Raw genomic sequence first — 56493 nt, 5'->3', positions numbered from 1 at the left:
TCGGCGAGTTCCTCGCGGCCCGGCTTGTGCTCCTCGTCCAGGTGCTCGAGGACGATCTGCTGCGAGCCGTAGATCGTGCGCTCCGGCACCCGGCAGGGCAGCCCCGCCTCCCAGGCGAGGGCGGCGTCGCCGCTGGCGTCGACGAAGCCCGGGGCGGCGACGCGTACGGGGCCGTAACGGGTCGCGAAGGACGCGGAGTTGATGCGCCGGCCTTCGCGTTCGACGCCGGTGAGCGAGGCGCCCAGCACGACGCGGATGCCGAGTTCGCGGATGCGCCGCTCGACCCACCGGCCGAGGGCCACCTCGTCGTAGCTGACGGTCATGGTGTGGCCGCGGTTGTGGTGCAGATCGCCGGAGGCGCCCAGGTCGGCGAAGATGCCGTCGAAGATGCCGTGGGTGAGCTGCCGGTAGTCCGGGCCGTTGCCGTACACACCGCAGAACAGGCCGATCAGCGAGTTGACCATCTGCCCACCGAGCACGGGCAGGCTGTCGACGAGGACGACCTCGCGGCCGAGCCGGGCGCTCTCGACGGCGGCCGAGACGCCGGCGACGCCCGCGCCGACCACGCAGACATCGGCGTCGAGGTCGTGGCGGGCGGCGCCCGCGGGCTTGGTCACGGTACGGACCTTCAGCTCGGTCAGGGCATGGGGCATGGAGGTCTCCCGGTGCGAGGGGGTGCGGGTGCGTGGCGGGGGCTCGTGGTTCCCACCGCTCCTGCGCACCGTAGGGAGCACCCGTCGCCGGGGGGAATGCCCAGGTCAATAGAGCGTTCGACTGGCCGCCATCAACGGCGTTTATGGTGCGATGCCGCCTGTCGCCCGGACCACGAGGTCGCGCAGCCAGCTGTGCGCGGGGTCCTCGTCGTGGCTCGCGTCCCACCACAGGTGTTCGTCCAACGGGTCGAGCGGGACCGGGCAGTTCAGCGTGCGCAGGCCGTGCGCGGAGGTCAGCGGCGCGGCGAGGCGCTCGGGCACGAGGGCCACCCGGCGGGTCCCCGCGACGAAGTCGGGCACGGCGCGGTAGCTCTCCACGCGGACGGCGATCCGCGGCCGGATGCCGAGCGCGGTCAGCTGCCGGGTCGCCGGGGCGGCCGACGGATAGCCGTCGTCGCGGTGGTACGGCACGACCCACGGCTGCCGCGCCAGGTCCTCGATGCCGAACGACGCGGCCTCGCACAGCGGGTTGCCCGCGGACACCAGGCAGACCCAGCGGTCGGTGAAGAGCGGGACGGAGGCCACGCCCGGTGTGCGGAAGTGGCCGAGGGGCGGCGAGACCATGCCGTCGACGAGCCGGATGGTCTCTCCGGCGCCGCTGCCGATGGTCTCCCTGACCAGTTGCAGATGCAGCGCCGCGTGAGGCGCCTCGCGGTCGAAGAGCCGGGACAGCGCGGGGCCCAGGACGCTCGCCGGATAGTCGGCCATGAGGAGCGTGAACTCCCGTTCCGTGGTGGCCGGATCGAAGGCTCGGCCGGTCGCGAAGAGCCGCTCGGCCGCCGCGCACACCGCCTCGGCCTGCCCGGCCAACTGCGTGGCGAGCGGCGACAGCACATAGGCGCCCTGGACCCGCACGAGCAGTTCGTCCCCGAAGTGCCGGCGCAGCCGGGACAGCGTGGCGCTGACGGCGGGCTGGGTGACGCCCAGCTGCCGGGCGGCGCGGGTGACGTTGCGCTCGCGCAGCAGCGCACGGAGGGTCACCAACAGGTTGAGGTCGAGGTTGGCGAGGTGTGCGGGGCCCGGCTGACGGTGGCTCATGGGCGCCGTATTGTGCCGCAGCGATCCCGCCGGGTCACCGGGGCTTCCGCCCGACGGAAGGCTTTTCGGGGTCGGGTGCGCCGGTGTGCGGAGCAGCGGCGGCAGCGCATTACTTTCACGTCACATCTACCGCGCGTGCGGACGCTGTGACGCGCGGTGTGCATAGCCTCCGGTCAACTGTTGCTGATCTTCGGGAGGTTGGACGACCGTGGCTTTCACACGCCGTGCTTTCGTCAAGCGGAGCGGCCTCGTCGCCGCCGGGACCGCGCTGGCCGGGTCGGGCGGTGCGGCCCTGTCCGCGTCGGGTGCGGCGGCCGCCGGGAGACGCGCGGCGGTCACGGTGACCGGGATGACCAACGGCTCGGCCGCGCTGTCGCCCGACGGCGGCACCGTCGTGTTCGACCTGGTCAATACGTTGTGGACGGTGCCGGCCGAGGGCGGCGACGCCGAGCGGCTGACCGGCGGCGCACTGGAGGCGGTCGAGCCGGACTACTCGCCCGACGGCCGGCACATCGTGTTCTCCGCGTACACCGACGGTTCCTTCCATCTGTGGGTCGTCGGCTCCGATGGGCGCGGGCTGCGTCAACTCACCGACGGTGCCGACGATCACCGCGAGCCCCGCTGGTCCCCCGACGGCACGCGCATCGCCTGCGCCGTCGAGACCGGCAGCCGCTACGCCGTCCACGTACTGTCCGCCGAGGGTGGCGAGCGCCGGGTCTGGACCGAGGGCAGCGCGCAGGAGGCGCAGCCCGCCTGGGCGCCCGACGGCAAGGCCATCGTGTTCACCTCCGGCAAGGACAGCGCGCCGCAGGCGATCGAGCGGGTCGAGGCCGACGGCAGCCGCAAGGTCCTCGCGAAGGTGGACTCCGGCTTCGTAGCGGGCCCTTCCCTCTCCCCCGACGGCGAACGGCTCGCCTACGTGCATCTGACCAGCGCCGGAACCTGCGTCGTCGTGGACGGCGACGCGGTCTCCGGCGCGGACGAGGACGTCTTCCCGCTGCCGGTGCGCTGGGTCGGCGCGGACGAGCTGCTGTACACGGCGGACGGCAAGATCCGCCGCCGCTCGCTCGGCAAGCAGTCGGTCAAGGACATCCCGTTCACGGCCGACGTGCAGGTGCCCACTGTCGAGGAGCGCCCCACGGCCAGGGACTTCGACTCCACCGCCGCCAGGCCCGTGCGCGGCATCGTCGGGCCCGAACTCGCCCCGGACGGCGACCGCGTGGCGTTCGCCGCGCTCGGTGACATCTGGGTGATGCGCCGCGGCGGTCGGCCCCGGGCGGTGGTCTCCGACGGACACCACAACACGTCGCCGACCTGGTCCCCCGACGGGGACTCCCTCGTGTACGTCAGCGACCGCTCCGGCACGCAGGAACTGTGGCGGTGCACCCTCGCCGACGGCGCGACCCGGCGCCTGACCGACGTGGGCGGCGCGACGCTGCCCGCGGTCAGCCACGACGGGTCGGCCGTCGCCTTCGTCGCCGACGCCGGCGTGCACATCCTGAATGTGGAGAGCGGCGCCGTCCGCAAGGTCGTCGGACCGCTCAACGCGCCCGGCCGCCCCTCCTTCACCGCCGACGGCAGCCGCGTCTCGCTGGCGGCCTTGGCACCCGTCACCCCGCGCTTCAGGGAGGGTCACAACCGCGTCCTCACCGTCGAACTCGCCACCGGCGAGGCGCGTTACAGCGACCCCGTTCCGGGCTCCTCGCTGGGCAATCGGGAGTACGCGGGCCCGGTGTACTCCCCCGACGGCAAGCACCTCGCCTGCGTCGTGGACGGCACCCTGCGCGTGGTGCCGGTGGACGCGGCCGGGCTGCCCGCGGGCAAGGCCCGCACCGTCAACAGCGAGAGCGCCGACTTCCCCTCCTTCAGCGGCGATTCCCGCTCGCTCCTCTACCTGTCCGCGGGCCGGCTGCGGATCGCGGACGCGCGCGGTGGACGCGCCGCCGCGGTCCCCCTGGACCTGACGTGGCGTCCGGCGAAGCCGACCGGGCGCACGGTGGTGCGCGTCGGTGCGCTGTGGGACGGCACCGGGTCCCGGCTGCGCCGCGATGTCGAGATCGTCCTCGACGGCGACCGTATCGCCGCGGTCCAAAAGGCAGGCACGACGGCCGTCCGTTCCGGGGACAAGGTGGTGAAGGCGGGTGAACTGACCGCGATACCCGGCATGATCGCCGCGCACGAGCACGGGCCGTGGGAGCTGGACGCGACGTCCCGGCTGTGGCTGGCGTTCGGGATCACCTCGGTGCGCTCGCCGGGCAGCGGCCACTACCACCTGGTGGAGGCGAAGGAGGCCGTGGAGTCGGGGCGGCGGGTCGGGCCCCGGGTCTTCACGGCCGGCGAGCTGATCGACGGCTCCCGGGTGTACTACTCCTCCGCGCGGCCCGTGACCGACCGCGAGCAGCTGCGGCGCGAGCTGGACAAGCACGAGGCGCTCGGGCACGACCTGGTGAAGACGTACGTCAGGCTGCCGTACGACATGCAGGCGGAGGCCATCGCCGGCGCCCACCGGCTCGGCCTGCCCGTGACCTCGCACTATCTGTTCGGGCCGTTGGCGCTCGGGGCCGACGGCGCCGAGCACGTGGGCGGCACCAGCCGCTACGGCCGCCGCCAGAAGGAGACCCACCTCGGGCACTCCTACGACGACGTCACGGCCCCGCTGATCGCGTCCGGCATGGCCTTCACCCCGACGCTCGGCCTTTCCGGGCTCGGCCTGTCGTCGGTGCGGGCGGCGCTGTACCGGTATGCCGGGTGGGCCCTGGACGACGCGCGTCTGAAGGCGCTGCTGCCCACGGAGGCGTACGACGAGTTCCGCGACGGTGTGCGGGCCGCGCAGGCCGAGGAGCCCACGGCCGAACTGGGTTTCGTCGCCCGGCACGGGGCGACCGTGCGGCGCCTGATCGAGGGCGGGGCGCACGTCCATGTCGGCACGGACAGTCCCCTCGTACCTCCGGCGGTCTACTACCACCTCAATGTGCAGGCCATGGTCCGCTACGGGGTCTCCCCCGCCGACGCGCTGCGCTCCGCCACCGCGGAGGGCGCCCGCACTCTGGGTGCGACGGAGCATCTGGGCACGATCGAGCCGGGCAAGTTGGCCGACCTGGTGCTGGTGGAGGGCGATCCGCTGAAGGACGTCACCGCCGCCGCGGCGGTCCGCACGGTGGTCACCGGGGGCGTGGTGCACGACGTGTCAGACCTGGTCGCGGACGGGGCGCCAGCCTCGGCGAAGAGTGCGAAGAGCACGAAGGATTCGGACGGGGCGGCGGCCCAGTCGTCGGTCCGCAGCGCCTCCGCCGAGGACGTGCCGCAGGGCCCCGTCCTCGAACGGTACTGGTGGCACCGGCCCGAACACGCGGTGCACAGCTGCTGTTGACGCGGCGTCAGCAGTCGAAGACCGACCAGCAGATGTCGTTGCGCAGACGCTGATCGTCCAGGACGAGTGCCCGGATGGCGTCCGGGAGCCGCTCGCGCTGCCAACGGCACTCGTCCCGGCCCGCCTCCTCGGCCTCGTCCTTGGGCGCCGCCGCGCGAACGGCCTTGATGGCGTAGGCCGCCGCGCCCAGTTCGTGCGCCGCGACGTGCGCGACCACGGCGGCCTGTCCCGCGGCGAACGCCGCGTGCCGGGCCGGACCTTCGAGTACGCGGGCGGCCGCCATCGCGTGGCCGCCCGCCGCGCGGGCATCGGACATTCTGATCTCTCCGCGCGCCCACGCCCGGATCCGTTCGACGGCCTGACGGGGGCGTGGGTCGTCCGGCGCCACCGTCTCGAAGTGCGGCAGCACGTGCGAGGCGCACGTGGCCGCCCACAGGGCGAGGAGGTGGTGGTCGTCGTCCGTGAGCGTCCCTCCGCGGCGCAGGGTGATGAAGCGGGGGTCGCGGATCTTGGGCAGGATCACGGGCTCAGATTACGGCGCGGAGGCGCGGCAGGACCGGCCGGTGCGCAAGTTCGTCGTGGCACCGGCGATGACGGAGTCGAGACGGTCGCGGGTGTCGGCCAGCTCGGCGATCTTCTGGTCGATGTGGTCCCGCTCCGTCGACAGGCGGTCGAGCAGTTCGGGGGTGGCGTCACCGTCGACGACGCACGGCAGGAGCTCGACGATGGTGCGGCTCGACAGGCCGGCGGCGTAGAGCTGCTGGATGAGCAGGACCCGGTCGACCGCGTCCTGCGTGTACAGCCGTTGCCCGCTGGGGCTGCGTTCCGCGGCGAGCAGGTCGTGCTGCTCGTAGTAGCGCAGCGCCCGGACGCTGACGCCGGTCCTGGCGGCGAGCTCTCCGATACGCATCCGTGCGCCTCCCTGGCCGGTCCGGCGTCAGGCCTTGCCTCTGACGTCGACGTCAGGTTTTAGCGTACGCGCATGGACACCTTGGACCTCCCGGATTCCCGGGACAACACACCCGCGCCCGCCCCCGTCGTCTCGGTCAAGCCGGTGGTGCTGCCGGCGCCGCACCACGACGGAGGCCTGCGCGTACGCGTCACCGCGCCGGTGGCCGGGCGGGACCTGCCGGTCGTTCTCTTCGCTCACGGATTCGGCTCGTCGTTGGAGGGATACGGGCCGCTGGCCGACCACTGGGCCGCGCACGGCTTCGTCGTCGTCCAGCCCACGCATCTCGACTCCAGGACACTCGGCCTCGCGGCGGACGATCCGCGCGGGCCCCGGACCTGGCGGTACCGCGTCGAGGACATGAGGATCGTGCTCGATCACTTGGACGTGCTCGAAGCGGCCGTTCCCGGTCTGCGCGGCCGCGTGGATCAGGGGCGAACAGCCGTGGCCGGGCATTCCTTCGGCGGTCAGACGGCGGGCATGCTGCTCGGGCTGCGGGTCGGCGATCCCAAGACGGGGGTGACGGAGGATCTGTCCGACCCACGCGTCCGGGCGGGCGTGCTGCTGGCCACGGCCGGGAGCGGCGGCGACTCCCTGACGCCCTACGCCGCGGAGCATCTTCCCTGGCTGCGGCACCCCGACTTCACGCGGATGAGCGCTCCCGCGTTGGTCGTCGCGGGAGACAAGGACGAGCTGCCGATGACCGTCCGGGGCGCGGAGTGGACGACCGACCCGTACACGCTCGGCCCCGGTGACAAGAGCCTGTTGACCCTGTTCGGGGCCGAGCACTTCCTCGGCGGCATCTCGGGATACGAGGCCGCGGAGACGACCGACGAGAACCCCGCGCACGTCGCCCTGGTCCAGCGCGTCACGACGGCCTACCTGCGCCATGCGCTGGGCCTCGGCGACACCGACTGGGCGGCGGCCCGGGCCGAACTCGCCGCGGGCGCCCACCCGTTGGGCCGCCTGGAATCCAAGGGCGCGCCGGGCCTTGCCGGGGCTTGATGTTCAGCCGACCGGCGCCGTGTCCACCACCCCGGATCCGCGCAGCGCCGCGTGCAGCACCGCCGACGCGCGCAGCACCAGCTCGTCGCCGTGGCGCGCGGCGACCAGCTGCGCGCCCACCGGCAGACCCGCTTCGGTCACGCCGCACGGCACCGTGGAGGCCGGCTGCTGCGTCAGGTTGAAGGGGTACGTGAACGGGGTCCAGCCCGTCCACCGCTTGTGCCCGCTGCCGGCCGGCACCTCGACGCCCGCCTCGAACGCCGGGATCGGCACCGCGGGCGTGAGCAGCAGGTCGTACGTCTCGTGGAAGCGCCCCATGCGCACGCCGAGCGCCATGCGCGTGTCGACGGCGCCCAGGTAGTCGAGCGCGCTCTTCGCGGCGCCCTCGCGGCACGCCTCCTGGAGCCCGGCGTCCAGCTGGGCGAACTGCTCGGCGCCCAGGTGTTCGACGACCTTGGCGGCGCCCGAGAACCACAGCGTGTGGTACGCCTCCGCGGGGTCGGAGAAGCCCGGGTCGGCTTCTTCGACATCCGCCCCGAGGTCGGCCAGGAGCCGGGCCACGGCGGCGACTCGCTCGGCGACCTGCGGGTCCACGGGGGCGCCCGCGAGGGTCGGGGCGTAGGCGATGCGCAGTCCGCGCAGGGAGCCGTCGGCGAGGGCCTCGGTGACGGCGGCGCGGTAGCTGCCGTGCGGGGCGTCGAGGGCCGACCAGTCGCGGCTGTCGAAGCCCGTGATGGCGTCCATGAGGAGGGCGGCGTCCTCGACGGTGCGGCTCATGGGGCCCGCGTGCGCCAGCGTGCCGAACGGGCTGGCCGGGTAGAGCGGGATCCGCCCGTACGTGGGCTTCATGCCGAAGATGCCGCAGAACGCGGCCGGGATCCGCACCGAGCCGCCGCCGTCGGTGCCGATGGACAGCGGGGCCATGCCCGCGGCGACGGCCGACGCGCTGCCGCCCGACGAGCCGCCCGCCGTGGTCGAGGGGTCCCACGGATTGCGGGTGACGCCGGTCAGCGGGTTGTCGGTGACACCCTTCCAGCCGAACTCCGGGGTCGTCGTCTTGCCGACGAACACGGCGCCCTGTTCCCGCATCCGGGCGACGCACGGCGCGTCCTCGTTCCACTCGCGGTCCGCCGCGATGGTCAGCGAGCCGCGCAGCGTCGGGTGGCCCTTGGTGAGCATCAGGTCCTTGATGGACGTCGGCACGCCGTCGAGGAGGCCGAGGGCCTCGCCGCGCCGACGACGCTCCTCGCTCGCCCGGGCCTGTGCGAGCGCCTCGTCGCGGTCGACCAGACAGAACGCGTTGAGCTTGGGGTCGACGGACTCGATGCGGTCGAGCACGGAGACGGTGGCCTCGACCGGGGACAGGTCGCCGCTCTCGTAGGCGGCGAGCAGCTCGGTGGCGGTCAGCGCGTACGGCTCCTGGGGAGCCGGGGTGCCCGCGGCGGTCGCGGGGGTGGCGTCGGTCGTGCTGGTCATCGGGAGCCCTCCTCTGCTGCGGCCTGCGGGGCGTCCGCGACCGGTACGTAGCCCAGTTCCTTGTCCACGACATTGCGCAACGGGCGGCCCGCGCGCCAGCGCGTGAAGTTGTCCGCGAAGACCTCGGCGAGGTCGTCGAGCCAGGTGTCGGTGTCGGCCGACATGTGCGGGGAGACCAGCAGATTGGGTGCGTCCCACAGCGGGTTGTCCGCGGGCAGCGGTTCCTCGCGGAACACGTCGAGCGCCGCGCCACCCAGTTGGCCCTCTTCCAGGGCGGAGAGCAGATCCTTCTCGACGACCATCGGGCCGCGCCCGACGTTGACGAAGCGGGCGCCGCGCTTCATTCGGGCGAAGGTGGCCGCGTCGAACAGATCCTGCGTCTGCTCGGTCAGCGGCGCCGCGCAGACCACCCAGTCGGCGCGCGTGAGCAGCGCGTCGAGCTCGTCGAAGGCGTGCACCGTGCCGACCTCGGGGTCGCCCTCCCTGCGGGTGCGTCCGACCAGGTCGGTCTCGATGCCGAGCGCGCGCAGGGTGCGTACGACGGCGCGGCCGATGGGCCCGCCGCCAAGCACGACCGCGCGTGTCCCCCAGACCCGCTGGGTGACCCGGTGCCGCCAGACGTGGTCGCGCTGCCGGTCGTAGGTGCCGGCGAAGTCCTTCGCGAGGGCAATGATCTGCCCCGCGACGTACTCCGCGATCGGCTGTTCGAAAACGCCCCGCGAGTTGGTGAGGATCGCCTCGGATTCACGCAGGGCCGGGAACATCAGACGGTCGACGCCGGCGCTCGCCGTGTGCACCCAGCGCGGTCCGCCCCGTTCGGGCCAGGCGCCGGGCAGTGCGTCGGTGCCGAACTCCCATACCAACAGCGCGTCGGCGTGCGGGAGTTCCGCGGCGAGACGGTCCTCGGGGATGCAGACGAGCTCGGCGTGGGCGGCCACCTCCTCCAGGCCGCTGGGCCGGTGGTCGGCGAGCACCAGGACGCGGGATTTCTCGGTCTTCGGCACGGCGGTCCTTCTGGTCGCCCGAGGGAAGCGGCGACGATCGGAGCGGACATTATGCGAGGTGCGGTACGAGGGTTGACCATGGAGGAACGAAGCCCCGTGAGGGCTGGGGAAGGGCCATCCCCTGGGCTGAACTCCCCGGCTCTTTACCGAGGCTTTCACCACGACGAACGAGCCGCCCCGCGTAGGGGATTGACACGCTAAGCAGCCGATCTTTACGTTGTCAACAATCTACAGGCGAACCGCGGGCCCACTCCCTTACCCGTGGACCGTCCGGCAAAACACCTCTCCCCCTCGCACCACCTGCCATTACACGTCCACCTCAGGCGTACGGACCGCTTCTCGTACGCGTGCAGCCACGAAGGGGCACTGCATTGGACATCACGACCTTCGGCGGACCCGTCCCGCAGCTCGGCATCGGCGTAGTCGCCCCGTTCGACTTCGCGCTCGATCGCGAGCTGTGGCGCTGGACCCCCGAGGAGATCTCCCTCCACCTGACCCGCACCCCGTACGTTCCCGTGGAGGTCAGCGTGGACATGGCTCGCTTGATCAGCGAGCACGAGACCCTGCACAACGCCGTCATGGCCCTCGACGCGGTCCGGCCCGCGTCCTACGCGTACGCCTGCACATCCGGCAGCTTCGTCGGCGGCACCGCGCACGAACGTGCGATGTGCGTGTCCATGAGCGGTGCGGGCGGCGGCGCCCCCTCCGTCACCACATCCGGTGCGCTCCTTGAAGCCCTCGGCGAGCTGGGGGCACGCCGCGTCAGCGTCATCACGCCGTACACGGCGTCGCTGACGGACTCGCTCGCCGACTTCCTCGGCGAGGCGGACGTGGACGTGGTCGGCCGCCAGTACATGGGCCTGACCGGGGAGATCTGGAAGGTCGGCTATCGCAACGTGGTGGAGCTGGCCCGCTCGGCGGACCTGACGAACGCCGACTGCCTCTTCATCAGCTGCACCAACCTGTCGACGTACGACGTGATCCCGCAGTTGGAGGCGGAGCTCAGGATCCCGGTGATCTCCGCGAACCAGGTCACGATGTGGTCCGCGCTGCGGCACGCGGGCGCCAGCGCGGCGGGTGACTACCAGTCGCTGATCGACCCGGCGGCCCGTGCGGCGCTCTCGCCCTACCTCGGGCGGGGCATCGCTCCCCCGCCGCCCGCCGCCGCGGCGGCCGTCGTGCGGGAGGCCGCCGACTGGGAGCAGATCGCCGCGCCCGAGTCGGCGGCGGCCGCTCCCCCGGACGAGCCGATCGCGGACCTCGACCTCGGCTGACGCCCTGACCTCTGCCCCCTGAGCAGCGCCACACCCGTGGCGCTGCCGCTCTTCGTACTGTCAACAATCTACATTTGACCGGATTCCCGGTACACTGCCTGCACGAAAGGACGTCGAAAGCATGAGCGAGAAGACCACCCGAGTCGGGTTTCTGTACCCCGGATTCTCCGCAGAGGACGACTATCCGCGCCTCGAGCGGATGATCGGCGGCGGAGCCCGGCTCACGCTCGTCCACACGGACATCGGCGTGGACGCGCACCGGGTGGACGACCTCCTGGAGATGGGTTCCACGCACCGTCTCAAGGCGGCGCTCGGTGAGCTGCTCGCCCAGCCGCAGGACGTGGTGATCTGGGCGTGCACCAGCGCCAGCTTCATCTTCGGACCCGAGGGCGCCCGCAAGCAGGTCGCCGAACTCGCCGAGGCGGCGGGCCTTCCGGCCGAGCGGGCCTCCTCCACGTCCTTCGCGTTCGCGCACGCCGTCCAAGCGCTCGGGGTGCGCCGCCTGGCGATCGCCGCGACGTACCCGGACGACGTGACGGGCTACTTCGTCCGGTTCCTGGAGCACCACGGCTCCGAGGTCGTCTCGGTGTCGGGGCAGGGCATCATCACCGCCGCCGAGGTCGGCACGCTGGGCCGCGAGCAGGTCATCGAACTGGCGCGGAACAACGACCACCCGGACGCCGAGGCGATCCTGCTGCCGGACACCGCGCTGCACAGCGCCGCCTGGCTCGACGACCTCGAGGAGGCCGTCGGCAAGCCCGTCCTGACGGCCAACCAGGTCACCGCCTGGGAGGGCCTGCGGCTCGCCGGCGACGAGACGCCGCGCGAGGGCCTCGGCTCGCTGTTCCGGCTCTCCCGCACACCCCATTCCCCGACCCCCGCGACCGCCTGAGGCGGCGGCCGCGCCGATCAGAGGACCGAACTTAATATGGCCACTGCGAAAGCGCTGCGACCGGTCAAGCGTGAACCCGCGGCGACCGTCATCGCCGCCCGGCTCACGGAAGCGATCATGGACGGCACCCTGGCGCCGGGCACCCAGCTCGGCGAGGCCGAGCTGGCGGGTCAGCTGGGCGTGAGCCGGGGTCCCCTGCGCGAGGCGCTGCAACGCCTCGTGCAGCAGGGCATCGCCGTCAGCGCACCGCATCGCGGCGTCTTCGTGACCCGCCTCGACGAGGACGACGTGCGCGACATCTATCTGGCGCGCACCGCCATGGAGTCCGCGGCCTGCCGACTCGTGCTCCAGCAGGACCCGCAGACCACCGCGAACCATCTGGAGAAGGTGCACCGCAGGATGGAGTCGGCGGCGCGGCGCGGCAACGAGGCGGCGCTGAGCGCCGCCGACATGGATTTCCACCAGGTGCTCGTCGAGGAGTCCGGCAGCCCGCGCCTGCAGCGCATCGCGCAGACCCTGTTCGTGGAGACGCGGATGTGCCTGTCGGTCCTCACCGACGACCACCCCGATCCGGACGCGCTGGTCGAGGAGCACGCGGAGCTGATCGAGGCGATGCGCGACGAGGACGAGGAGCGCCTCCTCATGCTCCTCGACGCGCACATGCAGGACGCGGTCACCCGGCTCACGGGCGAGGCCGCGCCCCAGGTGGCGGCCGAACCGGACGCGGTGGCGGGCTGACCCGCGGCACGTCGTACGAGGAGGGCCCCGGCGGATGCATCGCCGGGGCCCTCCTCGTACGTACGCGCGCATGTCCGGTGTGCGCACGCATGTCCCGCGGCTTGTCGGAAATCCGTGAATCCGGGCATCCCGGCATCGGTTTTCCGGGGTTCGGCGACCCTGGCTGGCCCCGATGCCGCCCGAGGACGGAGGGTGCTCACGATCGGAATGTCGAACGCGGCGCACCGCGCCGCAGGAGAGGGTCTTCGTGAACGTGGCGACAACGGCGAACGGAACACAGGAGCGGCGGGCCGTCACCCTCGTCATGGCCTGTGTCGGGGTGTTCGTCGCCTATCTGCCGGTGACCTCCGTGTCGGTGAGTCTCCCGGCGATCCAGCGCGCGCTGGGCGCGTCCACCTCCGAGCTGTCGTGGGTGTCGGACGCGTTCGTGCTGCCGATGGCGGCGCTCATCCTCACGGCGGGCGTATTCGGCGATGTGCACGGGCGCAAGAAGGTGTTCCAGGCGGGCCTCGCGTTCACCGCCGTCGGCGCCGCGACGGCGCTGTGCGCACAGTCGGTCGAGGTGGTGTGGACCGGCCAGGCGCTGGCCGGGATCGGTGCGGCGGCGCTGCTGCCGACGACTCTGGCGATGATCAGCCAAGCGGTGCCCGACCCGCGTGAGCGCGGCAAGTTCGTCGGCCTGTGGGCGTCGTCCCTGATGGCGGCGCTGGCCGTCGGCCCGCTGATCTCGGGCGTGATCCTGGCGCACCAGGAGTGGCGCTGGATCTATCTGCCGTCGATACCCGTGGCGCTGCTCGCCATGGCGGTCGCCGCCAAGCTGGTGAAGGACTCCCGCGCCCCGCATGCCCGGGCGCTCGACTGGCCGGGACAGATCACCGCCACCGTCGCCATCACGGCGCTCGTGTACGGGGTGATCGAGGGCGGCGCCGGCTCCTTCACGGACACCCGGGTGCTGGTGGCGCTGGGGCTCGCCGTGGTCGGCCTGATCGCCTTCGTCGTCTTCGAGCGGCGCAGCGCCAGTCCGATGCTCGACCTGGGGCTCTTCCGCAGCGCGGGATTCAGCGCGACGAGCCTGATCGCGATGATCACCTTCATGGGGCTCATCGGGTTCTTCTTCGTGCTCAGCCTCTACTTCGGGATGGTGCAGCAGCTCGACACCCTCGACGCCGGGTACCGGCTGCTGATGGTGACCGGGGTCTGCTTCTTCGTCGGCCCTGTGGCCGGTCGTGTGATGCACCGGATCTCGCCGCGCGTGCTGATCACCGTCGGTCTGCTGTGTGCGGCGGGCGCGCTGTTCTCGCTGACGTCGCTGACCGCCGACACCTCGTTCGGCCCGATGGCCTGGCGGCTCGCCCTGCTCGGGCTCGGCATGGGTCTCGTCGTCACGCCCATGACGGCGACCGCCGTGTCCTCCGTGCCGCACCACCTGGCGGGCATGGCCGCTGCGGGCAACAACGCGCTGCGGCAGGTGGGCGGCGCGCTCGGTCCGGCGATCCTCGGCGCGCTGCTCACGTCGAAGTCCACGGGGTCGCTGGGCGAGCACCTGGCCGATGCCGGGGTCACCGGGTCCGCGGCGGAGCGGGTCGTCGGTGCGGCGGAGGCGCAGGGGCTCGGGGCGGTCGCCCAGCTGGACCTCGGGGCGGACCGGGGGCGGGCGCTCGGCGCGCTGTCCGAGTCGTTCCTCGACGGGATGCAGCTGTGCCTGATCGTGGCCGGTTCGCTGGCCGTGCTCGCGGCGCTGGTCGGTGCGGTGCTGCTGCGACGGCCGAAGCCGGCGCCCCGGTCTGCTCCCGCACCCGAGCCGGTCGAAGCGGTGGACGCCACCGAGCCCGCCCTGTCCGGCACCGTGCGCGACGCGGCCGGCGCGGGCCTGGCGGGTGCCGTGCTCACCCTCATCTCGCCGACGGGCCGGCAGCTCGCGCGCGCCGTCGCCGGGACCGACGGGCGCTACCGCGTGCCGGTTCCCGGGCCCGGCGCCCATGTGCTGATCACGACGGCGGACGGCCACCACCCGCACGCGACGAACCTCGTCCTCGCGGACCGTCCGACCGAGCACGACATCCTGCTGTCCGGCGCGGGCAGCATGACCGGAAAGGTCGTCGGCGCGGACGACGGGCTCCCCCTCGCCCACGCCGTCGTCACCGTGACGGACGCCCGCGGCGACGTCCTCGCGACCGGCATCACCGACGCCTCCGGGAGCTATGTCTTCGGGGACATCGCCGAGGGTGAGATCACGATCTCCGTGACCGCCGAAGGGTTCCGGCCCACCGCCGTCGCGGCGCGGGCCGCCAAGTCCGCCACCGTCCAGCCGGACATCGCACTCCGGCCGGGCGTCCGCCTGGAGGGTCGGATCCGTACGAAGGCGGAGCTCCGGCCGCTGTCCGACGCGCGCGTGACGCTGCTGGACGCGGCCGGGAACGTGGTGGGCACCTCGACCACCGGCTCGGACGGCGCGTACGCCTTCGGCGATCTGGACTCGGGCGAGTACTCGCTGGTCGCCAGCGGCTACCCGGCCTCGACCCGGACGGTGTCCGTGAACGGCCGCGCGGTGGAGGCCCTCGATTTGGACCTGGCGCACCCGCACGGCTGAGGGAAGAACGGACGAGCCCGGGGCCGCAGACGCGGCCCCGGGCTCGTCCGTTTCAGGAGGGTGCCGCCGCCCGCCGCACTTCCGGCTCCTTTACGATCACGCGTACGCCCATCAGTCATGACCACGCCCCGGAGCCGCACGTGCTCGACGCACTCGACCTGCAGTTGTTGCAGGCCCTGCAGCTCGACGGGCGGGCCCCGTTCAGCCGGATCGCGGCCGTCCTCGGCGTCTCCGACCAGACCGTCGCCCGCCGGTTCCGGCGGCTGCGCGGGAGCGTGGGGCTGCGGGTCATCGGCGTCACCGACGAGGCGCTCCTCGGGCGCAGCAGCTGGCTGGTCCGGCTGCGCTGCGCGCCGGACGGGGCGGAGCAGTTGGCGGGCGCCCTCGCGCGGCGGCCCGACACGTCGTACGTGGGTCTGCTCTCCGGTGGCACGGAAGTACTGTGCTCGATCAGGCCGCGCGGCGGACAGGAGGACGAACCGCTCCTGGCCCGTCTCCAGCGCACGCCCCTCGTCACGTCGGCGACCGCGCAGTGCGTTCTGCACCCCTTCTACGGTGGCCCGGTCGGCTGGCTCAACAAGATCAACGCGCTCGACGCGGAGCAGGAGGCGGCGCTGCGGGCGCCGTCCGTCGCACCGTCCGCTCCGCCCCCGGCGCTCGACGAGGTCGACGAAACCCTTCTGGCCCTGCTCCGCCGGGACGGCCGGGTGGCACTCACCGAACTTCAGGCAGCCACCGGCCAGTCGGAGTCGGTCGTCAAGCGCCGCCTGGACCGGCTGCGTTCGAGCGGCGTCCTCTACTTCGACGTGCAGCACACCCACGAACTGCTCGGCCGCTCCGTGATGGCGGCGCTGTGGCTGACCGTCGCCCCGTCCGCGCTCTCCTCCGTGGGCGAGTCCCTCGCGGCGCACCCGGAGGTCCGGTTCGCGGCGGCGGTGACCGGGGTGGCCGGGGTGTTCGCGGCGACCGTGCACCGCGACACCCGCGAGCTGTACACGTACGTGAGCGAGGGCATCGGGGCGCTCTCCGGCGTGCGGTCCGTCGAGAGCGCCCTCTTCGTACGACAGGTCAAGCAGCTCACGTACGAGCCGGGCCGCTGACCTCCTGCGTGGCGCGCCCGCCGACGGTGACCAGCACGAGGCAGGCGAGAGCGACGACGGCGATCGCGCCGAGCATCACCGAGTAGGGCAGCCACGCCGACAGCGTCGCAAGCACGGTGGGCAGCAGGAACCCGGAGTAGGCGAGCGTGTAGTAGATGCCGGTCAGGCCCGCGAGGTCGTCGGGCCCCGCCATCCGCTGGATCTCCAGGAGCCCGGAGACGACGGCGATGCCGTATCCGGCGCCGAGCGCGACGGCGGCGGCCCCGGCCAGCCACGGTGACAGTACGGCGGCGTTGACGGCGCACAGCACGGTGCCGAGCAGCATGACCGACATGGCCGCGACCGGCGCCCGCCCGCCGCGCGGGCCCTTGCGGCTGTCGAGCCTCTTGGCCAGGGGCTGCACGGCGGCGCCGGTGCCCAGGGTCAGCACCGTGAGCGCGGTCGCGTAGGCGAGGCCCCAGTGCCCGACCCGGTTGTCGACGAGTTGGGGCATGACGGCGTACGCGAGTCCCGCCGCGCCGAACACCCACGGGGCCATCGGGAGCACCACCCAGCGGAAGCGGCGGCGGGCGGGGGCGGGGATGCGCAGGTCGGTGGCGAGGTCACCGAGCAGCGCGCGGAGCGAGCCCGCGGCGCCGCGCACCGCGGTCCGCGTCTCCGGGATGCGCAGCAGGAGCACCGGGACCGCGGCGGTGAGCACGATGTGGACGACGTACGGCGTCACCATCGGCCAGGGGCCCCACTGGGCCAGGGCTCCGGCGACTCCGGCGCCGAGGGCGAAGCCGGCGGTCTGGCACAGGGAGGCGCGGCGCGCGGCGGCCCCGGCATCCGCCCCGGTCGACAGTTCCTTGACCCAGCTGCTGCCGACGGCCATGGCGATGCCGACGGCGACGCCGGTCATCAGACGGCCCACGTAGATGGGCCAGGCGCTGTGTTCGCCGAAACACAGGACGAGGCTCGCGAGGATGGAGGCGAGGGTGCCGGCGATCATCACCGGGCGGCGTCCGCGCCGGTCGGATATCGGCCCGGCGAGCAGCAGGCCGGGGACCAGGCCGACGACGTAGGCGCCGAGGAAGGCGTCGACGCTGAGTGTCGAATAGCCGCCCAGTTCGCGGTACATGAGCAGGAGCGGCGTGAACTGGTTGCCGCCCCAGCCGCAGACGAACATCGCCGCGGCGACGGTCCGCCACTGGCCGGACCGGACGGGAGCAGCCGCGGGTTCGGCCGGCTGCTGGGTGGTGCGCGTGTCGAGCATCGTGAGGGCAGGGCTCTTTCAGGGGTGGGGGGGGGCGGGGTTGGTTCAGTGCTGGTGGCCGTGTGTGGCGGCCAGGTGGGCGCGCAGGGCCTCGGCGAACGCGGCACCGTCCCGGGCGCCGAGGTGGTCGAGCAGCGCCTCGTGCTCGTCGGCGAGGCCGGGCAGCCGCTCGGGCCGGTGGCCGAGCGCGGAGACGCTCATGCGGCGTTGCCGGTCGCCGAGGGTCTCGTAGAAGCGGGCGGCGATCCCGTTCCCGGAGGCCTCTACGACACCGCGGTGGAAAGCCTCGTCCTCGACGGCGAAGGCACGTACGTCGCCCTCGGTCGCCAACTCCCGCTGGCGGGCGATGAGTTCACGCAGTCGCTGCTCGTGCTCGGGGGCGAGGCCGACGCGGGCGATGCGTTCGGCGGCGGACTGCTCGACGGCCTGCCGCATCTCCAGGACGTCCGCCGCTTCCCCCGGCGGGACGGGCACGACGACGGCGCCGCGCCTGGGATGCAGCCTCAGCAGTTCCTCGGACTCGAGGCGCAGGAACGCCTCCCGTACGGGGGTCCGGCTCACCTGCACGCGCTCGGCGATCTCTCCCTCGCTGATGAGGCTGCCACCGGGGAGCTCGCCGGTGAGGATCAGCTCCTTGGTGACCGCGTAGACCGTGGTGGCCGCCGACGCGGGTTTCGCGTGCGGGGGCGGGGACTGCTGGGGCTGGGTCCGAGGCATGCCTGGACCCTAACAGGCATAGATACAAGCTTGTATCTATGACCCCACTCCCCCGGACCTTCCGTCTTCAGGCGGCCCGCTCCAGGCAGTCGTCCACCACGTGCTTGTCGAGCGCGGCCCGCACCAGGGCCGCCGACAGTTCGGCCCGCGGGGTGTCGCCGGCGAGGCGGGTCAGGGTGGCGGGGTTCTTCGGGAGGCCCAGGCGTTCCGCGCCCTGGAGGGTCTTGGCGTCCAGGAACGGCGCGTACTCCGGCCAGATGTCCTGGACCTCGCGCAGGAAGATGCTCGCTCCGGTGGGGCCGAGACCGGGGGTCCGGCGGAGCAGGGCGCGCATCTCGGTCTCGTCGCCGTCCGCCTGCTCGCGCATCCTGCGCAGGTCGCCGCCCCAGTCGTCGAGCAGCATGCGGGCGCCGTCGCCGAGTTGGGTGGCGGTGCGTTCGTCGTAGCGGCGGTAGCCGCCCTCCCCCAGTGCGTCGACGCGTTGCTGCCAGGTGGCGTCGGCCATGGTGCGCGGGTCGCGCAGGCCCGCGTCGTACAGGGCGCGGGTCGTGGCGACCGCGACCGAGGCCCGGATGCGGGCGCTGAGCAGGCTCGCGAGGACGAGCGTGCGGTACAGGGGTTGCGGGGTGTTCTTGAGGCGGATGCCCGCCTCGGCGGCGTAGGTCCTGCCCTCGCTGTCGAGGAGTTCGCGCAGCACCTTCTTGTCGCTGGCCATGGTTACGCGTGCTCCCTGACGACGTCGGTCGGGTTCTTGTCGTCCCGCAGTCCCTGGTAGCGGGGGTGGCGCAGCATGCCGTCGCGGGTCCATTCGGAGAACTCGATCTGCGCGACGAGCCGTGGCCGCGCCCAGTGCGCGGTGCGCTCGGCGACGCGGTCGGTGAACGGCGAGCGGGACTGCTGGAGTTCGTCGAGTTGTGTGCGCAGGGTGAGGAGGGTGCGCCGGTCGAAGCCGGTGCCGACCTTGCCCGCGTAGCGCAGCCGGTCGCCCTCGTAGTAGCCGATCAGCAGCGCGCCGATGCCCTCCCTGCTGCCGGTGGGCTCGGTGAAGCCGCCGACCACGAACTCCTGCCCGTGGGCGCACTTCAGCTTCAGCCAGTCGCCGGAGCGGCGCGGCTGGTACGTGCTGTCGGCCCGCTTGGCGATGAGGCCCTCCCAGCCGCGCTCGCAGGCGTCGGCGAGGAGTTCGGCGCCGCCCTCGTTGCGGTGGCTGCTGAAGCGGAGGGGATCGGTGAAGGTGAGGGCCTGCCGCAGCAGGGACTTGCGGGTGCGCAGCGGAAGGCGGCGTACGTCCGTGCCGTCGAGGCGCAGCAGGTCGAAGACGTAGTACTTCACGGCCACGGTGCTCGCCGCGACGTCGCGTGGTTTCGTCAGTCCCATGCGCTGCTGGAGGCGGGAGAAGTCCGTGCGGCCGTGCGCGTACGCGACGATCTCGCCGTCGACGGTGAAATCCGCCGCTTCCTGCGCGTCGAGGGCCTCGATGATCTCGGGGTACGTGGCGTCGAGGCGGCGGCCCGAGCGGGAGCGGATCGTGGTGCGGCCGTTCTCGCGGACGGCGAGGACGCGGATGCCGTCCAGTTTCCGCTCGAAGATCCAGTCCTTGGCGAACTCGCGGCGGTCGCTGAGCGTCGCCAGCATCGGCGAGGCCGCGAGTTCCACACCGGGAGCGGCGTCGCGGACGCGCTTCTCCAGTTCGGGCGGGAGCGTGTCGAGGAGGCCGGTCATGCGCCGTCACCGCCGTCGGCCTCCTCGGCGACCTGGCGCAGGGTGCGGCCGCTGCGGGCCGAGCGGGCGCGCCGGGGGTCGGGGGTGCCGCCGCTGCCGCCGGATCCCTCGCGTACGAGGAGCCAGGTGGGTTTGTCCTCGCGGCCCTTGAAGCGGGTGAGCGCGTACCGGCCGCGCAGTTTCTCGCCGTGCAGGTCGAACGTGGCGTGGCCGTTCTCCAGCGCCTCGTCGAACGGCACGGGCCGGTCCCGCTTGTCGTGGCTCGCGGGCCGGTAGGTGCCCTGGTCCCAGACGATGACGGTGCCGCCGCCGTACTCGTCCTCGGGGATCACGCCTTCGAAGTCGCGGTAGTCGAGGGGGTAGTCCTCGGTGGGGAGGGCGAGCCGCTTGTCGTGGGGGTCGGTGGAGGGGCCCTTCGGGATCGACCAGGACTTGAGCACGCCGTCGACCTCAAGGCGGAAGTCGAAGTGCATCGTGCTCGCGTCGTGGATCTGCACCACGAACACGGGCTCTTCGTCGTCCCGCGCCGTGCCGTGATCGCCCGACGGTTCGCCGGTGGTGTCGAAGTTCCGCTTGCCGCGATAGGTCCGCAGCCGGTCCTTCTCGCTCACGACCGCTCCCTTCGGTCGGGTTCGCCGTTCCTGCTCCGCCGAGGCCGGGTACCCGTGATCGTCACGGGCACACGGCCACCGGTGATCGTCACGGGCAGCCGGGCGCCCGTGATCCGCTCAGGCCGCGGACGCCTCGTCGGCGATGGTGCGCTCCTCGCCCGAGGGGTGGGTGAGCTGGTGGACGAGGGCCGCGATCACGCCGCCGACCAGGGGCGCCACGATGAACAGCCAGAGCTGCGAGAGCGCGTCGCCGCCGGCGAAGATCGCCGGGCCGAGGCTGCGCGCCGGGTTGACGGAGGTGCCCGTGAGCGGGATGCCGACCAGGTGGATCACGGCGAGGGCGATGCCGATGGGCAGTCCGTCGAAGCCGACCACGGCCACGCGGTGGGTCACGGCGAGCACCACGAACACGAGGAGGAACGTCAGGACGACCTCCGCGAGGAACGCGCCGCCCATGTTGATGTGCACGTCGGAGCGGTCGCCGTAGCCGTTGGAGCCGAAGGCCCCGTCGGTCTTGAGGCCGGGCACCTGCTTGGCGAGCAGGAACAGCAGGGCCGCGCCGACGATGCCGCCGACGAACTGGGCGATCCAGTAGCGCACGGCGGTCGCGATGTCGATGCGGCGGGCGCAGAGCATGCCCAGCGTCACGGCCGGGTTGACGTGGCAGCCGGAGATCGGGCCGAGGGCGTAGGCCAGGGCGAGCAGGGTGAAGCCGAAGGCGAGGGCGATGCCGAGGGTGCCGATGAACTGGGCTCCCAGGACCGCTGATCCGACGGCGAAGAACACCAGCAGCAACGTGCCGAGAAATTCCGAAACGAGAGCTCTCGTCTGCATCTCCTGCATCTCCACCACCTCGAAAGTACGGTCAGTTACTTGCGAGGCTCACGCGCCTGCGCGCTCGGCGCAGAGCGAGGCGGTTTGAATACCGCCACTCGGGTGAAAGGTGCGGGTCAGTCGCCGCCCCAGGCCTCCAGGAGGACGTCGACGATCGCGTCGAGGTCGGCGTCCGCCAGGTCGTCGAAGGCACCGGAGTGGCGGGCGAGGAGCACTCCGGCGACCGAGGCGACCAGGACGTCGGCGCGCAGTCCCGGCCGGTCGCGGCCCTCGCGGGTGAAGCGGGCGCGCAGCGGCTCGACGAGCCGGTCCTGGAGGGCGGCGCGGGCGGCGTCCTGCGCCGCCTGGTCGCTGGAGGACTGGACGGCGACGCGCAGCAGCGGCACCGGGCCGCGACGCTCCGCGCGTTCGGCGACCTCCCGCAGGCGGGGCCCGGTGAGGAGGTCGTCCGGGGCGGTGTCGCCGTGTTCGGCGCGCAGCACCTCCACGTACAGCAGCGCCTTGCTGCCGAAGTAGCGGGAGATGAGGGCGGCGTCGACACCGGCCCGTTCGCCGATCTCGCGGATGGTGGTGCGGTCGTAACCGCGCTCGGAGAACAGTTCGGTCGCGGCCCGCAGCAGCGCCTCGCGGCTGCGGGCGCTGTTGCGGGCGCTCCTGGCCCGTCGGTCGGGGGCCTCGCCGGTCATGTGCGGCTCGGTTCGGTGCGGGCCTCCGCGGCCGCGCCCGCCGCGACGAGGGAGGGGCGGGCGCGAGCGCCCGCGCGAGTGAGCGCGACGGCGATGACACCCGTGGCGAGGAAGGCGGCGCAGCCGACGAGGCCGGCGTTGCGGTAACCGTCGTCGGTGGGGAGCGCGGAGCCGAGCGGGGTGGAGGCCTGAAGGACGACGGCGCTGAGCGCGCTGCCGGTCGAGTAACCGATGTACTTCACGACCTGATTGAAACTCATGGCGCTTCCGGTCTCCGCCGCGGGGACGCCGCCGACGATGAGGCCGGGCGTGACGGCGAACGTGACGCCCACACCGAGTCCGGCGAGCGCCATCATCGCGCCGATGCCCCACAGGCTGGAGCGGGCGAGCAGGAAGCAGACGAGCGAGCCGAGCGAGAGCAGGCAGCCGAGCGGCAGCATGCGGCCGGGCGTCGCGGCCCGGCCCATCGCCCGCACCAGGCGCCCGGTGACGAGGCTGGCGGCGGAGAACGGCACGAGCAGCAGGCCGGTGACGACGATCGACGCACCGAAGCCGTAGCCGCCGGACTCGGGCGTCTGCACGTACCGGGTGACCAGGGAGATCAGCAGGTACGTGCCGACGCCGCCGACCATGGTGGTCAGGTTGGCGACGAGGACGCCGCGGTCCTTGACGAGGCGGACGCGTACGAGGGGGTGCGTGGAGCGCAGCGAGTGCGCGATCCACCCGCCGAGGAGGACCACCGCCGCGACCGCGAGGGCCAGCAGCCGCGCGGAGAACCAGCCCCACCGCTCCCCCTCGGCGAGCGCGAGGAGCAGCGCCGCCATGCCTCCGGCGAGCAGCAGCGCTCCGGGCACGTCCATGGGGGTGCTGGGCCGGTGCGGCGGCTTGGGCACGACGAGGAGGGTGGCGAGGAACGCGGCGGCGGCCGTGGCGAGCGCGAACCAGAATCCGGCGTACATGCCGAGGTACTCCGCGAAGAGCCCGGTGATCGGGTAGCCGAGGCCGATGCCCGCCGCGGTGGTCAACGACAGCGTCGTCACCGCGCCCCGCGCCTTCTCCGGCGGCAGCGCGTCGCGCGCGGTGGCGATGGCCAGCGGCACCAGGCCCATGCCGACGCCCTGCAGCGCCCGGCCCGCCAGGAGGCAGGCGAACCCGACCGGCAGCGCCGCGAGCAGGCTGCCGACGAAGACGGCGGCGAGCCCGCCGAGGATGACGCGCTTGCGGTGCGGCCCGTCGCCGAGCCGTCCCATGACGGGCGTCGCGATGGCGCCGACCAGCATGGTGACCGTGAGCGCCCACTGCGCGGTGGAGACGGCGACGTGGTCCTCTGCGGCGATGGTGGGGATCAGCGGCGCGCCGAGGCTGCTGACGACGGCGACCAGCATCCCGAGGCTGACCAGGACCGGTACGAGGGCGCGGGGGTGGCCGAGCGGGGCAGGGGCCGGGGCCCGGTCGGGCGTCGGTATGGAGGGCTGCACGTTCTTCCCGTTCATGTCATCAAGCGATGTCATCGCATGATGACACGGTGACCTGGGGTTCTTGACCCGCAGGGCACGTTCGGTGGCCGACCTCACATGTCGGCCGCCGGGAGTTCCACGGTGACGCACAGGCCGCCGGAGGGGCGGGGCGTGAGGGTGAGCGTGCCGTCGTGGGCGCGGGTGATGGACTGGACGATGGCGAGGCCGAGGCCGACACCGGCGTGGTCGCCGCGGATGCGTTCGGTGCCGCGCTGGAAGGGTTCGGTGAGGGTGGCGACGAGTTCCGGGGCCAGCGCCTCACCGGTGTTCTCGACGGTGAGCACGGCTGAACCGGGGCGGCTGCCGGTGCCGATCCACACGGTGCCCCGTCCGGGCAGGTTGTGGACGATCGCGTTGTGCACGAGGTTCGTGGCCAGTTGCAGCAGCAGCGGCTGTGATCCGGAGGCGTGGGTGATGTCGCCGCGGGTTTCGAGGGTGACGCCGCTCTTCTCCGCGAGCGGGAGGAGCGTTTCGGCGGCTTCCTCCGCCACGAGGGAGAGGTCGACGTCCTCGCGGGTGAAGGTGCGCTGTTCGGCGCGGCTGAGCAGGAGCAGCGCCTCGGTGAGGTCGATCGCGCGGGTGTTGACGGCGCTGAGCCGGTCGAGGAGTTCGCCGGTGTCGCGGTGCGGATCGGCGCGGGCCACGTCGAGGAGCGACTTGGAGACGGCGAGCGGGGTGCGCAGTTCGTGGGAGGCGTTGGCCGCGAAGCGGCGCTGTTCGGCGACGTGCGCCTCGAGCTGCGCGAGCATCGAGTCGAAGGCGTCGGCGAGGTCGCGGAACTCGTCCTGGGGACCCGGCAGCAGGATGCGGTGGGAGAGGGATCCGGTCGCGGCCGTGCGGGTGGCGTCGGTGATGCGGTTCAAGGGGGCGAGCATGCGGCCGGCGAGGAGCCATCCTCCAACGAGGCCGAACACCAGGAGGAACACCATGACCCCGGCCGCCAGCGGGGCGAACCCGCGCACGAAGGTGGTGCCCGGAGTCGCTCGCCAGGACCCCTGCTCGTTGGTCTGCAGCCACCCCTCTCGGACGAAGAAGAACCCCACGGCGCCGAGCAGCAGCCCACCGGCGAGCATGAGGAATCCGGCGTAGCTCAGGGTGAGCTTGAGGCGGACGCTCAATCCGCGCTTCCTATGCACGGCCCCGGCCCTCGTCCTGCGGTCGCACCGCGATGCGGTAACCGACGCCCGGCACCGTGGCGATGATCCACGGCTCGCCGAGCCGCTTGCGCAGCGCGGAGACGGTGATGCGGACGGCGTTGGTGAACGGGTCGGCGTGCGCGTCCCACGCCCGTTCCAGGAGTTCCTCCGCGCTGACGACCCCGCCCTCCGCCGCCACGAGGACTTCCAGCACGGCGAACTGCTTCCTGGTCAGCGCGACGAAGCGGCCGTCCCGGTAGACCTCCCTGCGGAACGGGTCGAGGCGCACGCCCGCGATCTCCCGCACGGGCGGCCTGTTGTGGGCGCGCCTGCGGTCGAGCGCCCGGAGCCTGAGCACGAGTTCCTGGAGCTCGAACGGTTTCGTCAGGTAGTCGTCGGCGCCGAGTTCGAACCCGGAGGCCTTGTCGTCGATGCGGTCGGCCGCGGTCAGCATGAGGATCGGCATGCCGCTGCCGGAGGCGACAATCCGTCCCGCGATCTCGTCGCCGGAGGGCCCGGGGATGTCGCGGTCGAGGACGACGATGTCGTACGTGTTGACGCTCAGCAAATCCCAGGCCGTGTCCCCGTCCCCCGCGATGTCGGCGGCGATCGCCTCCAGGCGCAGCCCGTCGCGCACGGCCTCCGCCAGATACCGCTCGTCCTCGACAATCAGCACACGCATGCCCTTCACGTTACGAGTCGGCGCGTATCGTCGGCGTATCGAAAAGCGCAGACGCCCGGGCAACATCGCGCTGCCTTGACTGGCGGCATGACTCGAAACCCATCGGCCCGCCGGCCGCGTCCGCTGCTCCTGCCGATCGGCCTCGTCATCGGCATCGTCGTCATCGCGGCCGTGGTCGCCACGATCCTCGGCCTCCGGTCACCAAGGCCCTCGTCGGCCTCACCGCCGACGAAGGCTCGTCCGACGCCCTCGTCCACCTCGGTGCCCTCCCCCATGGCATCGCGGGAGCGCGGCGGGCAGAACGCGGTGGGCGAGGCCGACGGCGTGGTCCCCGACGGCGTGACGGTCTTCGACGACAGCAGCCCGGCCGTCGGCAGGCTCGATCCGGACCTGCTCAAGGCCCTCCGCCAGGCGGCGACGGACGCCTCCGACGACGGCGTCACGTTCTCCGTGAACAGTGGCTGGCGCTCCCCCGAGTACCAGAACCGGCTGCTCGGCGAGGCGGTCGACAAGTACGGCTCCGAGGCCGCGGCCGCCCAATGGGTGGCCACCGCCGACACCTCGCCGCACGTGTCCGGCGACGCGGTCGATCTCGGGGGCTCCGGGGCGACGGCGTGGCTGTCCGAGCACGGCGCCGCGTACGGGCTCTGCCAGATCTACGGCAACGAGCCCTGGCACTACGAACTGCGTACCGAGGCCGTGGACCACGGTTGTCCGGCCCCGTACGCGAACCCCACCGAGGACCCGAGGATGCAGCAGTGACCGACAGCAAGCGCGCACGGATGACCCGATCGGTCCCCGCCCTCTCCCGTGCTCTCCTCCATGCTCTCTCCCGGCCGGGTCCCTGGAAGCGTGGCCGGGTCCTCGCGGCCCTCGCGTTGCTGCTCGGGCTGGTTCTGCTGCTGCATGCGCAGGTCACGGACCGCGGGGGCCTCGGCAGTCTGGTGGACACGTTCCTGCCGTGGTTCGGTCTCCTCGTGCCGGTGTTGCTGGCCGGGGCGCTGTGGCGGCGCTCCGCCACCGCCGTGGTGGCGGTACTGGTGCCGGCCGTGGTGTGGGCGGGCCTCTTCGGCGGCATGCTCGGCGACAAGGCGCGCGCGGAGGACAGTGATCTCACCGTCGTCAGCCACAACGTCGGCGCCGACAACCGCGATCCGGCGAGGACGGCCCATGACCTGGCAGCCTCCGGGGCCGATGTGCTCGCGCTCGAGGAGATCACGGCGCAGGGCCGCGGCACGTACGAGAAGGAGCTGGCCGAGGCGTATCCGCATCACACGGTGCAGGGGACGGTCGGGCTGTGGAGCAAGCTGCCGTTGTCGGACGTCGAGCCGGTCGACACAGCGATGGACGTCGGACCGCTGGGCGCCACCAAGTCGGCCGCCGAGAAGCTGCCCTCGAACCGGGCGCTGCGCGCCACGGTCACCACGGACAACGGTCCGGTGGCGGTGTACGTGGCCCACCTCGGGTCGGTGCGTGTGATGCCCCGCGGCGGCTTCTGGACGGAGAGCCGGGACCGCAATGCGCAGGCCCTCACCGAGGCGATCGCGGCCGAGGACAACAAGCGGGTGGTGCTGCTCGGTGACCTCAACGGCAGCACGGACGACCGTGCCCTCCACGGCCTCACCTCGCAGTTGCGGTCGGTTCAGGAAGAGGCGGGCGACGGGTTCGGGTTCAGCTATCCGGCGGACTTCCCGGTGGTCCGCATCGACCAGATCCTGGTCAGGGGCGTCACGGCGGACAGGTCCTGGGTACTGCCCGCGACCGGCAGCGACCACCGACCGGTGGCGGCCGGGGTCAGCTGGTAGCCGACGGCGAGTGCCGGGCCCCGCTGCGAGCGGGGCCCGGCACTTGAGTGGCCGCTTCGGAGCGGCCGTCCCAGCCTGTCGGCGCGACCCGAGGACCGGCCGGGACGGATGGTGTGGCCGCGCGAGGACCGGCGGGGACGGATCGTGTCGCCCGGCGGGGTCAGTTGCCCAGCGCGTCGATCAGCGCCTTGGTGACGTCCTCGGTGGAGGCCGTGCCGCCGACGTCGCGGGTGAGGACTCCGGCCCCGGTCACGGTCTCGATCGCCTTGTTCAGGCGCGCCGCCTGGTCGGGCAGCCCGAAGTGCTCCAGCATCAGCGCCGCACTGCCCACCGCGCCGATCGGGTTGGCCAGGCCCTGCCCCGCGATGTCGGGGGCCGAGCCGTGCACCGGCTCGAACATGCTCGGGAAGCGCCGCTCGGGGTTGAGGTTGGCGCTGGCCGCGAGGCCGAGACTGCCGGCGAGCGCGCTGCCGAGGTCGGAGAGGATGTCGGCGTTGAGGTTCGAGGCCACCACGACGGACAGGTCCTCGGGCCTGAGCACGAACTTCGCCGACATGGCATCGACCAGCACGCTCTCCGTCTCCACGTCCGGGTACTCGGCGGCCACCCGCTTGAACACGTCGTCCCACAGCACCATCCCGTACTGCTGGGCATTGGACTTGGTCACCGAGGACACCTTGCGGCGGCTGCGCGTGCGGGCCAGGTCGAAGGCGAAGCGGATGATGCGCTCACAGCCCACCTCCGTGAACAGCGATGACTGGACGGCCACTTCGCCGCCGGGACCGCGCCCGGAGAGGTTGCGGCCGCCGAGACCCGCGTACTCGCCCTCGCTGTTCTCGCGGACGACGACCCAGTCGAGTTCGGTGTCGTCGGCCTTGCGCAGCGGGCTGACCACGCCGGGCAGGAAGTGCACCGGGCGGACGTTGGCCCACTGGTCGAAGTTCTGGCAGATCTTCAGGCGCAGGCCCCACAGGCTGACGTCGTCGGGGACGGTGGGCCAGCCGACCGCGCCGAAGTAGATGGCGTCGAAGTCCTTGAGCTGGTCGAGGCCGTCGTCGGCCATCATCTTGCCCGTACGGGCGTAGTACTCGCAGCCCCAGTCGAACTCCTGCCAGTCGAAGGCGAAGGCCCCTTCGGAGCCGGCGGCGAGGGCGTCGAGGACGGCGCGCCCCGCCGCCACGACCTCGGTGCCGACGCCGTCGGCGGGGATGGCGGCGATGCGGAAGGTGCGGAGCTCGGACACGAGGGCCTCCAGAAGTACGGGAAACGCCCGTGCTCAAGGGAGTGCTCAAGAGCGCCTGGCCGGGCGGCGGTTGGTGTGTTCCCGAGTCAACAGGCCGGTTCGCGGGGCGTCCAAGACATGCTTCCGATGCGACACATAGGCGCGACTGATGGGTCGGACGGCCGGTGCGTGAGCGCTACGTCGACGGGGTCCGCGCACGGCGTTCCGCCAGCGAGCGGGTCAGCTCCAGGAAGGCCCGTGCTCCGGGCGTCAGGTGCGCGGGCAGGCTGATCATGGCGACGTGCAGGTGTGCGGTCGGTACGAGTGAGGCGACCGCGAGGCCGCAGCGGCGGGCGAGCCGGGTCCAGGCCGCGGGCAGCACGGCGACGCCGACGCCGGTGAGCACCAGCGGGAGTATGGACGTGCGGTGGTCGACGACGGCGACGATCTCGGCGTCCCCGCCGCGGGCGGTGATGTCGTCGACGATGCTGCGCATCAGGCTCCCGGTCCGTGAGGCGATCAGCTTGTGACCGGCCAGATCCTGGGGGTGCAGTACGGCGCCGTCGGCGAAGGGGCCTTCGGCCGCGCCCACAACGACGAACGGCTGCTCCTCCACCGGCAGCATGTCGATGCCGGGCGCGGTCACCGGCTTGTCGGCGCCGAGCAGCCCCAGTTCGCAGGCGCCGCTGCGGACCAGTTCGACGGTCTCCTCGGGGGTGAAGGCGGCGCGGGTGCTGATCGTGACGTCCGGGTGGAGTTGGGCGAACCGGTGGATGAGCGTGGCCATGGGCTCGATGCCGGGTGAGGGCATGGTGGCCACTTCCACGGTGCCGCTGCCGAGTCCGGTCAGGGCGGCGGCCCGCTCGCGTACGGCGGCCAGGTCGCGCAACACTCGGCGGCTCGGCTCCAGGAGTTCGGCGCCCGCCTCGCTCAGGACGACGCCGCGGCCCATCCGGTGGAAGAGCGAGACGCCGAGGTCCGCCTCCAGGTTGGCCATCGCCTGCGACAACGACGGCTGCGCCACGTGGAGCGCGGCGGCTGCTTTGCTGAAGCCGCCGTGCTCCACGATGGCGAGAAAGTACTGCAGTTGCCGCGCGTCCATCCTGCCTCCTCCACCTGCTGCCATAAGGGCAACCTATAGACAGGTCGACATGGCGTTGTCCGCGGGGAGGGGCGGGCGGGCGGCCGCGGCTCAGGCTGGTGGGGCAGGCGCCGGGACGGCCTTCTGCGGGGGCACCTTCGCGGTCGCGGCCGGCGCCGCGGGCAGCACCTCGACCTCCTCCCCCGCCAGGACCCGCCGCGCCCGTTCCAGGTCGAGCGCGTTCTCCCAGCGGGCGACGACGAGGGTGGCCACGGCGTTTCCGCAGAAGTTGACCAGGGCCCGGCACTCGGACATGAACTTGTCGATGCCGAAGATCAGCATGATGCCCGCGACGGGCACATGTCCGACGGTCGACAGGGTCGCGGTCAGCGCGATGAACCCGCCGCCCGCGACCCCGGCCGCACCCTTGGAGGTCAGCAACATGACGGCCAGCAGGCCGAGTTGCTGGCCGAGGGAGAGCGTGGTGTCGGTGGCCTGGGCGATGTACAGCGTAGCGAGGGACAGATAGATCGCGGCGCCGTCGAGGTTGAAGCTGTAGCCGGTCGGCACCACCAGGCCGACCGTCGACCGGTCGACCCCCATGAACTGCAGCTTGCGCATGAGCCCCGGCAGCGCGGGCTCGGCCGTCGAGGTGCCGAGGACGAGCAGCAGCTCTTCCTTGAAGTGGCGCAGGAGTTGGAAGAGGTTCAGCTTCACGTACAGGGAGAGCACGGCGCCGAGGACCACAACCACGAACACGATGGACGTGACGTAGAACAGCAGGATCAGCGAGCCGAGGCTGGTCAGTGTGGACAGGCCGAACTTGCCGATCGCGAAGGCCATCGCGCCGAAGGCGCCCACCGGGGCCGCCTTCATCACGAACGACAGGACCTTGAAGACCACCTCGGTGAGGCGGTTGACGGACGCGATGATCGGTTCGCCGACCGGGCCGACCATCTTCAGGGCGATCCCGAAGATCACGGCGAGGAAGATGACCTGGAGGATGTCACCTTCGACGAACGCGCCGAAGAAACTGTCCGGGACGAGATGGGTGAGGAACTCCCACCAGTGCTGGGCCTCGCCCTGCTCCACGTACTGGCTCGCTTCGCCCGAGGTGTGCAGGCCGCCGACGTCCGCGTGCACCCCCTCGCCGAGGGGGAACAGGTTGATGGCGAGGAGCCCGAAGCCGAGCGCCACGATGGTGCCGACCTGGAAGTAGACGAGCGCCTTCACGCCCGTGCGACCCACCTTCTTGAGGTCGGCCACGCCCGCGATGCCGCCGATGATGGTCAGGAAGACGATCGGGCCGATCAGCATCTTCATCGCCGTGACGAAGGTCGTGCCGACCGGTTCCATCGCCGTGCCCAGGTCGGGCCACCGCCAGCCGAGCACGATGCCGACGACGATCGCCGCCAGCACCTGCACATACAGCTGCCGGTACCACGGTTTGGCCTTCACCACAGTGGTGGCGCCTGCGGCGGCGTCCGGGGCGTGCGTCATTGCAACCTCCATCCGGGCACGGCTGGGGACTGCGGCACCGGGCCCGTCCGGCGCCGCCCCAACTACCGCGTCAGTGAAGCGGTTTGCGTGCGCGGAGGTCCACGACCAAAAATCGATGCCCCGGATAGGTGGCGCCTATGACCCCGGCGGCAGGTGCACCGTCATGATCAGGTGACAGGTCCCGTCACCCGCACCCCGGTAGGTGTGCGCGGCGTCCCCGTCGAAGGTGGCGGTCTGGCCGGCCGCCACGGGGTGTTCGGCGCCGTCGACGACGAGGGTCATCCGCCCTTCGGTCACGCTCACGGTCTCCACCACACCGGCCTGGTGGGGGTGGCTGGGGTACTCCTCACCGGGTTCGAGCCGCCAGCGCCACACCTCGACGGGTGCCGGGCCGGCGGTGGTCAGCATGAGACGGGCCTCACCACCCCGCTCCCCCGCCCACAGCGGCATCACGGCGTCCGCGGACACGACCCGTACGCGCCCTTCGGCAGGCCCCTCCAGCAGGGCCGACACCGAGACACCAAGGGTGTCGGCAAGCCGGACCAGGGTGGCGAAATTCGGATTGCCCTGCGCCTTCTCCAGGCCGACGAGCGCACCCTTGCTGACCTTGGCGCGGCGGCCGAGCTCGTCCAGGGAGAGGCCCGCGCGGGTCCGGGCCGTCCTGACGTTGTGCGCGAGCGTGCGCAGGGCTGCCTCTGTCTCGGTCACCAGACCACCTTCCGCTTCACCACCGACTGGCCAGTGGAATGTACCGCGCGGTCGTTCGGTTGACACATCACGGTCGGTTCATTGTACGGTTTGGTCGTTCCACTGAAGCACAAAGATGGCAAGGACTAGTTTCGTGATCGCTCTGCTGCTGGCCCTGGGCAGCTCTCTCGCCTACGGATGCGCCGACTTCCTCGGCGGCCTCGGCGCCCGCAAGTCCCATGTGCTGCGCACCGTGATGGTCGCCGCGCCCGCCAGCCTCGCGGTCGAGCTGCTGCTGTGGCCGTTCCTCGGCGCCTCGTTCAGCTCCGCCGCCGTGGGCTGGGGCGTGGCCTCCGGTGTCGCGTCGGCCGCCGCGTTCGCGCTGCTCTACAAGACCCTCGCCATCGGGCCGATGAACGTGCTGTCCCCCGTGACGGCCCTGGTGTCGGCCGCGCTGCCGGTCTCCGTGGGTCTGCTCCAGGGCGAGCACCTCGCCACGGCGGGGCTCATCGGGCTGCCGCTTGCGCTCGTCGCCGTGGTCCTGGTCAGCGCCGGGAGCGGCGCGGGCTCGTCCCGTCCCTCGCGCACGGCGCTGCTGCTCGCCTTCGGGGCGGGCGCGGCCATCGCGTTGCAGCTGGTCTGTCTGCACCAGGCACCGTCGGACAGTGGCGTGGCGCCGCTGATCGTCGGCAGGGCGGTGTCGTCGGCCGTCACGCTGGGCGCGGCCGCGATGCTGCGCCGGCGGCTCGGGGAGGAGAAGCCCGCGTACGGGATCTCGGCGGCCGCGGGTGTGCTCGACTCGATCGCCAACCTGCTGTTCCTGCTGGCGGCGCGCAGCGGTGACCTCACCGTCGTCGCCGTGATCACCGCCCTCTACCCGGCCGGTACGGTGCTGCTCGCGCGCGGCGTGCTGGCGGAGCGGATCCACCGTGGGCAGCTGGTCGGCCTGGGCACGGCCGCCGTCGCCGTCAGCCTCCTCGCCCTCACCTGAACCCCTCCGAGCCCCCTGCCCCCTCTTGAACCCCTCGCACCCGCCAGATACGGAGCCTCCGATGCCCGCCTTCCACCTCACCTCCGCCGTCGCCGAAGCCTTCCCCGACACCTTGATCGCCGTCGTCACGGCCACGGGTCTGCGCGGGCGCGAGCCCTGGCCGGAGACCGTCACCGCCCTCGACGACCTGGAGCGCGAGCTCGCCGACGGCTCCTGGCAGCCCGCCGACGAGTCCGATCCCCGCATTGAGGCGTGGCACACCGCGTACCGCTCCTTCGGCACCAACCCGCGCCGCATCCGGCCCAGCGTCGACGCGCTCGGCCGCCGCATGGCGAAGAAGGGCGCGCTGCCGCGCATCAACCCGGCGGTCGACTCCTACAACGCCGTCTCCGTACGGCACGGCCTGCCCGCCGGAGCCTTCGACCTGGACCACGTCACCGGCGATGTGGTGGAGATCCGCTACGCGGACGGAACCGAGGAGTTCACCCCGCTCGGCGAGCCCGACAATGTCGAGCACCCCAAGCCCGGCGAGATCATCTACGCCGACTCCACCGGCGTACTGACCCGGCACTGGAACCACCGCGACGCGCACCGCACGTGTGTCACCGAGGACTCGACCCGCGTCGCGTTCCTCATGGAGACGGTCCGGGCGGACCGGGACGGGCATCTGCTGAAGGCGGCGGCCGAGGAACTGCGCGGCCTGCTCGCCGCGCACGCCGAGCAGGTCACGGTGGAGTACGTCGCCGGGGCTCAGGCCGAGTAGGCCACCCGGAACCCGGTGTTGCCCGACGTGCTGTCCGCCGTGTTGGAGGTGCGGGCGGCCACGCGGTAGCGGTTGCAGTACGAGTGGTGGCAGAGGTACGAACCGCCGCGCATGACGCGGGTGTTCGGGTCTCCGCCCTGCTCCCACAGGTCGGCGTTCCACTCCCACACGTTGCCGGCGACGTTGTGGAGGCCGTAGCCGTTGGGCTGGAACGCGTGGACGGGGGCCGTGCCCGCGTAACCGTCCTCGGCGGTGTTCTTGGTGGGGAAGGTGCCCTGCCAGATGTTGCACATGTGCGCGCCATCGGGGGTCAGTTCGTCGCCCCAGGCGTAGCGGGCCTGGTCGAGCCCGCCGCGCGCCGCGTACTCCCACTCGGCCTCGGTGGGCAGCCGGCCGCCCGCCCACTTCGCGTAGGCGGCAGCGTCGGACCAGCCGACGTGGGTGACGGGGTGGTCCCAGCGGCCTTCGAGGTCGCTGCCGGGACCTTCCGGGGTGCGCCAGGTCGCGCCCTCCACACCGCACCACCACGGGGTGGCGTCGGGCCGCGGCGAGATCTTGCGCAGGGGGCCGGGCAGGAACTTCGCGAACACGTAGCTCCAGCCGAAGCGTTCGGCCTCGGTGCGGTGCCCGGTCGCCTCGACGAACGCGGCGAACCGGGCGGTGGTGACCGCGTACGCGTCGATGGCGAAGGCCTTCACGCGTACCTCGCGCACCGGTCCTTCCGCGTCCCCGGGGTTCGCGTCGGAGTCCTCGCTGCCCATGCGGAAGGTGCCGCCGGGCAGGTCGACGCGGGTGTCGTAGGACGGTTCGTCGCGGGGGGTGAGCGTGAGGGTGACCGGTCCCGTACCGGTGGCCTCGGGGCCCGCGTCGCGCGTGGGCGAGCAGCAGCTCTTCACGCCACGCCCTCCGACTCGAACGCGGACAGCGTCGTGTCGTAGTCGGTCGGCACGTCGTACATCGGTGTCATCCAGTGGTAGAAGTTGTCGCCGCGGTCGCGCAGCAGGTGGTACAGGCGGTGCATCAACTGCGTGCGCACCTCGCGCAGTTCGGGGTGCCCGTAGCGGTTCTGCAGCTCGTCCGGGTCGGCCTCGAGGTCGTACAGCTCGTTGTGTGACTCGGGGTTCACGACGAGCTTGTAGCGGCGGGTGCGCAGCATGCGCTGAGGGTACGGGAAGTGGTGGCCGTGGTACTCGGCGAGGTGGTGCTCGTCCCACTCCGGGTGCTCGCCGTGGGCCAGAGGCAGCAGGCTGCGGCTGTCGACCGCCGGAGCGGCGTCGGCGCCCGCGAGCTCCAGGATGGTCGCCGTGTAGTCGGTGAGGGAGACGAACTCGTCGCGGACCTGGCCCGCCGCGCCGCCGGGGACGCGGAGCAGTCCGGGGATGCGGTAGATGTCCTCGTACATGGCGGGGCCCTTGTCGTGCAGCCGGTGGCCTCCGGTGAACTCGCCGTGGTCGGCGGTGAAGCAAACAGCCGTGCGCTCGTCGAGGCCGAGGTCGCGCACGGCCTGCATGATGCGGCCGATCTGCTCGTCGATGAGTGTCACGTAGCCCCAGTAGGCGGCTATGAGCTTGCGGCTGTCCTCCAGCGGCATGGTGTCGAACGCCCACAGCTGGCTGTAATTGCTCTGCACCGGCGGCTTGTTCGCGAACGTCTCGGCCATGGAGGCGGGCAGTTCGACGAGTTCGGGGTCGTACATGTCGAAGTACTCGTTCGGCAGGATGTACGGCAGGTGGGGGCCGAAGAAGTGGGTGGCGAGGAAGAACGGGTCGCCCTCGCCGCCGTTCTCGTCCTTCGCGAACCGTTCGAGCATCTCGATGGTGCGGGTCGCCAGGTAGTACTCGAAGGTGGCCTCGACGGGCTGGTGGAGGCGGGCCGCGAGGAGGTTGCCCGGGCTGCCGTTGGGGGTGGTGCCGCGCATCCGGTCGCTGATCGCGTACTCGGGCAGGCCCCGCTCCTTGAGGTGGTCGAGATAGTCGGGGTGGTCGACGGGGTTGTGCCAGCCCTCCAGGTTCGGGCCCTCGAAGCCGTAGTCGGCGGCGGTGCGCTGGACACCGCCGTGCCACTTCCCCATCAGGCCCAGGTTGTAGCCGTCACCCTTGAGCTGCTCGGCGAAGGTGAACTGGCCGTCGGCGAGGTCCTCCAAGTACCCCACGTTCCGCTCGTAGTTGGCGAGCAGCTTGTGCCGGAAGGGGGCGGCGCCAGTGAGCAGGCTGGCGCGGGCCGGGGTGCAGATCGCGGTGGGTGTGTAGCAGCTGTCGAAGCGGGTGCCCTCGGCGGCGATCCGGTCGAGGTTCGGGGTGCGCACGTGCGGGTTGCCGTAGGCACCGAGGGTGTCGACCCGGTGCTGGTCAGTCATCAGGAACAGCATGTTGTGGCGCACGGCGGTGCCTTTCGGATCGTACGAGGGGGTGGTTCGGTTCAGGACAGGTGCTACGAGGCGTGGGTGGCGGTGTCCTCCTGGGGTGCCACCGCCTCCGCCGTCGCGTACCCCGCGAGCAGGGGTGACTCGTGGAAGACGAGGGCGAGCGCGCCGAGCGCACCGGATCGCTCGCCGAGCGCGGCCGGGACGAGTTCCACGCCGCGGTGGACGCGGGAGGCGGTGTACCGGCGGAAGGCTTCTTCGACGCGGCCGAGGAAGACCGGGCCGAGCTCGGCGACCTCGCCGCCGAGCACGATGCGGCGGGGGTTGGCGGTGCTGGACGCGGCGGCGAGCGCACGTCCGACGGCGAGCGCCGCGCGATCGACGACCGCGCGCTCGGTGTCGGCTCCGGCTGCGAACGCCTCCGTGAACCGTTCCCAGCTGCGCCGCCCGGCCGCCCGCAGCAGCGCGGGCACGGCGGCGACCTGCTCCAGGCAGCCGTGCCCGCCGCACCAGCAGCGCGGCCCTTCGGCGTCGACGCTGATGTGTCCGAGCTCGCCCGCCGCGCCCTGCGCGCCACGGAACAGCAGGCCCCCGGCGACGAGCCCGCCACCGATGCCGTACGAGAGCGTGAGGTGCAGGGCGTCGCCGGCGCCGCGGGCCGCGCCCCAGATGGCCTCGCCGAGCGCCGCGAGCCGCGTGTTGTTGTCGGCGAGCACCGGCACATCGAGCGCTTCGGAGACGGCGTCGGCGATGGCCTGGCGGTGCCGGGGCACTCCGGCCGCAGGTGACGTGCCGCCGGTGGTGCCACCCGGTCCGCCCGTGGTGTCTCCGGGGCCCGGTGTGCCGACGCCGACACCGCCGAGTCCGGCGAGGTCGATGCCTTCGCGGGCGGCGAGTTCGCGCAGCAACTCCAGGGCGGCGGCGGCCTGTTCACGGGCTCCCGAGCGCTGTGCGTGGTGGGTGCCGGCGAAGGCGGTGACCTCGTGCGCCGCGTTGGCGATCGCGACGGTGATGCGCTCGCGGCCCACCTCGATGCCCACCGCCTGGGCGGAGCGCGGGTTGAGCGTGAGCCGGTGCACCGGGCGGCCGCGGCCGGAGGGCGGGCCCGCGGGCTCCTCGGTCACGACACCGTCGGCGAGCAGCTGCCCGACGATGCCGGAAAGCGTGGTGCGCGAAAGGCCCGTGGAGGTGGCCACATCGGCCCTGCTGCTGGGACCCTGCCTGCGCAGTACCTGGAGGACCCGCTCCACGTTCCCGTACCGCAACTGGCGCAGCACGGTGGGGTTCCCGGTGGGGTGTTTGACCACTGCCATGGGTCGGATACTCCCCCGCCCCTCGCATTTACGTCAAGACTCACGACAGAAATCAAAACCGCTGGTCCGAACCCCCTTGATTTTCGTCGGAGTGTTGACGCCAATGATGCGGAGCCGACCAGCAAGGGAGCTCGTCATGCCTGCCGTCACCGGGGCCTCGGTGTCGCTCAGCGCGTTCCGGGTCGTCACGGGGGTGGCCGTCGGACTGTCCTCGTCCGTGATCCCCAGCTGGCCCCGACCGCCATCCGCGGCCGGGTGTCGACGCTCAACCAGATGATGATCGTTCCCGCTGCGGGTGCGCGGCGTCGATGTGAGTGTCGGCTCGGGCACGAACTGGGCAGCCAACTTCGCCGTCTCGCTGGTCTTCCCGGTGCTGCTCACGGCCGGGGCGGGCGTCACCTTCGCGCTCTTCGCGGGGATCCGCGTCCTCGCGTTCGCGTTCACGGCGGCGTTCGTCCGGGAGACGGCGGGCCGGTCCCTGGAGACGCTGGAGCGCGCGGCGGCCTGACCCGTCACGTCACATGCGCGCCTGTACGAGCGCGTGGGCGCCGCTGACCCGCCACTTCTGGTGCGGCTCGGCGGCGTCCAGCGCGTCCCGGACGGATGCCTCCAGGCCGACGATCACGTCGCACTTCAGCGTGCGGAGCGCGACGACGGGGGTGGGCCAGTACGCGACGCGTTCGGCGAACGACGCCGTGGGCTCCCACAGGCGGTCCCCCACCAGGCGCCGGTAGTTGAGGTCTCCCTTGAGCACGGTGAGCGTCGTCGCGGCGAACTCGGCGCGCAGGTCGTCGGGCATGTCGGCGTACGGCAGCGGCGCGCAGGAGAAGGGGTGGGCGCGGACCGCGAGCCGCCCGTCCCCCATCGCCTCCCAGATCCGCCCACCGGCCTCGGCCGCCGCGCCGCCCGCCCGGGTCAGCCGCCGTACGCAGTCGACGACGTCGGCGGTCATGGCGTCGGACACGTAGTACGGGTACGGCTTGACCTGCACGATCACGCGTGTGGCGCGCCCACTCTCCAGCAGGTGGTCGATGAGCAGCAGGTCGGCGAGGAGTTCGCGCCCGGCGTTGTCCGCGACGAGGCTCACCGTGGCGCCGCCGCCCTGCGGCAGTGCGGCCCAGAACGCGTCGGCGTCGTCGGCGACGAGCTGCGTGTCCGCGCCCGGTTCGTCGCCGTCGGCGGTGACACGGAAGCCGAGGTCGGCGCGGTTGCCCCAGAGCGACCCGAGCAGCAGCCCGCGCTCCCGCTCCGCCACGGACACCTCGGCCAGGCGGTCGACCGCGCCCAGCTCGGCGTCGGTCTCGGGGGTGTCGAGCTCGGCCTGCTTGAACGGCCGGAAGGGATCGACGCCCTGCCAGGGGCCTTCCGCGAAGTATCCGACGGCGTCGAGGAGTTGACGATAGAAGTAGCTCTCCGCCCACAGGAACGGCGCGTCGAACCACGACTCCCCGAACCATTCGCTCCCCCACGCGTCCCAGCGCTCCCGGTCGTGCGCCCCGTCACCCAGCGGCTCGATCACGCCGTCCGCCGTGTTCCGCAGGAGGGCGTCCAGGGCGCGGTGCTGCTCGGGCCCGTACGGGAACGCGGCACGCACCTTCTCGATGAGCCCGGGGTGCCGTTCGGCGAGGACACTGCGGGCGAAGGAGCCGGGGACGTTGCCGTGGATGACGGGGGCGGTGGGGGTGTCGGGCATCGGTGGCGGGCTCCTCCGAGGTGGGACGGGCTTCTCGGCCCCCGACCCTAGCCGTAGTGGACGAGAGTCGTGGGCACCACGGCGCGCCGCGCGGCGACCGGGGTGCCGCCCTGTCCGCCGCCCGCAGCAGCGCACGTCCGCCGAGCATGCCGAAGCCGCGGCACACACCAGGGTTGGTGCGATGCCGCGGGTCGAGGACGTGGGCTACGAGGCGGTCGCGGTCAGGGCCGTCGGGAGTTGGTCGGCCAGGTACGCGTAGTCCTTGCGGTCGTTGTAGAGGTGTGCGGACAGGCGGAGGAAGCCGCGGCCGTTCCAGGTCGTGATGGCCGTCTCGCAGCCGATGGTGTCAGCGAGGTGGCGTCCCAGCGCGTGCGCGGCGTCCTGGTCCGACGCCGCACCGTCGGGCAGCGGCACGAGGCGCATGGCCGGGGCCGGGCTGCCGCCGACCGGGGCGGTGTCCACGCCCAGGGCGTCCGCGAGCAACCGCTGCGCCTCCCCCGCCAGTTCGGACATTTGCCGTCGTGCGGCGTCCCAGCCGAACCGTTCCTCGATGAAGTCCAGGGAGCGCGGCGCCGCGAGCCAGGGGGCGAGGTCCACCGTGCCCTGCTGGTCGAAGCGCTCGGGGAACGGGTACGGCGCACCCCAGGAGTCGGTCAGCGGGTGCAGGCGCTGGGCCCGGTCGCCGCGTGCCACGAGGGCGGCCGTGCCGCGGGGTGCGCAGGGCCACTTGTGCAGGTTGCCCACCCAGAAGTCGGCCTCGCCCGCGTCCGCGAGGGGGTCGGCGAGCATGCCCGGCGCGTGTGCACCGTCGACGAGCACGAGGGCTCCTGCCGCGTGGGCGTGCGCGGCGATGTCGGCGACGGGGAAGAGGCGGGCGGTGGCCGAGGTGATCTGGTCGACGACCACGAGGGCGGTAGGCGCGCCGGGGTCGCCGAGGGCGTCGGCGAAGAGCGCGGCGATCCGTGCGGGGGTCGCGTCGAGCGGGATGTGCAGGGTCCGTACGTGCGCGCCCGCCCGCTCGGCGGCCCGTGTCACCCCCAGGGCGACGGCGCCGTAGGAGTGGTCCGTCAGCAACACCTCGCTGCCGGGCGGGAGTTCGAGCGAGCCCAGCACCGTACTGATCCCGGCGCTGGCGTTGGGTACCAGCGCGAGGGTGTCCGGGGCGACGCGCAGGTAGCGGGCGATGTCGGTGCGGGCCCGCGCCACGCGCTCCGGGAGCCCGCGGAACCACCGGCACGGGTTGGTCTCCATCTCCGTGCGCAGCACTCGCAGCTCGTCGAGGGTGACACGGGGCACGGCACCGAAGGAGCCGTGGTTGAGGTGGCGTACGTCGGGGTCGAGCGCCCAGGCGTCGAGGGGGTGGGAAGACATGTCACTCCGCGAGTCATCCGATGACTGTGTCCGGTCGAGTCGTACTCGCAGGACCGTAGGCGGTAAATTGCGCGCTGAACAGTGGTGGTTGGGAATCCTGGGAATCTTCCTCACGACGCGCTGGCAGATTCATCGGATGACTCCGCGGATGACCCACGGGGGGCGCGAGGGCACACGTGACGACAAAGAGGGCAGGACCATGACGGCCACCGATACGGCGGCAGCCGGGCTGCGGGCGATGATCGCGAGCGGTGAACTGGCTCCGGGCGCACAGCTGCCGCCGGAGCCCGACCTGTGCGCCCGGCTCGGGGTGTCACGCGGCTCGCTGCGCGAGGCGGTGCGCTCGCTCGCGGCGCTCGGGATGCTCGAACCCCGGCACGGCGCGGGCACGTTCGTCTCCGCGCTGCGTCCGGCGCACATGCTGGCGGGCTTCGCCGCGATGGTCGACGTACTCCCCCTCGACGGCATCCTCGAACTCTTCGACACCCGCCGCGCCGTGGAGTGCCAGGCGGCCGCGCTGGCCGCGGCCCGCGCCGACGAGCGGGTGATCGCGCGGCTGCGGGAACTACAGGCGCGCCTGAGCGCCACCGAGGACGAGCAGGAACTCCACGACCTGGACCACGAGTTCCACACCACGATCTGCGCGGCCTCCGGCAACGAGACCCTGGCCGCGCTCGCCGGTGTGCTGCGCTCCCGGGGCCGCCACTACAACGTGTACGGCTCCGCGCAGGGCACGGCGGTCCGCGCCGCGAGCGACCAGGGCCACGAGGCGCTCATCGACGCGCTCGCCGCCCACGACCCCACCGCCGCGGCTGCGGCGGCGGGCGCACACCTCACCCGGACGGAGAGGTGGCTGCGGCAGCTGCGCCCTGCGCCGGAACCGGGCTGACGGGGCGGTCGAGCGGAACCAGGCAGCCGCCGAGCGCGCGGAGTCCGACCGTGTCCCCGGGGCGGGCCGTCAGCGGAGCGCGGTGGGCGACCAGGCAGCGGGTGCCGTCGGCGAGGCGGACCGAGCTGGTGCGGCCCCTGCCGTGGTACGTGGTGCGCTCCAGGGCGCCCTCCCAGTGGCACTCGGCGTGCCCGGGCTCGACCACGGTCATGTCCGCCGGGCGCAGGGCCAGTTGGCAAGGCGCGTGGTTGAGATGGCTTGCGCGCTCCGCGATCTCGGCCCTATCGGCTACATCGGCGAGCGGCCTTGCGGAGGGCAGGTCGGCCACGAAGCTCGTCGATGTCGCCGACGACGGAGCTGCAAGCGGTGACGGCGAGGAGACAGACACGTGCGGATCTCATGCGGAGTGCCTTTCTGCTTCCCGCGGGGACGTGGCGGCGACCCACACGGAGTTGGAGACGGCGAGCGAGGAGGCGTGCGAGCGATTGCACGAGGCCCAGAAGTAGGGGTCGTCGCTGGAGGCGTGCAGCTCGGCGCGGTAGTGGCCGGGGAGCGGCCGCGGGTCGGTCACGCGGATGCGCGCGGGACCACCGGCCTCCACCGGTTCCATGTGCCAGAGCAGCCCGCCCCGCAGGATGAACAGCACGGCGGGCCGCGGCGTGTCGACGTCCACGTCGAGGTGAACGGGCCCGCCCGGCGACACGGCCACGGTCCCACCCATCGCGCACTCGCCGGAGTCACTACGCGCGGACAGCCGCAGCCCGGCCCCGCGCGACACATACGCCTCGCCCGCCCGCAGCGCGCCGAGGATGCCCTCGCGGCTGCGCTCCGCCCGTACGACGGTGGTGACTTGGCCGAGCCGGTGTTCGGGCTTCTGCGGGTGGTGGCAGTCGGTGCCGGCGACGCCGGTGATGCGGTGCCCGGCGGCGAGCAGCCGGTCCCACAGTCCGACGGCCGCGTCGTTGTTGGCGCCCTGACCGAAGTTGTCGATCTCCAGGAGGTCGACGTCGTCCCAGGTGTGGTCGTCCCTGCGCCACGCCTGGCGGCCGCTGAAGGGATGGTTGACACCCACGAGCCCGTCCTGGGCATGCACCTCACGGGCGGCATCGGCGAAGTCCCAGCCCTCGGCGTCGACGTAGGTGCCGGGCCACCGGGACAGGCCGTGCAGATTGGCGTGGCCGAAGTGGGAGGTCAACTCGATGGACCGCAGGAGTACGAGCCCGTCGGCGGCCCCCTCCTCCTCCAGACGCGTGAGTTCCGCCCAGTGACTCGACGTGAAGTGGTCACTGACGGCGAGGAAGTCGAGCCCGCCGGCGCGGGCGGCGTCCAGCAGGGCGGGGAGGTCGGCGGAGCCGTCGCTGTGGAGCGAGTGGGAGTGGAGCTCGCCGCGGAGCCAGGTGGGAGGTGACTGCGGTGCCGATGCCGCCCGCTCACTTCGCGTACGCACTACGGGTGCGACGGCAACGTCCGCGACATCCGCATCCGCATCGCCCACGTACACCCGCAGCTCATAGCTCCCGCCCTGCGTGAACCGGTCGAGGTCGATGCGGATGGTCCACTCCCCGGCGGGCAGCGGCCCCGCATGACACCCGAGGTCGGCGCGGTCCTCCCCCACCTCGAAGGACAGCCGGCGGGGCCCGGGGTCACCGGGGCACTGCACATGGCCGCGCAGGAACCCTTCGGGGTCGAGGGCGGCCGCGTAGAGCTGGAAGCAGTCGGTGACCTTCTCGAAGTCCAACTCGACGCGGAGCGTGCCGACGCCCTCCGGGAGGGCGAGGGCACGGTCCAGATACTGCTCCGCGATCGACGTGGGGTCGATGGTGCGGGTCTCCCGCAGAACACGGCGGCTGCTCACCCGGCCTCCTTGAAGTGCACCATGAGCGCCACCGGCCCCCGGCGATCACCCGGGCCGCGCAGACTCGCTCACCAACTTGCAAGAACGTGCGCATAGTTGAGCACGCTTCTTCGCGGCGCGCCAGCGAGTGCGCAGAATTGTTCGGTGGGCCGGGTGGTGCCGTCCGGCCGTCACGCCGTAGCCGCCGCCTCCCGGATTCGCGGCTCGAACTCCCGGCGGACATACGCATCGAACGGTGCCGTCAGTGCGCCATCAATGACCCGCCGGATTCCGTGCTGCGCCGCGAACTCCTTGAGCGTCACGCGGGATTGGGGCCCCACTCCCCCGCCGATGATCAGCACCCCGAACTCCCCGGTCTCAAGGAGTCCTTGCGCCTCGTCGTCCGTGCTCACCCCTTCCGCCTCGTACCCGTCGGCACGCAGCGTGGCCAGTACCTCTGTCACCCTCGCGGGCGTCCTTCCCAGCACAAGTGTCTTCATGGGGCGAACCTAGAAGCTCAATAGGACTTGAGGTCAAGTCCTGCCGCCGCCTGTGCACGGCGGCGTCTACGGAGGGCGGCGTAGGAGGTCAGGACGACCACGACCGTGAGCAGGCTCGCGGCGAAGTCCGCGCGGGTTGCCGGGAGGATCGCCATCGCGGCGATGACCACGACCATGGCGGCGATCGTGAAGTAGCTCAGGTATGGGTAGCCCCACATCTTGAGGGTCAGGGAATCGGGGTCCTCGCGTTCCAGGCGCTTACGCAGGCGGAGTTGGGAGAGGGCGACCAGGAGGTACACGAAGAGGGCGACGGCTCCGTAGGAGTGCACGATGAAGGAGAAGACGGTGTCCGGGGAGACGTACGCGAAGACCACGGCCACGTAGCCGAGGACCGTGGCGAGGAGGATGGCTCGGCGTGGGACTCCGCTGGGGCTGAGTTTCGTGAGGCCGCGTGGTGCCTCGCCCTCGCGCGTCAGGGCGAAGACGATCCGGGACGCCGAGTACAGGCCGGCGTTGAGCGAGGAGAGGACTGCGATCAGGATCAGGATGCGCATCATGGTGTCGGCGCCGGGGATGCCGATCTCCTGGAGTGCCGCGATGTACGGGCCGCCGTTCAGCTTGTCCGAGCTCCACGGGACGATCGCGACGACCAGGAAGATCGAGCCCACGTAGAAGAGCAGGACGCGCAGGACGACGGAGCGGGTCGCCCGCGCGACGTTGCGGCCCGGTTCCGAGGATTCGGCGGCCGCGAGCGCGGCGATCTCGGCGCCGGTGAAGAAGCCGACCGCCGGGATGATCGATGTGAGGACCGGGCCCACGCCCATCGGCAGGAAGCCGCCGTGTGCGGTGAGGTTGTCGACGCCGCCCGCGTCGTGGGCTCCCGGCCACAGGCCGACCACGAAGACGAGGCCGATGACGAGGAACACCGTGATCGCGGCCACCTTGATCGACGAGAACCAGTACTCGAACTCGCCGAAGGTCTTCACCGACAGCATGTTGACCGCCGTCAGGATCAGCATCAGGGCGAGGCTGATCGTCCAGAGTGGGAGGCCGGGGAGCCAGGCGCGGACGAGTTCGGCGCCGGCGACCGCTTCGAGGGCCACGACGTTGACCCAGAAGTACCAGTACAGCCAGCCGATCGTGAAGCTGCCCAGCGGGCCGAGGGCCAGGCGGGCGTAGGCGTGGAAGGAGCCGACGGCCGGGCGTGCCACCGCCATTTCGCCGAGCATCCGCATGACGAGGATGACCAGGCCGCCGGCGAGCGCGAAGGAGATCACGGCGGCGGGTCCGGTGTCCTGGATGACGACGCGGCTGCCGACGAAGAGTCCGGCGCCGATGACACCGCCGATCGCGATCAGGGTCATGTGGCGCTGTTTGAGGGCGCTGCGCAGACCGGGGCCGCCGGAGGGCTCGGTCGTGCCGTCGTCCCGCAGGGATCTGTCGCTGGTGTCCGTCACGTCCGCCTCTTCTCCGTCGCTCTGGCGTGGGCCCGTCCGGCGGCGCCGGCACATGATGATCATGTGGCGGCGCCGTCGGACAGTTTTGGCACGCCATCGGGGCGACAGGACGCGTTCAACGAACCGTTCACACGGTCGAAACGAACGGCGTCTCAGGCCACGGCGCGGGCGACCGCGGCCCTCAGGCCCCCGCCAGTTCGGCCACCTCCGCGGCCGTCAGCGTCTTCCCGTACACCCGGAAGTCGTCGAGCGCGCCCTTCAGATACGGGTCGGCGTACTGGGACTTGCCGAGGTATCCGGCGCGGATGTGGTTGCCGAACATGTCCGGCTGCGCGGTGACGTGCTCGTTGCGCCCCTTCTCCGCGCCGTCGACGTACAGCACGGCCGTGCCGTTCCCGTACGTCAGCGCCACGTGCACCCATGTGTCGGTGGGGAGTTGGGCGATGTCGATGCGCTCCTCCGCCCCAGCGCCGCCTGCGGTGATCGCGAACCGAAGGGTGTCGGTGTCGGAGCGTGGGGTCAGGAACAGGTTGGCGGAGGCCCCGCTGCCGATGTCGAAGATGCGGGTCCACGTCGCGGGCGCCCCGTCGAGCTTCACCCAGGTCGCCAGCGAGTACGTGGTCGCGCCGGCCAGTACGTCGTCGGCCAGCTTCACGTAACCGTCCGAGCCGTCGAGGGCGACCGCGCCGGCCACCTTCCCGCCGGCCGTCCACGAGGCGCCGCCCAGCAGTTGGGCGGTCTTGCCGTTGCCCGTGGCGTCGGCGGCGGTCGTTCCGGAGGTCTCGTCGAAGCGGTGCCAGGCGGCGAACTCCGGTGGCGGGGGCGGCGGTTCACCCGTCAGCCAGTAGGCCGTGTAGTACACGTGGTGGGTGCGGGCGATGGGCAGCAGGGTGACGTTCTCGTCGTCGGCCCGCGCCGTGAACCGCATCGGCGCGGCGGCCGTCTGCTTCACCGACTTCGGGTCGAGCCGGGGCATCCGCATCGCGCCCCGGTCGCCGTACTGTCCGGCGAGCACCACCGGCCCGTACAACACGGCCTGTACGTCCGGGTCGTCGGGCGTCGGCTCGATGGCGAGCCGCATGGGGAGGGTGACCTCGATCCGGTCACCGGTCTTCCAGCGGCGGCGCAGCGCGAACCAGCTGCCCGCCTTGGGCCGGTCGCCGAGGGCCCGGCCGTTGAGCGTGACACGCGCCCCGTTCGTCCAGGACGGGATCCGCACCCGCAGTTCGTGCTCGGCGGCGCCCGCCGTGACGGTGAGCGTGGTGGACGCCTTGTCGGGGAAGCCGGTCGTCTGCCGCCAACTCACTCCCTTGGCCTTCCACTTCACCTCCGCCGGCACGAACAGGTTCACGAGGAGCCGCTCGTCGTCGTGCGAGAAGACGCTCTCCGCGAACTTCGCGTGCGTCTCCATTCCACTGCCGTGGTCGCAGGAGAAGTTGTCGTAGTCGGTGGAGTACGCCTTGGGGTCCTTGCCCATGAAGGAGGGCTGCTGTTTGTACGAGCCGGGCGCGAGGCCGGTGTAGTAGATGTTGAAGCCGTGCGCGGAGTCGGGGTCCTGCTCGCCGAGCATCTGGTTGAACAGCGTGCGCTCGTAGTAGTCGAGCAGGTCGACGCGGTGCGGCGCGTGGAAGTGCATCAGGCGGGTCAGCTTGAGCATGTTGTAGCTGTTGCAGTTCTCGCAGCAGCCGTTGGAGAGCTGGGCGGCGATGGCGTCCGGCTCGTGGAAGGCCTCACCGTTGCTGTTGCCGCCGATGACGTACGTGTGGTGGTCGGTGACGATCTGCCAGAAGTTCTCGGCGATGGTGCGATAGCGGTCGTCGAGGCCCTCCTCCCAGAGGCGCAGGGCACCCACCATCTTGGGTATCTGCGTGTTGGCGTGCAGTCCGGCGAGCTTGTCCTCGTTCTTGGCGAGCGGGTCGAAGACGACGTCATGGGTGAACCGTTCGGCGACCTTCAGCCAGTTGGTGTCACCGGTGATCTCGTGCAGATCGGCGAACACGTCGTTCATGCCGCCGAACTCGGTCTGGAGCACCCGCTGCATCTGGTCGTGGCTCAGCGCCCCGGTCCTCTTGTCCACCCAGGCGGCCTGCCGCAGCACCACGTCGAGGGCCTGCTCGCTCCCGGCGAGACGGTGCTGGTCGACGAGCCCCGCCATGATCTTGTGGATGGTGTAGTACGGCGCCCAGACCCCGGACCCGGCTTCGAGGCGGTCGAAGAAGCTCTCGGGGAACGCGGACAGATATCCCTTACCGAAGCCGGCCTTGGGCGAGGCATCCTGACACTCCGCGAGAGCGGCGACCAGCTTGCGCCCCTTGTCGCGGGCGCCGGTGTCGCCGGTGTTGGCGTACGTCAGCGCGAGCCCGGACAGCAGATGTCCGGTGCTGTGCCCGCGCAGCTCCACGTCGGGTGCCTCCCAGCCGCCACAGGGCTCGGCGTCGGACGGCAGGCCGACGTTCTTCCTGAAGGTGTGCAGCAGCCGGTCGATGTCGACGAAGTGCAGATAGGCGGTATTGCGTGCCTGGTTGTCGCGGAAGACACCGGGCAGCAGGGCGACGGCGTCGAGAGGGAAGGGCTCGACGGCGCCCGTCGCGGCTCGGGGTGCGGCATCGGTACCGGACGCCGGGCTCGCGTACGCCGCCGTTCCCAGGGTGGTGGGCAGCGCGGCGGCTGCGACCCCGGTGGCGGCGACAGCGATGAACTGCCGTCTGCCAGGGGTGACTTGCGGAGAAGACGATCCGTTGGATCTCTCGGTGCGGCTCACGTCGTGCTCCTCGCGCGGCTATTTGTTCGCGATTTCGGACAGTGAACGGAACTCCGGACGCGAAGATTAGGCTCGCCGCACACCATGGTCAACACCCCGCACACCGCTCCCACGCACACCGGCCCGCCACCGGGACAGGGATCACGGTTAGCCTGCCACCGCGGCGATCCACCGCCGCCACCGTTCCGCCCCGACGAAAGAGCCGTGAACATGAGCACCACCGCCCGCGCCACCGTGCAGCACGAGGACGAGCGCACGCGGGTCACCCGCTGGGACTTCGAGCCGGGGCAGAGCACCGGCCGCCACGTGCACGAGTACGACTACGTCGTGGTCCCGGTGACGGACGGCCACACCGATGTCATCACCCCGGACGGCACGGTCACGCGCAACGAGCTGTTCTCGGGCCGCTCCTACGCGCGTTCGGCGGGCAGCGAGCACGAGGTCGTCAACGCGGGCCAGGAGCCGCTGGCCTTCGTGGAGGTGGAGCGCAAGTAACACCCCACCGCAAACGGCGCTCTCTCACACCTTGCGCCCGACCCCGCACACCGCCGCCTCGACCGCCGACGCCTCGGGCCGCGGCGCGTCGGGGTCCGGGCGCCAGGCCGATGTATTGACGATTCCCGGTTCGACGAGGTCGAGGCCGTCGAAGAACGCGGCGATCCGCTCCGGTGACCGCAGGTGATAGGTGTGCACCGACTGCTGGTTGTAGCCGGCGACCGCCGTGTTCAGCGCGTCGTTGTTGTTCGTGCCGTCGGTCAGGGCCAGGTAGCTGCCGGGCGGCAGCGCGTCGAGCAGCGTGGACACCACTTCCGCGGGGCGGTCCTCGTCGGACAGCTGCCCCATGATGCTGAGCAGGGTCAGCCCGATCGGCCGGTCGAAGTCCAGGGTCTCGGCCGCCTGGGCCAGGATCCGCTCCGGGTCCCGCACATCGGCGTCCAGATAGGCGCAGGCACCCTCGGGGGTGCTGGTGAGCAGGGCCCGCGCGTGGGTCAGGACCAGCGGGTCGTTGTCGACGTACACGATCCGGCTGTCCGGGGCGATGCGCTGGGCCACCTCGTGCGTGTTGTCGGCGGTCGGGAGGCCGGTGCCGATGTCGAGGAACTGCCGGATGCCCGCCTCTCCCGCCAGGTACCGCACCGCGCGCACGAGGAACTGCCGTTGCAGCCGCGCGACGGTGGCGAACTCGGGGAACGTGGCGAGGATGGCCTCGCCCACCTCGCTGTCGACGGGGTAGTTGTCCTTGCCGCCCAGCAGGTAGTTCCACACCCGGGCGGAGTGCGGACGGTCGGTCTGCAGCCTGTCGCGGAGTTCGCCATGCGTGTGATCCATGGCTTCAGCTTCACACACAACACGGCCGGTGCACCGATGAGTTCGGGGCCCGGGAGCGGTCTGCACCGGTATCACCACGGCATGCCACCCGAGGAGGACTTTCCGTGATCGACCTGAAGCCGGCGTGTAGCCGGATGACCGATGTACTGACCGGTGTGAGCGACGAGCAGCTGTCCGGGCCCACCCCCTGTTCCGAGTACTCCGTGCGCGAGCTCATCACCCACGTCGACGAGGCGGCGCGGGCGTTCACCGGCTTCGCCCGCAAGGAAGCGCCCCTGTCCGCGGAGCCGGGCGACTGGCGGGAGAGGACGGCGAAGAGCGTGCGGGCGCTCGGCGATGCCTGGGACGACCCGGAGGCCTGGCGGGGCGAGACGGACGGGCCGGGGTTCACGCTGGCGAACGAAACGTGGGGGAAGGTCGCGCTCACCGAGATGGTGGTGCACGGCTGGGACCTCGCCAAGGCCACAGGACAGCCCTTCGACCTGCCCGAGGAGACCCTGCGCGCCTGCCACGACCACGTCAGCGGCTTCGTGACGGCGGCGCCCCTGCCGCAGCTGTGGGGGCCGCCGGTCGAGACACCCGATGACGCGCCGCTGATGGACCGCATCGTGGGCTGCACGGGGCGCCGCCCCTGACCCTGCTCCCCGTGCACTCTGCACAGTCACCTCCGTCCCACCGGGCACTGCGCCCATCCCACCCCTTCGACGGCCGCCGTAGCGTGCGGGCAACCGCAGTCGCTTGGAGGTTCGATGGCCGCCGCACGCGCCGTCGGGGTGGACGACCACGCCCTGACCAGAGTGCCCACCACCGCCCGTTACAGCTGGTGGTCCGTAGCCCTGCAGCGATTCGGGCAGATCTCCGGGCTCAGCCAGTTCGTGCTCGGCGCGACGCTGGGCTTCGGGATGGACTTCTGGACTGCGTTCTGGGCGCTCACCCTCGGCTCGGTGATCGTCGAGGTGCTCTCGATCTTCGTCGGGATCATCGGCGTACGAGAGGGCCTTCCGACGTCCGTGCTCGCGCGCTGGACCGGCTTCGGACGCGTCGGGTCCTCGCTGATCGGGCTCGCGATCGCGCTGAGCCTCATCGGCTGGTTCGGCATCCAGTCGGCGATATCGGCCGACGCGCTCGCCGGGCTCGTCGGGGTGTTCCCCGCGCCCGTGTGGTCGGTGCTGTTCGGGCTCGGCGTGACGGCCGTCGTGCTGTGGGGCTTCGGCTCCATGAACTGGGCCGCGTACGTGACCGTGCCCGCGTTCCTGCTGCTCGTCGGCTGGTCCACGGTGCACGAGCTGGCCCGCTTCGACATCGGGCACCTCGTCGCCTCCGCGCCGCCCGGGCCGCAGCTGTCCCTCGTCCAGGGCACGACGCTCGTGGCGGGCGGCGCGATCGCGGGCGCCATCATCACGCCCGACATGACGCGCTTCAACCGGTCCACCGCCGACGTCGTCAAGCAGACCGTGGTGGGCATCTCGCTCGGTGAGTACGTGGTCGGGCTCGCCGGAGTGCTCCTCGCGCACGCCACCCGGTCCGCCGACGTGACCGCGATCGCCGTGTCCTCGGTGGGCTGGGTCGGGACGCTCGTCGTCATCATGGGCGCGCTGAAGATCAACGACTGGAACCTGTACAGCTCCGGTCTCGGGGTCGTGAACTTCATCGAGTCGGTCTTCGGCCGCAAGGTCAACCGCGCCACCGTCACCGTCCTCCTCGGTGTCATCGGCAGCCTGCTCGCGGCGGCCGGCATCCTCGACCGGTTCGCCGACTTCCTGACGCTGCTCGGCGTCGCCTTCCCGCCCATCGCGGGCGTGATGATCGCCGAGTACTTCGTGGTCAAGCGGTGGCGCGGCGACCTTGAGGCCTCACGGGCCTCGGGCACGCTGCCCGCGACCGCGCCGACCTGGGTCCCGGCGACGCTCGCCGTGTGGGTGCTCGCCTTCTGCGTCGGCGAATACGTCGACTGGGGCCTGCCCAGCATCAACTCGGTCGTCTTCGCGTTCGTCGCCTACATCGTGCTGGGCCGGCTCGGCCTCGTACGCGGCGTCGGTGTGTCCCGCGACATGGGAGCCGGTGCGCCGGTGTCCGATGAGACCCCGGGCGTCGCGAGCGGCGACACCCCCGACTCCCCCACCCCTCACGTCTCCGCCGCCTCCAGCGGCGCCTCCCGCTAAGGAGAGAGTTCCGTGCGTATCGGAATCGATGTCGGCGGCACCAACACCGACGCCGTCCTGCTCGAAGGATCGCGGGTGCTCGCCACCACCAAGTCCGCGACCAGCCAGGACGTCACGTCCGGCATCGTGTCCGCGCTCGAGGCGCTGCGCGCGCAGCACGCCTTCGACCCGGCGGCGGTCGGCGCCGTGATGATCGGCACCACCCACTTCCTCAACGCGCTCGTCGAGGCCCGCGGCCTCGCCCCGACGGCGGCGCTCCGCCTCGGCCTGCCCGCGACGTCCGCGCTGCCCCCGTTCGTGGACTGGCCGGAGCGCCTGACGCGGGCCGTCGCCGGGCGGCCGTACCTGGCGCACGGCGGGCACGAGTTCGACGGGCGGAAGATCGCCGACCTGGACGAGGACGAGCTGCGCCGGCACGCCGCCGACATGGCCTCCCACGGCATCAGGTCGGTGGCGATCTCCTCGGTGTTCTCGCCGGTCAGCGACGAGTTCGAGGTGCGCGCGGCGGAGATCCTGCGCGCCGAGCTGGGCCCGGACGTGGCCCTCTCGCTGTCCCACGAGATCGGCCGCATCGGCCTCCTGGAGCGGGAGAACGCGACCGCGGTGAACGCGGCGCTGCGCGAGCTGGCCGCCGGGATCGTCGACGGTCTCGCCGGTGCGGTCGCCGGGTTCGGCATCACCGCGCCGCTGTATCTGAGCCAGAACGACGGCACGCTGATGGACCTGGAGTACGCGCGCCGCTACCCGGTCGCCACCTTCGCCTCGGGCCCGACCAACTCGATGCGCGGCGCCGCGGTGCTGTCCGGTCTCGACACCTGCGCGGTCGTCGACGTCGGCGGCACCACCAGCGACGTCGGCGTTCTGGCGCAGGGCTTCCCGCGCGAGGCGGGGACGGCCGTGGACGTGGCGGGGGTGCGCACCAACTTCCGTATGCCGGATGTGCACAGCATCGGCATCGGCGGCGGTTCACTGGTCGTCGAGGACGGCGGCCGGGTCGCGGTCGGCCCGCGTTCGGTCGGCTACCGGCTCACGGACGAGGCCCTGGTGTTCGGCGGCTCCACACTGACCGCCACGGATGTCGCGGTGGCCGCAGGGCTCACGGACATCGGCGACCGCTCGGCCGTCGCGCACCTCGACGCGCGCCTGGTGAAGGAGGCGCTCGACACGATCGCCGCCGACATCGCCCGCGCGGTGGAGTCGATGCGGACGTCGCCCGAGCCGCTGCCGGTGGTCGCGGTGGGCGGCGGTTCGGTCCTCCTCCCGGACACCTTGCCGGGCTCCGGAACGGTCCACCGGCCCGACCACTTCGCGGTCGCGAACGCGATCGGCGCGGCCATCGCGCAGGTCGGCGGCGAGGTCGACCGGGTCTACGCGATCGACGCGGGGCGCCGCGAGACCGTGCTCGACGAGGCCCGGCAGGAGGCGGTCGACCGGGCCGTCGCCGCGGGCGCGAACCCGTCCGGGGTCCGCATCGTCGAGTTCGACGAGGTCCCCGTCCCGTACCTGCCGGGCAACGCCACCCGGATCCGCTGCAAGGCCGTGGGCGACCTGCAACAGGTCGACTGAGCCCCGCGGCCCCACCCACGTAAGGAGAGCACGAGCACATGAGCTGGACCCTGGGCCTCGAGCAGCTGGACGACCTGGCGCGCGGCGCCGCGATCCTCGGCACCGGAGGCGGCGGCGACCCGACCATCGGCCGCCTCCTCGTCCGCGAGGCGATGCGCGAGCACGGTCCGGTGACCGTCCTCGACCCCGACGAGGTCGCCGACGACGCGTTCGTCATCCCTGTCGCGAACATGGGCGCGCCGACCGTGATGGTCGAGAAGCTGCCCGGCGCCGACGAGCCGGTGGCCGCGCTGCGCGCCCTGGAAACGTTCACGGGCCGCAAGGCCGACGCGACGATGCCCATAGAGTGCGGCGGCAGCAACTCACTCATTCCCTTGATCGTCGCGGCCCGCACGGGCCTGCCGGTCGTCGACGCGGACGGCATGGGGCGCGCCTTCCCCGAACTCCAGATGGAGACCTTCCACGTCTACGGGATCCCGGCCTCGCCGCTCGCGATGGCCGGCGAACACGGCGAGACCTGCGTGTTCGACACCGGCAAGGACACCAAGCGCCTGGAGGACCTGGCCCGCCGGGTCACGGTGGGGCTCGGCGGCGGGGCGGCGATCGCCGAATACTCGATGACGGGCGAGCAGCTCAAGCGCACGGCGGTGCCGCGCACGCTGTCCCTCGCGCTGTCCCTCGGCCGGGCGGTCCGTGAGGCGCGCGAGGCACACCGGGACCCGGTGGAGGCGCTCGGCGAGGCGGTGGGCGGCACGATCTACGGCCACCTGCGGGTGCTGTTCCGCGGCAAGGTGACCGATGTGGAGCGCCGCACGGAGGGCGGCTTCGCGCGGGGCCGCGCCACGTTCGCGGCGTTCGAGGGCGACTCGGCGCTCGAACTTCGTTTCCAGAACGAGCACTTGGCGGCGCTCCGTGACGGCGAGCCGATCTGCGTGGTCCCGGACCTGGTGTGCGTCCTGGAGGCGGACACGGGCGAGCCCATCACCACGGAGGCGCTCCGCTACGGCCAGCGCGTCACGGTGATCGGCATCGCGGCACCGGCCATCATGCGCACCCCGGAGGCACTGAACGTCTTCGGCCCGTCCTGCTTCGGCCTTCCGTACGAGTTCCGTCCGGTGGAGGACATCCTCCCGCGATCGGGCTCCTGCTGATCGCCGGGCTGGCCGCAGCGGCGGGTGCCCATTTCAAGCCCCTGCAGGGGGCACCTCCCAGCGGTAGCTGGGGGAGATTGAGCAGCGGGGCCCGGGGCGGAGCCCCGCGACCGTAACCACGGCGCTGCCCGCGCACGCCCAGTGGCCCGCTGCGAGAATCAGGGGCGTGCCCCACACCATCGCCGCCGAAGACGTCCCCGCCCTGGTCACCGGCGTCAACGTCCTCGGCTGCGGCGGAGGCGGCGACGCCGCGGCCTTCGCCTCGATGCTGCGCCACTCACTGGGCGGGACCGGCACGATCACCTGGCAGGAGGCCGGTTCCCAGGACCCCGTCATCGTCCCGGTGGGCGTCGTGGGCGCGGTGAACGTACTGAGCGAGAAGCTCCCGAACGGCCAGGAGTTCCGGGAGGCCGTCGGCGCGGTCGCCCGCTGGGCTGGCGGCCCCGCCCCCGACGCCCTGATGGCCGTGGAGGCGGGCGGCCCCAACGCCCTCACCGTGCTGCTCGCCGCACTCGACCTCCGCCTCCCCGTCGTCGACGTCGACCTGATGGGCCGCGCCCTCCCCCGCCTCGACCAGCTCAGCTGGGCCGTCCGCGGCCTCCCGGTCACCCCGTGCGCACTGGCCGAACCGGGCGGCCAGATCCTGGTCGTGGACCGCACGGACGCGCGCGGCCTGGAACGCACGGTGCGCGGATTCCTCACGGCGGCGGGCGGCTGGGCCGCACTCGCGCTGGCCCCGGTACGGCTGAGCGCGGTGCGCGACGCCTGCGTCCACGGCTCCCTCTCCCGGGCCCTGGCCCTGGGCCGCGCGCACGCGGAGCTTCCGCACCGCCCGGACAGGGACGCCGTGGAGACGGCGCTCGGCTGCAGGGTGCTCGCGGCGGGCCGGATCCGGGAGGTCGCCCGCAGCGAGGGCCCGGGCTTCGGGCGCGGCAGTGTCACGGTCACGGACGCCGCGTCCGGCGCCGTCGTCCGCCTGGAGACGGAGAACGAGATCCTGCTCGCCCTGCGCGACGGCGAGCTCGCGGCGACCGTCCCCGACGTCATCTGTCTCCTGGACCGCCGCACGGCAATCCCCGTGGCCATCGACCGGGTGCGCCCCGGCCAGGAGGTCATCGCGGCGACCCTGCCCGGACCCGGGTTCTGGCACCGCCCAGACACCGAGCCGTACGTCTCGCCCCGGGCGTTCGGCCTGGACGCGGGGGTCGTCGGATTCGAGGCGGCCACGACATGACCAGTACGGCCCGAAGCGGCGCCAGAAGTGGTTCCTCCGGCGGTGTCTCCCTTTCCGCGATGCTCGCCCACCCCACGTGGCACGACGTCACCCTCCTCGCGGGCCCCGAGGACTCCCGCACTGTCCAACACCCCGTAGCCGCACAGGACTTGGCACACCCGCTGCCCGAGGAGCCCGTCGATCGGCTCCTCGTGCTGCTCGGCGGCGCCGACCGCGGCGACTGGCGGCTCGACGCGCTGCTGCGCCGTGCACACAGCGCAGGTGTCGCGGCGCTGCTGGTCCCAGGAGTGACGGCGCTCCGCATGTCGTCGACGCTGCTCGCCGAGCGGCTGCGACTCCCCGTCCTCGGCTCCCCCGACCCACTGGCCGCGTACCTCGCCCTGGAGCGGATGACCGCCGAACCGGGGCTGCTGCGCGCCGAGTCGACCCTGCGCACCGCGCAGGTGTGTGCCCGAGCGGACGAGACCGTGGACGCGCTCCTCACCGATCTGGGCGCGCTGCTGCACCGCCCGGTCGCCCTGCTCACCGCGGACGCCCGGCACCTGGCGGGCGACCCGGCGACCGTGGCACCCGCCGAACAGGAAACGGTGGCGCGGCAGTTGACGGGTCCGCCGCTCCCCCGCCCCCTCGACCTCCCCAGCGGCGCCCGTCTCCTCACCCACCCCGTCGGCACCGAACGCGTCCCGCCCCGCCTCGCCGTGCGCCTGCCCGCCCGGCTCGCCCCCGAGGCCGACGCGGTGGCGGCCGCCCTGGAGGTGGCGTCCGGCGCCGTACGGGAACGGCTCGCGCTGCGCCGCCTCGACCTGGAACGCAGCGCCCGCCACCGCACCTCCCTGCTCGGCGAGCTGCTCCGCCCGGCGGGCGGCGAGATCCCGGACGCGGTGCGCCGGCACGCGGTCGAGTTCGGCTGGCGCCTCGACGGCTGGCACACCGGCATCCGCATCGGCACCGGACCCGACGTGGACGTGGCGGGCCTGCGCGCCGAGGTCACCGACGCGTTCGCGGCGGAGCGGCTCGGCGCCCAGGTCGTCGAGCAGGGCGACGGCTGGTCCGCCTGGACCAGCACCGACCAGGAACCGTCGACCAGCGACATCGAGCGGCACGCCGCCGCCGTGCGCCGCGTGCAGCGCCGCCTGCCTGAGGTGCTGCACGCGTACGTGGGGGTGGGACGTGCCCATCCGGGTCCCACCGGCATCGCCCGCAGCCTGGGCGAGGCAGCCGACGCGGCGCGTCTGGCGCAGGGCCGGGAGGCGAGCGGCCGCTTCTTCCACGTCGACCGCCTCGGCCTCGCCCAGCTCCTCCTCGCCTGGACCCGCACGGACACCTTCCAGCCCGCGGCCCGCTCCCTGCTGGAACCGCTGTCCGGCGAGCCCGGCGACCTGGTGCGCACCCTCACCGCGTATCTCGACGCGGAGTCCTCCACCGCCGAGACCGCGGCGATCCTCGGCGTGCACCGCAACACGGTCGCAGCGCGCATCGCCCGCGTACAGCAGCTCCTGAGCGTGGACCTGGC

The 56493-nt window shown here is 72.1% G+C and carries 51 protein-coding genes (2 of these 51 running past the window's edge); 20 read left to right on the top strand and 31 right to left on the bottom strand.

All coding sequences use genetic code 11. The annotated features are described in order from the left end of the window. Nucleotides 1-653: the 5' portion of an FAD-dependent oxidoreductase gene (locus tag ACYSUO_RS14245; protein WP_461776450.1), read on the bottom strand. 640 nt of this gene lie to the left of the window's left edge; the window shows 653 of its 1293 coding nt (coding positions 1-653); its start codon is at nt 651-653; its stop codon lies beyond the left edge, outside the window. A gap of 141 nt (nt 654-794) precedes the next feature. Beyond that, nucleotides 795-1751: a LysR family transcriptional regulator gene (locus ACYSUO_RS14240; protein WP_461776449.1), complete on the bottom strand. Its 957-nt coding sequence runs from the start codon at nt 1749-1751 to the stop codon at nt 795-797. A gap of 208 nt (nt 1752-1959) precedes the next feature. On the opposite strand from ACYSUO_RS14240, the gene ACYSUO_RS14235 reads away from it, so the two are divergent. Then, nucleotides 1960-5121, top strand: coding sequence for an amidohydrolase family protein (locus ACYSUO_RS14235; RefSeq protein ID WP_461776448.1), 3162 nt, complete (start codon nt 1960-1962; stop codon nt 5119-5121). 7 nt (nt 5122-5128) lie between these two features. Here ACYSUO_RS14235 and ACYSUO_RS14230 read toward each other — a convergent pair whose 3' ends face one another. Both ACYSUO_RS14230 and ACYSUO_RS14225 read right to left on the bottom strand, forming a co-directional pair. Next, the gene (locus ACYSUO_RS14230) at nt 5129-5644 is read right to left on the bottom strand and encodes a putative immunity protein (protein ID WP_461776447.1); all 516 of its coding nucleotides are present in this window, start codon (nt 5642-5644) and stop codon (nt 5129-5131) included. A gap of 9 nt (nt 5645-5653) precedes the next feature. Next, nucleotides 5654-6031: a MerR family transcriptional regulator gene (locus tag ACYSUO_RS14225; protein ID WP_461776446.1), complete on the bottom strand. Its 378-nt coding sequence runs from the start codon at nt 6029-6031 to the stop codon at nt 5654-5656. 72 nt (nt 6032-6103) lie between these two features. On the opposite strand from ACYSUO_RS14225, the gene ACYSUO_RS14220 reads away from it, so the two are divergent. Continuing rightward, the gene (locus tag ACYSUO_RS14220) at nt 6104-7075 is read left to right on the top strand and encodes an alpha/beta hydrolase family protein (protein ID WP_461776445.1); all 972 of its coding nucleotides are present in this window, start codon (nt 6104-6106) and stop codon (nt 7073-7075) included. A gap of 3 nt (nt 7076-7078) precedes the next feature. Here the strand turns inward: ACYSUO_RS14220 and ACYSUO_RS14215 are convergent, their stop codons facing one another. Continuing rightward, the gene (locus ACYSUO_RS14215) at nt 7079-8551 is read right to left on the bottom strand and encodes an amidase (protein WP_461776444.1); all 1473 of its coding nucleotides are present in this window, start codon (nt 8549-8551) and stop codon (nt 7079-7081) included. After that, nucleotides 8548-9555 (bottom strand): D-2-hydroxyacid dehydrogenase, encoded by a 1008-nt coding sequence (locus ACYSUO_RS14210; protein WP_461776443.1) that lies wholly within the window; start codon nt 9553-9555, stop codon nt 8548-8550. The genes ACYSUO_RS14215 and ACYSUO_RS14210 overlap by 4 nt, the downstream gene beginning before the upstream one ends. 371 nt (nt 9556-9926) lie before the next feature. Between ACYSUO_RS14210 and ACYSUO_RS14205 the strand changes: the two genes are divergently transcribed. The 5 genes from ACYSUO_RS14205 to ACYSUO_RS14185 all read left to right on the top strand — a co-directional run bounded on the left by ACYSUO_RS14205 (nt 9927) and on the right by ACYSUO_RS14185 (nt 16149). Further along, entirely contained in the window at nt 9927-10829 is a 903-nt protein-coding gene (locus ACYSUO_RS14205) for a maleate cis-trans isomerase family protein (protein WP_461776442.1), read from the top strand. A gap of 121 nt (nt 10830-10950) precedes the next feature. Beyond that, nucleotides 10951-11721, top strand: coding sequence for a maleate cis-trans isomerase family protein (locus ACYSUO_RS14200; RefSeq protein ID WP_461776441.1), 771 nt, complete (start codon nt 10951-10953; stop codon nt 11719-11721). Between the two features lie 36 nt (nt 11722-11757). Beyond that, nucleotides 11758-12459 (top strand): GntR family transcriptional regulator, encoded by a 702-nt coding sequence (locus ACYSUO_RS14195; RefSeq protein ID WP_461776440.1) that lies wholly within the window; start codon nt 11758-11760, stop codon nt 12457-12459. A gap of 247 nt (nt 12460-12706) precedes the next feature. Beyond that, a complete protein-coding gene (locus tag ACYSUO_RS14190) occupies nt 12707-15049 on the top strand; it encodes a DHA2 family efflux MFS transporter permease subunit (protein WP_461776439.1) in 2343 nt (780 codons plus the stop codon). Between the two features lie 140 nt (nt 15050-15189). Continuing rightward, entirely contained in the window at nt 15190-16149 is a 960-nt protein-coding gene (locus tag ACYSUO_RS14185; protein ID WP_461776438.1) for an Lrp/AsnC family transcriptional regulator, read from the top strand. Here ACYSUO_RS14185 and ACYSUO_RS14180 read toward each other — a convergent pair. The 10 genes from ACYSUO_RS14180 to ACYSUO_RS14135 form a co-directional block, all read right to left on the bottom strand. After that, on the bottom strand, nt 16127-17404 hold the full coding sequence (locus ACYSUO_RS14180) for an MFS transporter (RefSeq protein ID WP_461776437.1): 1278 nt from the start codon (nt 17402-17404) through the stop codon (nt 16127-16129). The genes ACYSUO_RS14185 and ACYSUO_RS14180 overlap by 23 nt on opposite strands. A 45-nt stretch (nt 17405-17449) precedes the next feature. Further along, nucleotides 17450-18121: a GntR family transcriptional regulator gene (locus ACYSUO_RS14175; protein ID WP_461776436.1), complete on the bottom strand. Its 672-nt coding sequence runs from the start codon at nt 18119-18121 to the stop codon at nt 17450-17452. Nucleotides 18122-18188: 67 nt separating this feature from the next. Further along, nucleotides 18189-18836, bottom strand: a complete 648-nt coding sequence (locus tag ACYSUO_RS14170; RefSeq protein ID WP_461776435.1) for an endonuclease — start codon at nt 18834-18836, stop codon at nt 18189-18191. 2 nt (nt 18837-18838) lie between these two features. Continuing rightward, nucleotides 18839-19843 (bottom strand): non-homologous end-joining DNA ligase, encoded by a 1005-nt coding sequence (gene ligD / locus ACYSUO_RS14165; protein WP_461776434.1) that lies wholly within the window; start codon nt 19841-19843, stop codon nt 18839-18841. Beyond that, nucleotides 19840-20454, bottom strand: coding sequence for a DNA polymerase ligase N-terminal domain-containing protein (locus ACYSUO_RS14160; RefSeq protein WP_461776433.1), 615 nt, complete (start codon nt 20452-20454; stop codon nt 19840-19842). Before ACYSUO_RS14160 ends, ligD begins: the two co-directional genes overlap by 4 nt. 117 nt (nt 20455-20571) lie before the next feature. Beyond that, nucleotides 20572-21288, bottom strand: coding sequence for an MIP family channel protein (locus ACYSUO_RS14155; protein ID WP_461776432.1), 717 nt, complete (start codon nt 21286-21288; stop codon nt 20572-20574). A 116-nt stretch (nt 21289-21404) separates the two neighbouring features. Further along, complete coding sequence (locus ACYSUO_RS14150) at nt 21405-21974, bottom strand: TetR/AcrR family transcriptional regulator (protein WP_461776431.1); 570 nt, start codon at nt 21972-21974, stop codon at nt 21405-21407. Next, a complete protein-coding gene (locus ACYSUO_RS14145; RefSeq protein WP_461776430.1) occupies nt 21971-23485 on the bottom strand; it encodes an MFS transporter in 1515 nt (504 codons plus the stop codon). Before ACYSUO_RS14145 ends, ACYSUO_RS14150 begins: the two co-directional genes overlap by 4 nt. Nucleotides 23486-23544: 59 nt before the next feature. Beyond that, nucleotides 23545-24627, bottom strand: a complete 1083-nt coding sequence (locus ACYSUO_RS14140) for a sensor histidine kinase (protein ID WP_461776429.1) — start codon at nt 24625-24627, stop codon at nt 23545-23547. Continuing rightward, entirely contained in the window at nt 24620-25309 is a 690-nt protein-coding gene (locus ACYSUO_RS14135; RefSeq protein WP_461776428.1) for a response regulator transcription factor, read from the bottom strand. The genes ACYSUO_RS14140 and ACYSUO_RS14135 overlap by 8 nt, the downstream gene beginning before the upstream one ends. 87 nt (nt 25310-25396) lie before the next feature. On the opposite strand from ACYSUO_RS14135, the gene ACYSUO_RS14130 reads away from it, so the two are divergent. Further along, complete coding sequence (locus ACYSUO_RS14130) at nt 25397-26071, top strand: M15 family metallopeptidase (RefSeq protein ID WP_461776427.1); 675 nt, start codon at nt 25397-25399, stop codon at nt 26069-26071. Nucleotides 26072-26091: 20 nt separating this feature from the next. Beyond that, nucleotides 26092-27114 (top strand): endonuclease/exonuclease/phosphatase family protein, encoded by a 1023-nt coding sequence (locus ACYSUO_RS14125; RefSeq protein WP_461776521.1) that lies wholly within the window; start codon nt 26092-26094, stop codon nt 27112-27114. Between the two features lie 160 nt (nt 27115-27274). Here ACYSUO_RS14125 and ACYSUO_RS14120 read toward each other — a convergent pair whose 3' ends face one another. The 4 genes from ACYSUO_RS14120 to ACYSUO_RS14105 all read right to left on the bottom strand — a co-directional run bounded on the left by ACYSUO_RS14120 (nt 27275) and on the right by ACYSUO_RS14105 (nt 31625). Further along, on the bottom strand, nt 27275-28357 hold the full coding sequence (locus ACYSUO_RS14120) for a tartrate dehydrogenase (protein ID WP_461776426.1): 1083 nt from the start codon (nt 28355-28357) through the stop codon (nt 27275-27277). 175 nt (nt 28358-28532) lie between these two features. Then, nucleotides 28533-29438: a LysR family transcriptional regulator gene (locus tag ACYSUO_RS14115; RefSeq protein ID WP_461776425.1), complete on the bottom strand. Its 906-nt coding sequence runs from the start codon at nt 29436-29438 to the stop codon at nt 28533-28535. Nucleotides 29439-29528: 90 nt separating this feature from the next. Further along, the gene (gene dctA, locus ACYSUO_RS14110; protein ID WP_461776424.1) at nt 29529-30917 is read right to left on the bottom strand and encodes a C4-dicarboxylate transporter DctA; all 1389 of its coding nucleotides are present in this window, start codon (nt 30915-30917) and stop codon (nt 29529-29531) included. Between the two features lie 135 nt (nt 30918-31052). Further along, on the bottom strand, nt 31053-31625 hold the full coding sequence (locus tag ACYSUO_RS14105; protein ID WP_461776423.1) for a helix-turn-helix domain-containing protein: 573 nt from the start codon (nt 31623-31625) through the stop codon (nt 31053-31055). A gap of 133 nt (nt 31626-31758) precedes the next feature. On the opposite strand from ACYSUO_RS14105, the gene ACYSUO_RS14100 reads away from it, so the two are divergent. Both ACYSUO_RS14100 and ACYSUO_RS14095 read left to right on the top strand, forming a co-directional pair. Next, nucleotides 31759-32595 (top strand): EamA family transporter, encoded by an 837-nt coding sequence (locus ACYSUO_RS14100; protein ID WP_461776422.1) that lies wholly within the window; start codon nt 31759-31761, stop codon nt 32593-32595. Between the two features lie 61 nt (nt 32596-32656). Then, nucleotides 32657-33358, top strand: coding sequence for a B3/B4 domain-containing protein (locus ACYSUO_RS14095; RefSeq protein WP_461776421.1), 702 nt, complete (start codon nt 32657-32659; stop codon nt 33356-33358). On the opposite strand, the gene ACYSUO_RS14090 is transcribed toward ACYSUO_RS14095, so the two are convergent. The 3 genes from ACYSUO_RS14090 to ACYSUO_RS14080 all read right to left on the bottom strand — a co-directional run bounded on the left by ACYSUO_RS14090 (nt 33346) and on the right by ACYSUO_RS14080 (nt 37033). Continuing rightward, the gene (locus tag ACYSUO_RS14090; RefSeq protein WP_461776420.1) at nt 33346-34254 is read right to left on the bottom strand and encodes a formylglycine-generating enzyme family protein; all 909 of its coding nucleotides are present in this window, start codon (nt 34252-34254) and stop codon (nt 33346-33348) included. The genes ACYSUO_RS14095 and ACYSUO_RS14090 overlap by 13 nt on opposite strands. Beyond that, a complete protein-coding gene (locus tag ACYSUO_RS14085) occupies nt 34251-35726 on the bottom strand; it encodes a sulfatase-like hydrolase/transferase (RefSeq protein ID WP_461776520.1) in 1476 nt (491 codons plus the stop codon). The genes ACYSUO_RS14090 and ACYSUO_RS14085 overlap by 4 nt, the downstream gene beginning before the upstream one ends. 62 nt (nt 35727-35788) lie before the next feature. Then, nucleotides 35789-37033, bottom strand: coding sequence for an ROK family transcriptional regulator (locus ACYSUO_RS14080; protein WP_461776419.1), 1245 nt, complete (start codon nt 37031-37033; stop codon nt 35789-35791). A 295-nt stretch (nt 37034-37328) separates the two neighbouring features. Between ACYSUO_RS14080 and ACYSUO_RS14075 the strand changes: the two genes are divergently transcribed. Then, a complete protein-coding gene (locus ACYSUO_RS14075) occupies nt 37329-37541 on the top strand; it encodes an MFS transporter (protein ID WP_461776418.1) in 213 nt (70 codons plus the stop codon). Between the two features lie 9 nt (nt 37542-37550). Here ACYSUO_RS14075 and ACYSUO_RS14070 read toward each other — a convergent pair whose 3' ends face one another. Together ACYSUO_RS14070 and ACYSUO_RS14065 are read right to left on the bottom strand one after the other, a co-directional pair. Continuing rightward, nucleotides 37551-38726 carry a damage-control phosphatase ARMT1 family protein gene (locus ACYSUO_RS14070; protein WP_461776417.1) on the bottom strand — a complete coding sequence of 392 codons (1176 nt, stop codon included), beginning with the start codon at nt 38724-38726 and terminating at the stop codon, nt 37551-37553. Nucleotides 38727-38930: 204 nt separating this feature from the next. Beyond that, a complete protein-coding gene (locus ACYSUO_RS14065) occupies nt 38931-40097 on the bottom strand; it encodes an aminotransferase class V-fold PLP-dependent enzyme (RefSeq protein WP_461776416.1) in 1167 nt (388 codons plus the stop codon). A 199-nt stretch (nt 40098-40296) separates the two neighbouring features. Here ACYSUO_RS14065 and ACYSUO_RS14060 point away from each other — a divergent pair, with 199 nt between their 5' ends. Continuing rightward, nucleotides 40297-40986, top strand: a complete 690-nt coding sequence (locus ACYSUO_RS14060; protein ID WP_461776415.1) for a FadR/GntR family transcriptional regulator — start codon at nt 40297-40299, stop codon at nt 40984-40986. On the opposite strand, the gene ACYSUO_RS14055 is transcribed toward ACYSUO_RS14060, so the two are convergent. From ACYSUO_RS14055 to ACYSUO_RS14035, 5 genes are all read right to left on the bottom strand, one after another. Then, a complete protein-coding gene (locus ACYSUO_RS14055; RefSeq protein WP_461776414.1) occupies nt 40931-41314 on the bottom strand; it encodes a TOBE domain-containing protein in 384 nt (127 codons plus the stop codon). The genes ACYSUO_RS14060 and ACYSUO_RS14055 overlap by 56 nt on opposite strands. Nucleotides 41315-41383: 69 nt before the next feature. Next, nucleotides 41384-42841: a CehA/McbA family metallohydrolase gene (locus ACYSUO_RS14050; RefSeq protein ID WP_461776413.1), complete on the bottom strand. Its 1458-nt coding sequence runs from the start codon at nt 42839-42841 to the stop codon at nt 41384-41386. 170 nt (nt 42842-43011) lie between these two features. Next, a complete protein-coding gene (locus tag ACYSUO_RS14045) occupies nt 43012-43320 on the bottom strand; it encodes a hypothetical protein (RefSeq protein WP_461776412.1) in 309 nt (102 codons plus the stop codon). A gap of 17 nt (nt 43321-43337) precedes the next feature. After that, nucleotides 43338-44777: an amino acid permease gene (locus tag ACYSUO_RS14040; RefSeq protein ID WP_461776411.1), complete on the bottom strand. Its 1440-nt coding sequence runs from the start codon at nt 44775-44777 to the stop codon at nt 43338-43340. Between the two features lie 181 nt (nt 44778-44958). Further along, nucleotides 44959-47538: a beta-L-arabinofuranosidase domain-containing protein gene (locus ACYSUO_RS14035; protein WP_461776410.1), complete on the bottom strand. Its 2580-nt coding sequence runs from the start codon at nt 47536-47538 to the stop codon at nt 44959-44961. Nucleotides 47539-47748: 210 nt separating this feature from the next. Here ACYSUO_RS14035 and ACYSUO_RS14030 point away from each other — a divergent pair, with 210 nt between their 5' ends. Continuing rightward, complete coding sequence (locus tag ACYSUO_RS14030; RefSeq protein WP_266725248.1) at nt 47749-48033, top strand: cupin domain-containing protein; 285 nt, start codon at nt 47749-47751, stop codon at nt 48031-48033. A 24-nt stretch (nt 48034-48057) separates the two neighbouring features. On the opposite strand, the gene ACYSUO_RS14025 is transcribed toward ACYSUO_RS14030, so the two are convergent. Continuing rightward, nucleotides 48058-48867, bottom strand: a complete 810-nt coding sequence (locus ACYSUO_RS14025) for an SAM-dependent methyltransferase (RefSeq protein ID WP_461776409.1) — start codon at nt 48865-48867, stop codon at nt 48058-48060. Between the two features lie 104 nt (nt 48868-48971). Between ACYSUO_RS14025 and ACYSUO_RS14020 the strand changes: the two genes are divergently transcribed. The 6 genes from ACYSUO_RS14020 to ACYSUO_RS13995 all read left to right on the top strand — a co-directional run. Next, complete coding sequence (locus ACYSUO_RS14020; protein ID WP_461776408.1) at nt 48972-49502, top strand: TIGR03086 family metal-binding protein; 531 nt, start codon at nt 48972-48974, stop codon at nt 49500-49502. 114 nt (nt 49503-49616) lie between these two features. Continuing rightward, nucleotides 49617-51029 (top strand): purine-cytosine permease family protein, encoded by a 1413-nt coding sequence (locus tag ACYSUO_RS14015; RefSeq protein WP_461776407.1) that lies wholly within the window; start codon nt 49617-49619, stop codon nt 51027-51029. A 12-nt stretch (nt 51030-51041) separates the two neighbouring features. Beyond that, nucleotides 51042-52595, top strand: coding sequence for a hydantoinase/oxoprolinase N-terminal domain-containing protein (locus tag ACYSUO_RS14010; protein WP_461776406.1), 1554 nt, complete (start codon nt 51042-51044; stop codon nt 52593-52595). A gap of 38 nt (nt 52596-52633) precedes the next feature. Next, nucleotides 52634-53746, top strand: a complete 1113-nt coding sequence (locus ACYSUO_RS14005) for a DUF917 domain-containing protein (protein WP_461776405.1) — start codon at nt 52634-52636, stop codon at nt 53744-53746. A 166-nt stretch (nt 53747-53912) separates the two neighbouring features. After that, the gene (locus ACYSUO_RS14000) at nt 53913-54980 is read left to right on the top strand and encodes a DUF917 domain-containing protein (RefSeq protein ID WP_461776404.1); all 1068 of its coding nucleotides are present in this window, start codon (nt 53913-53915) and stop codon (nt 54978-54980) included. Continuing rightward, nucleotides 54977-56493 carry the 5' portion of a PucR family transcriptional regulator gene (locus tag ACYSUO_RS13995; RefSeq protein WP_461776403.1) on the top strand. It continues 58 nt past the right edge of the window, so the window shows 1517 of its 1575 coding nt (coding positions 1-1517); its start codon is at nt 54977-54979; its stop codon lies off the right edge, out of view. Before ACYSUO_RS14000 ends, ACYSUO_RS13995 begins: the two co-directional genes overlap by 4 nt.

This window comes from Streptomyces sp. UC4497 (genome assembly GCF_054871485.1).
This window is presented reverse-complemented; position numbering and strand designations above follow the sequence as displayed.

What these genes read in the sequence shown, in the direction of transcription:
- ACYSUO_RS14060 (WP_461776415.1), top strand. Translation starts at nt 40,297, where the DNA reads ATGACGGCCACCGATACGGCGGCAGCCGGGCTGCGGGCGATGATCGCG.
- ACYSUO_RS14025 (WP_461776409.1), bottom strand. Translation starts at nt 48,867, where the DNA reads ATGGATCACACGCATGGCGAACTCCGCGACAGGCTGCAGACCGACCGT.
- ACYSUO_RS14095 (WP_461776421.1), top strand. Translation starts at nt 32,657, where the DNA reads ATGCCCGCCTTCCACCTCACCTCCGCCGTCGCCGAAGCCTTCCCCGAC.
- ACYSUO_RS14225 (WP_461776446.1), bottom strand. Translation starts at nt 6,031, where the DNA reads ATGCGTATCGGAGAGCTCGCCGCCAGGACCGGCGTCAGCGTCCGGGCG.
- ACYSUO_RS14125 (WP_461776521.1), top strand. Translation starts at nt 26,092, where the DNA reads ATGACCCGATCGGTCCCCGCCCTCTCCCGTGCTCTCCTCCATGCTCTC.
- ACYSUO_RS14135 (WP_461776428.1), bottom strand. Translation starts at nt 25,309, where the DNA reads ATGCGTGTGCTGATTGTCGAGGACGAGCGGTATCTGGCGGAGGCCGTG.
- ACYSUO_RS14200 (WP_461776441.1), top strand. Translation starts at nt 10,951, where the DNA reads ATGAGCGAGAAGACCACCCGAGTCGGGTTTCTGTACCCCGGATTCTCC.
- dctA (WP_461776424.1), bottom strand. Translation starts at nt 30,917, where the DNA reads ATGACGCACGCCCCGGACGCCGCCGCAGGCGCCACCACTGTGGTGAAG.
- ACYSUO_RS14065 (WP_461776416.1), bottom strand. Translation starts at nt 40,097, where the DNA reads ATGTCTTCCCACCCCCTCGACGCCTGGGCGCTCGACCCCGACGTACGC.
- ACYSUO_RS14215 (WP_461776444.1), bottom strand. Translation starts at nt 8,551, where the DNA reads ATGACCAGCACGACCGACGCCACCCCCGCGACCGCCGCGGGCACCCCG.
- ACYSUO_RS14085 (WP_461776520.1), bottom strand. Translation starts at nt 35,726, where the DNA reads ATGCTGTTCCTGATGACTGACCAGCACCGGGTCGACACCCTCGGTGCC.
- ACYSUO_RS14115 (WP_461776425.1), bottom strand. Translation starts at nt 29,438, where the DNA reads ATGGACGCGCGGCAACTGCAGTACTTTCTCGCCATCGTGGAGCACGGC.
- ACYSUO_RS14175 (WP_461776436.1), bottom strand. Translation starts at nt 18,121, where the DNA reads ATGCCTCGGACCCAGCCCCAGCAGTCCCCGCCCCCGCACGCGAAACCC.
- ACYSUO_RS14180 (WP_461776437.1), bottom strand. Translation starts at nt 17,404, where the DNA reads ATGCTCGACACGCGCACCACCCAGCAGCCGGCCGAACCCGCGGCTGCT.
- ACYSUO_RS14030 (WP_266725248.1), top strand. Translation starts at nt 47,749, where the DNA reads ATGAGCACCACCGCCCGCGCCACCGTGCAGCACGAGGACGAGCGCACG.
- ACYSUO_RS14130 (WP_461776427.1), top strand. Translation starts at nt 25,397, where the DNA reads ATGACTCGAAACCCATCGGCCCGCCGGCCGCGTCCGCTGCTCCTGCCG.
- ACYSUO_RS14070 (WP_461776417.1), bottom strand. Translation starts at nt 38,726, where the DNA reads ATGCCCGACACCCCCACCGCCCCCGTCATCCACGGCAACGTCCCCGGC.
- ACYSUO_RS14240 (WP_461776449.1), bottom strand. Translation starts at nt 1,751, where the DNA reads ATGAGCCACCGTCAGCCGGGCCCCGCACACCTCGCCAACCTCGACCTC.
- ACYSUO_RS14170 (WP_461776435.1), bottom strand. Translation starts at nt 18,836, where the DNA reads ATGGCCAGCGACAAGAAGGTGCTGCGCGAACTCCTCGACAGCGAGGGC.
- ligD (WP_461776434.1), bottom strand. Translation starts at nt 19,843, where the DNA reads ATGACCGGCCTCCTCGACACGCTCCCGCCCGAACTGGAGAAGCGCGTC.
- ACYSUO_RS14145 (WP_461776430.1), bottom strand. Translation starts at nt 23,485, where the DNA reads ATGACATCGCTTGATGACATGAACGGGAAGAACGTGCAGCCCTCCATA.
- ACYSUO_RS14195 (WP_461776440.1), top strand. Translation starts at nt 11,758, where the DNA reads ATGGCCACTGCGAAAGCGCTGCGACCGGTCAAGCGTGAACCCGCGGCG.
- ACYSUO_RS14220 (WP_461776445.1), top strand. Translation starts at nt 6,104, where the DNA reads ATGGACACCTTGGACCTCCCGGATTCCCGGGACAACACACCCGCGCCC.
- ACYSUO_RS14045 (WP_461776412.1), bottom strand. Translation starts at nt 43,320, where the DNA reads ATGAAGACACTTGTGCTGGGAAGGACGCCCGCGAGGGTGACAGAGGTA.
- ACYSUO_RS14005 (WP_461776405.1), top strand. Translation starts at nt 52,634, where the DNA reads ATGAGCTGGACCCTGGGCCTCGAGCAGCTGGACGACCTGGCGCGCGGC.
- ACYSUO_RS14155 (WP_461776432.1), bottom strand. Translation starts at nt 21,288, where the DNA reads ATGCAGACGAGAGCTCTCGTTTCGGAATTTCTCGGCACGTTGCTGCTG.
- ACYSUO_RS14080 (WP_461776419.1), bottom strand. Translation starts at nt 37,033, where the DNA reads ATGGCAGTGGTCAAACACCCCACCGGGAACCCCACCGTGCTGCGCCAG.
- ACYSUO_RS14150 (WP_461776431.1), bottom strand. Translation starts at nt 21,974, where the DNA reads ATGACCGGCGAGGCCCCCGACCGACGGGCCAGGAGCGCCCGCAACAGC.
- ACYSUO_RS14015 (WP_461776407.1), top strand. Translation starts at nt 49,617, where the DNA reads ATGGCCGCCGCACGCGCCGTCGGGGTGGACGACCACGCCCTGACCAGA.